This window comes from Leptospira stimsonii, from assembly GCF_003545885.1.
Taxonomy (GTDB): domain Bacteria; phylum Spirochaetota; class Leptospiria; order Leptospirales; family Leptospiraceae; genus Leptospira; species Leptospira stimsonii.
This window is the reverse complement of the sequence record NZ_QHCT01000003.1, coordinates 345909-400381: the sequence shown is the minus strand read 5'-3', so window position 1 is coordinate 400381 and position 54473 is coordinate 345909. Positions and strand designations below refer to the sequence as shown.

The 54473-nt window shown below is 42.1% G+C and carries 70 protein-coding genes (2 of these 70 cut by a window edge); 36 read left to right on the top strand and 34 right to left on the bottom strand.

The features are described 5' to 3' along the window. Positions 1–705: the 5' portion of a penicillin-binding transpeptidase domain-containing protein gene (locus DLM75_RS13275; RefSeq protein WP_241547917.1), read on the bottom strand. 159 nt of this gene lie to the left of the window's left edge; 705 of the gene's 864 nt are visible here — the first part of the coding sequence; it begins with the start codon at positions 703–705; the stop codon falls past the left edge of the window. Positions 706–720: 15 nt separating this feature from the next. After that, the gene (locus DLM75_RS13270; RefSeq protein ID WP_118969178.1) at positions 721–1239 is read right to left on the bottom strand and encodes a hypothetical protein; all 519 of its coding nucleotides are present in this window, start codon (positions 1237–1239) and stop codon (positions 721–723) included. Between the two features lie 320 nt (positions 1240–1559). On the opposite strand from DLM75_RS13270, the gene DLM75_RS13265 reads away from it, so the two are divergent. From DLM75_RS13265 to DLM75_RS13240, 6 genes are all read left to right on the top strand, one after another. Further along, complete coding sequence (locus DLM75_RS13265; RefSeq protein ID WP_118968977.1) at positions 1560–2711, top strand: site-specific DNA-methyltransferase; 1152 nt, start codon at positions 1560–1562, stop codon at positions 2709–2711. 323 nt (positions 2712–3034) lie between these two features. Continuing rightward, positions 3035–3829 (top strand): flagellar basal-body rod protein FlgG, encoded by a 795-nt coding sequence (flgG, locus tag DLM75_RS13260; protein ID WP_100784264.1) that lies wholly within the window; start codon positions 3035–3037, stop codon positions 3827–3829. Between the two features lie 18 nt (positions 3830–3847). Beyond that, positions 3848–4741 carry a flagellar basal body P-ring formation chaperone FlgA gene (gene flgA, locus DLM75_RS13255; protein WP_118968976.1) on the top strand — a complete coding sequence of 298 codons (894 nt, stop codon included), beginning with the start codon at positions 3848–3850 and terminating at the stop codon, positions 4739–4741. Beyond that, positions 4738–5460 (top strand): flagellar basal body L-ring protein FlgH, encoded by a 723-nt coding sequence (locus DLM75_RS13250; protein ID WP_118968975.1) that lies wholly within the window; start codon positions 4738–4740, stop codon positions 5458–5460. Before flgA ends, DLM75_RS13250 begins: the two co-directional genes overlap by 4 nt. Beyond that, positions 5457–6539 (top strand): flagellar basal body P-ring protein FlgI, encoded by a 1083-nt coding sequence (locus DLM75_RS13245; protein ID WP_118968974.1) that lies wholly within the window; start codon positions 5457–5459, stop codon positions 6537–6539. Before DLM75_RS13250 ends, DLM75_RS13245 begins: the two co-directional genes overlap by 4 nt. Next, positions 6536–7024 (top strand): rod-binding protein, encoded by a 489-nt coding sequence (locus DLM75_RS13240; protein WP_118968973.1) that lies wholly within the window; start codon positions 6536–6538, stop codon positions 7022–7024. Before DLM75_RS13245 ends, DLM75_RS13240 begins: the two co-directional genes overlap by 4 nt. Before the next feature lie 6 nt (positions 7025–7030). Here the strand turns inward: DLM75_RS13240 and DLM75_RS13235 are convergent, their stop codons facing one another. The 8 genes from DLM75_RS13235 to groES form a co-directional block, all read right to left on the bottom strand. After that, on the bottom strand, positions 7031–9280 hold the full coding sequence (locus DLM75_RS13235; protein ID WP_118968972.1) for a YhjD/YihY/BrkB family envelope integrity protein: 2250 nt from the start codon (positions 9278–9280) through the stop codon (positions 7031–7033). Positions 9281–9283: 3 nt separating this feature from the next. After that, on the bottom strand, positions 9284–10171 hold the full coding sequence (locus DLM75_RS13230) for a class I SAM-dependent methyltransferase (protein WP_118968971.1): 888 nt from the start codon (positions 10169–10171) through the stop codon (positions 9284–9286). Next, entirely contained in the window at positions 10147–10794 is a 648-nt protein-coding gene (locus tag DLM75_RS13225; RefSeq protein ID WP_118968970.1) for a class I SAM-dependent methyltransferase, read from the bottom strand. Before DLM75_RS13225 ends, DLM75_RS13230 begins: the two co-directional genes overlap by 25 nt. Further along, entirely contained in the window at positions 10781–12037 is a 1257-nt protein-coding gene (locus DLM75_RS13220; RefSeq protein ID WP_118968969.1) for an ATP-grasp domain-containing protein, read from the bottom strand. The genes DLM75_RS13225 and DLM75_RS13220 overlap by 14 nt, the downstream gene beginning before the upstream one ends. Positions 12038–12595: 558 nt before the next feature. Then, the gene (locus DLM75_RS13205) at positions 12596–13093 is read right to left on the bottom strand and encodes a DUF1579 family protein (protein ID WP_118968966.1); all 498 of its coding nucleotides are present in this window, start codon (positions 13091–13093) and stop codon (positions 12596–12598) included. Between the two features lie 732 nt (positions 13094–13825). After that, positions 13826–14500: an SIMPL domain-containing protein gene (locus DLM75_RS13200; protein WP_118968965.1), complete on the bottom strand. Its 675-nt coding sequence runs from the start codon at positions 14498–14500 to the stop codon at positions 13826–13828. A 103-nt stretch (positions 14501–14603) separates the two neighbouring features. Then, positions 14604–16241 (bottom strand): chaperonin GroEL, encoded by a 1638-nt coding sequence (groL, locus tag DLM75_RS13195; protein ID WP_118968964.1) that lies wholly within the window; start codon positions 16239–16241, stop codon positions 14604–14606. Between the two features lie 14 nt (positions 16242–16255). Then, complete coding sequence (gene groES / locus DLM75_RS13190; protein ID WP_069607700.1) at positions 16256–16546, bottom strand: co-chaperone GroES; 291 nt, start codon at positions 16544–16546, stop codon at positions 16256–16258. 206 nt (positions 16547–16752) lie between these two features. Between groES and DLM75_RS13185 the strand changes: the two genes are divergently transcribed. Beyond that, positions 16753–18291: a deoxyribodipyrimidine photolyase gene (locus DLM75_RS13185; protein WP_118968963.1), complete on the top strand. Its 1539-nt coding sequence runs from the start codon at positions 16753–16755 to the stop codon at positions 18289–18291. 54 nt (positions 18292–18345) lie between these two features. Further along, entirely contained in the window at positions 18346–18690 is a 345-nt protein-coding gene (locus DLM75_RS13180; RefSeq protein ID WP_118968962.1) for an Mpo1-like protein, read from the top strand. A gap of 114 nt (positions 18691–18804) precedes the next feature. Here the strand turns inward: DLM75_RS13180 and DLM75_RS13175 are convergent, their stop codons facing one another. Beyond that, positions 18805–19902, bottom strand: a complete 1098-nt coding sequence (locus DLM75_RS13175; protein WP_118968961.1) for a hypothetical protein — start codon at positions 19900–19902, stop codon at positions 18805–18807. Positions 19903–20479: 577 nt separating this feature from the next. Between DLM75_RS13175 and DLM75_RS13170 the strand changes: the two genes are divergently transcribed. The 3 genes from DLM75_RS13170 (at position 20480) to DLM75_RS24115 (ending at position 21847) form a co-directional block, all read left to right on the top strand. Further along, positions 20480–20914, top strand: a complete 435-nt coding sequence (locus DLM75_RS13170; RefSeq protein ID WP_158586472.1) for an SH3 domain-containing protein — start codon at positions 20480–20482, stop codon at positions 20912–20914. Between the two features lie 41 nt (positions 20915–20955). Further along, positions 20956–21252 carry a hypothetical protein gene (locus DLM75_RS13165; protein ID WP_147456635.1) on the top strand — a complete coding sequence of 99 codons (297 nt, stop codon included), beginning with the start codon at positions 20956–20958 and terminating at the stop codon, positions 21250–21252. 118 nt (positions 21253–21370) lie between these two features. Then, a complete protein-coding gene (locus DLM75_RS24115) occupies positions 21371–21847 on the top strand; it encodes a hypothetical protein (protein WP_147456634.1) in 477 nt (158 codons plus the stop codon). Here the strand turns inward: DLM75_RS24115 and DLM75_RS13160 are convergent. Next, positions 21844–23190, bottom strand: coding sequence for an adenylate/guanylate cyclase domain-containing protein (locus DLM75_RS13160; RefSeq protein ID WP_118969177.1), 1347 nt, complete (start codon positions 23188–23190; stop codon positions 21844–21846). The two genes, DLM75_RS24115 and DLM75_RS13160, sit on opposite strands and share 4 nt — an antisense overlap. Before the next feature lie 124 nt (positions 23191–23314). Between DLM75_RS13160 and DLM75_RS13150 the strand changes: the two genes are divergently transcribed. After that, complete coding sequence (locus DLM75_RS13150; RefSeq protein WP_118968958.1) at positions 23315–23974, top strand: oxidoreductase; 660 nt, start codon at positions 23315–23317, stop codon at positions 23972–23974. Here DLM75_RS13150 and DLM75_RS13145 read toward each other — a convergent pair. The 21 genes from DLM75_RS13145 to DLM75_RS13045 all read right to left on the bottom strand — a co-directional run bounded on the left by DLM75_RS13145 (position 23942) and on the right by DLM75_RS13045 (position 36012). Then, positions 23942–25525: a PP2C family protein-serine/threonine phosphatase gene (locus DLM75_RS13145; protein ID WP_118968957.1), complete on the bottom strand. Its 1584-nt coding sequence runs from the start codon at positions 25523–25525 to the stop codon at positions 23942–23944. The two genes, DLM75_RS13150 and DLM75_RS13145, sit on opposite strands and share 33 nt — an antisense overlap. 138 nt (positions 25526–25663) lie before the next feature. After that, entirely contained in the window at positions 25664–26143 is a 480-nt protein-coding gene (locus DLM75_RS13140) for a hypothetical protein (protein ID WP_118968956.1), read from the bottom strand. After that, positions 26127–26522, bottom strand: coding sequence for a helix-turn-helix domain-containing protein (locus DLM75_RS13135; protein WP_118968955.1), 396 nt, complete (start codon positions 26520–26522; stop codon positions 26127–26129). The genes DLM75_RS13140 and DLM75_RS13135 overlap by 17 nt, the downstream gene beginning before the upstream one ends. Before the next feature lie 12 nt (positions 26523–26534). Then, positions 26535–26876 (bottom strand): hypothetical protein, encoded by a 342-nt coding sequence (locus DLM75_RS13130; protein ID WP_118968954.1) that lies wholly within the window; start codon positions 26874–26876, stop codon positions 26535–26537. Beyond that, positions 26873–27283: a hypothetical protein gene (locus DLM75_RS13125; protein WP_118968953.1), complete on the bottom strand. Its 411-nt coding sequence runs from the start codon at positions 27281–27283 to the stop codon at positions 26873–26875. The genes DLM75_RS13130 and DLM75_RS13125 overlap by 4 nt, the downstream gene beginning before the upstream one ends. 12 nt (positions 27284–27295) lie before the next feature. Next, entirely contained in the window at positions 27296–28027 is a 732-nt protein-coding gene (locus DLM75_RS13120; RefSeq protein WP_118968952.1) for a hypothetical protein, read from the bottom strand. A gap of 156 nt (positions 28028–28183) precedes the next feature. After that, the gene (locus tag DLM75_RS13115) at positions 28184–28468 is read right to left on the bottom strand and encodes a hypothetical protein (protein ID WP_118968951.1); all 285 of its coding nucleotides are present in this window, start codon (positions 28466–28468) and stop codon (positions 28184–28186) included. A 16-nt stretch (positions 28469–28484) separates the two neighbouring features. Next, positions 28485–28841 carry a hypothetical protein gene (locus DLM75_RS13110; protein ID WP_147456633.1) on the bottom strand — a complete coding sequence of 119 codons (357 nt, stop codon included), beginning with the start codon at positions 28839–28841 and terminating at the stop codon, positions 28485–28487. Positions 28842–28850: 9 nt separating this feature from the next. Then, complete coding sequence (locus tag DLM75_RS13105) at positions 28851–29219, bottom strand: hypothetical protein (RefSeq protein ID WP_118968949.1); 369 nt, start codon at positions 29217–29219, stop codon at positions 28851–28853. Next, a complete protein-coding gene (locus DLM75_RS24690; protein WP_118968948.1) occupies positions 29197–29397 on the bottom strand; it encodes a hypothetical protein in 201 nt (66 codons plus the stop codon). The genes DLM75_RS13105 and DLM75_RS24690 overlap by 23 nt, the downstream gene beginning before the upstream one ends. Before the next feature lie 3 nt (positions 29398–29400). Continuing rightward, the gene (locus DLM75_RS24450) at positions 29401–29556 is read right to left on the bottom strand and encodes a hypothetical protein (protein ID WP_167731762.1); all 156 of its coding nucleotides are present in this window, start codon (positions 29554–29556) and stop codon (positions 29401–29403) included. Then, on the bottom strand, positions 29553–30146 hold the full coding sequence (locus DLM75_RS13095) for a host-nuclease inhibitor Gam family protein (RefSeq protein WP_118968947.1): 594 nt from the start codon (positions 30144–30146) through the stop codon (positions 29553–29555). Before DLM75_RS13095 ends, DLM75_RS24450 begins: the two co-directional genes overlap by 4 nt. A 9-nt stretch (positions 30147–30155) precedes the next feature. Next, positions 30156–30320, bottom strand: a complete 165-nt coding sequence (locus tag DLM75_RS24445; RefSeq protein ID WP_167731755.1) for a hypothetical protein — start codon at positions 30318–30320, stop codon at positions 30156–30158. A 15-nt stretch (positions 30321–30335) separates the two neighbouring features. Further along, on the bottom strand, positions 30336–30662 hold the full coding sequence (locus tag DLM75_RS13090; RefSeq protein WP_118968946.1) for a hypothetical protein: 327 nt from the start codon (positions 30660–30662) through the stop codon (positions 30336–30338). 27 nt (positions 30663–30689) lie between these two features. Further along, on the bottom strand, positions 30690–31694 hold the full coding sequence (locus tag DLM75_RS13085; protein WP_118968945.1) for an ATP-binding protein: 1005 nt from the start codon (positions 31692–31694) through the stop codon (positions 30690–30692). Beyond that, entirely contained in the window at positions 31691–33400 is a 1710-nt protein-coding gene (locus DLM75_RS13080; protein ID WP_118968944.1) for a DDE-type integrase/transposase/recombinase, read from the bottom strand. The genes DLM75_RS13085 and DLM75_RS13080 overlap by 4 nt, the downstream gene beginning before the upstream one ends. After that, the gene (locus tag DLM75_RS13075) at positions 33397–34263 is read right to left on the bottom strand and encodes a hypothetical protein (RefSeq protein WP_118968943.1); all 867 of its coding nucleotides are present in this window, start codon (positions 34261–34263) and stop codon (positions 33397–33399) included. Before DLM75_RS13075 ends, DLM75_RS13080 begins: the two co-directional genes overlap by 4 nt. A 4-nt stretch (positions 34264–34267) precedes the next feature. Beyond that, positions 34268–34642: a hypothetical protein gene (locus tag DLM75_RS13070; RefSeq protein WP_174715087.1), complete on the bottom strand. Its 375-nt coding sequence runs from the start codon at positions 34640–34642 to the stop codon at positions 34268–34270. Beyond that, the gene (locus tag DLM75_RS13065) at positions 34632–35102 is read right to left on the bottom strand and encodes a hypothetical protein (RefSeq protein WP_118968942.1); all 471 of its coding nucleotides are present in this window, start codon (positions 35100–35102) and stop codon (positions 34632–34634) included. The genes DLM75_RS13070 and DLM75_RS13065 overlap by 11 nt, the downstream gene beginning before the upstream one ends. 202 nt (positions 35103–35304) lie before the next feature. After that, positions 35305–35583: a hypothetical protein gene (locus DLM75_RS13055; protein ID WP_118968940.1), complete on the bottom strand. Its 279-nt coding sequence runs from the start codon at positions 35581–35583 to the stop codon at positions 35305–35307. A 207-nt stretch (positions 35584–35790) separates the two neighbouring features. Next, positions 35791–36012 carry a hypothetical protein gene (locus tag DLM75_RS13045; protein WP_118968939.1) on the bottom strand — a complete coding sequence of 74 codons (222 nt, stop codon included), beginning with the start codon at positions 36010–36012 and terminating at the stop codon, positions 35791–35793. A gap of 204 nt (positions 36013–36216) precedes the next feature. Here DLM75_RS13045 and DLM75_RS13040 point away from each other — a divergent pair, with 204 nt between their 5' ends. Further along, complete coding sequence (locus DLM75_RS13040) at positions 36217–36621, top strand: helix-turn-helix domain-containing protein (RefSeq protein WP_118968938.1); 405 nt, start codon at positions 36217–36219, stop codon at positions 36619–36621. A gap of 1023 nt (positions 36622–37644) precedes the next feature. Here the strand turns inward: DLM75_RS13040 and DLM75_RS13030 are convergent. Then, entirely contained in the window at positions 37645–38481 is an 837-nt protein-coding gene (locus tag DLM75_RS13030; protein ID WP_118968936.1) for an MORN repeat-containing protein, read from the bottom strand. A gap of 62 nt (positions 38482–38543) precedes the next feature. Here DLM75_RS13030 and DLM75_RS24685 point away from each other — a divergent pair, with 62 nt between their 5' ends. The 23 genes from DLM75_RS24685 to DLM75_RS12910 form a co-directional block, all read left to right on the top strand. Next, a complete protein-coding gene (locus DLM75_RS24685) occupies positions 38544–38903 on the top strand; it encodes a MerR family transcriptional regulator (RefSeq protein ID WP_118968935.1) in 360 nt (119 codons plus the stop codon). Between the two features lie 77 nt (positions 38904–38980). Then, positions 38981–39541, top strand: a complete 561-nt coding sequence (locus DLM75_RS13020; RefSeq protein WP_118968934.1) for a hypothetical protein — start codon at positions 38981–38983, stop codon at positions 39539–39541. Beyond that, positions 39538–39975, top strand: coding sequence for a hypothetical protein (locus DLM75_RS13015; RefSeq protein ID WP_118968933.1), 438 nt, complete (start codon positions 39538–39540; stop codon positions 39973–39975). Before DLM75_RS13020 ends, DLM75_RS13015 begins: the two co-directional genes overlap by 4 nt. Next, entirely contained in the window at positions 39972–40661 is a 690-nt protein-coding gene (locus DLM75_RS13010; protein WP_118968932.1) for a M23 family metallopeptidase, read from the top strand. The genes DLM75_RS13015 and DLM75_RS13010 overlap by 4 nt, the downstream gene beginning before the upstream one ends. A gap of 16 nt (positions 40662–40677) precedes the next feature. Continuing rightward, entirely contained in the window at positions 40678–41019 is a 342-nt protein-coding gene (locus DLM75_RS13005; RefSeq protein ID WP_118968931.1) for a hypothetical protein, read from the top strand. A 16-nt stretch (positions 41020–41035) separates the two neighbouring features. Further along, positions 41036–41593: a hypothetical protein gene (locus DLM75_RS13000; protein ID WP_118968930.1), complete on the top strand. Its 558-nt coding sequence runs from the start codon at positions 41036–41038 to the stop codon at positions 41591–41593. Next, a complete protein-coding gene (locus DLM75_RS12995) occupies positions 41593–42324 on the top strand; it encodes a terminase large subunit domain-containing protein (RefSeq protein WP_118968929.1) in 732 nt (243 codons plus the stop codon). The genes DLM75_RS13000 and DLM75_RS12995 overlap by 1 nt, the downstream gene beginning before the upstream one ends. After that, positions 42311–43060: a hypothetical protein gene (locus DLM75_RS12990; RefSeq protein ID WP_118968928.1), complete on the top strand. Its 750-nt coding sequence runs from the start codon at positions 42311–42313 to the stop codon at positions 43058–43060. Before DLM75_RS12995 ends, DLM75_RS12990 begins: the two co-directional genes overlap by 14 nt. Beyond that, on the top strand, positions 43060–44496 hold the full coding sequence (locus tag DLM75_RS12985; protein WP_118968927.1) for an anti-CBASS protein Acb1 family protein: 1437 nt from the start codon (positions 43060–43062) through the stop codon (positions 44494–44496). Before DLM75_RS12990 ends, DLM75_RS12985 begins: the two co-directional genes overlap by 1 nt. Before the next feature lie 182 nt (positions 44497–44678). Then, positions 44679–46274: a phage minor head protein gene (locus DLM75_RS12975; RefSeq protein ID WP_118968925.1), complete on the top strand. Its 1596-nt coding sequence runs from the start codon at positions 44679–44681 to the stop codon at positions 46272–46274. Beyond that, on the top strand, positions 46271–46483 hold the full coding sequence (locus DLM75_RS24910) for a hypothetical protein (protein WP_118968924.1): 213 nt from the start codon (positions 46271–46273) through the stop codon (positions 46481–46483). The genes DLM75_RS12975 and DLM75_RS24910 overlap by 4 nt, the downstream gene beginning before the upstream one ends. A 122-nt stretch (positions 46484–46605) precedes the next feature. Further along, positions 46606–47838: a DUF2213 domain-containing protein gene (locus tag DLM75_RS12965; RefSeq protein WP_118968923.1), complete on the top strand. Its 1233-nt coding sequence runs from the start codon at positions 46606–46608 to the stop codon at positions 47836–47838. Further along, entirely contained in the window at positions 47838–48842 is a 1005-nt protein-coding gene (locus DLM75_RS12960; protein WP_118968922.1) for a hypothetical protein, read from the top strand. The genes DLM75_RS12965 and DLM75_RS12960 overlap by 1 nt, the downstream gene beginning before the upstream one ends. 13 nt (positions 48843–48855) lie before the next feature. Then, positions 48856–49842 (top strand): major capsid family protein, encoded by a 987-nt coding sequence (locus tag DLM75_RS12955; protein ID WP_118968921.1) that lies wholly within the window; start codon positions 48856–48858, stop codon positions 49840–49842. 11 nt (positions 49843–49853) lie between these two features. Then, positions 49854–50198, top strand: a complete 345-nt coding sequence (locus DLM75_RS12950; protein ID WP_118968920.1) for a hypothetical protein — start codon at positions 49854–49856, stop codon at positions 50196–50198. Next, positions 50198–50836 carry a hypothetical protein gene (locus DLM75_RS12945; protein ID WP_118968919.1) on the top strand — a complete coding sequence of 213 codons (639 nt, stop codon included), beginning with the start codon at positions 50198–50200 and terminating at the stop codon, positions 50834–50836. The genes DLM75_RS12950 and DLM75_RS12945 overlap by 1 nt, the downstream gene beginning before the upstream one ends. Then, positions 50833–51189: a hypothetical protein gene (locus DLM75_RS12940; protein ID WP_118968918.1), complete on the top strand. Its 357-nt coding sequence runs from the start codon at positions 50833–50835 to the stop codon at positions 51187–51189. Before DLM75_RS12945 ends, DLM75_RS12940 begins: the two co-directional genes overlap by 4 nt. Beyond that, positions 51186–51710: a phage neck terminator protein gene (locus tag DLM75_RS12935; protein ID WP_118968917.1), complete on the top strand. Its 525-nt coding sequence runs from the start codon at positions 51186–51188 to the stop codon at positions 51708–51710. The genes DLM75_RS12940 and DLM75_RS12935 overlap by 4 nt, the downstream gene beginning before the upstream one ends. Next, positions 51707–53086 (top strand): DUF3383 family protein, encoded by a 1380-nt coding sequence (locus tag DLM75_RS12930; protein ID WP_118968916.1) that lies wholly within the window; start codon positions 51707–51709, stop codon positions 53084–53086. The genes DLM75_RS12935 and DLM75_RS12930 overlap by 4 nt, the downstream gene beginning before the upstream one ends. Before the next feature lie 12 nt (positions 53087–53098). After that, positions 53099–53509 (top strand): phage structural protein, encoded by a 411-nt coding sequence (locus DLM75_RS12925; protein WP_118968915.1) that lies wholly within the window; start codon positions 53099–53101, stop codon positions 53507–53509. Continuing rightward, on the top strand, positions 53506–53883 hold the full coding sequence (locus tag DLM75_RS12920) for an LIC_12613 family protein (RefSeq protein WP_118968914.1): 378 nt from the start codon (positions 53506–53508) through the stop codon (positions 53881–53883). The genes DLM75_RS12925 and DLM75_RS12920 overlap by 4 nt, the downstream gene beginning before the upstream one ends. A gap of 52 nt (positions 53884–53935) precedes the next feature. Then, positions 53936–54145, top strand: a complete 210-nt coding sequence (locus tag DLM75_RS24435) for a hypothetical protein (protein WP_118969174.1) — start codon at positions 53936–53938, stop codon at positions 54143–54145. 41 nt (positions 54146–54186) lie between these two features. Beyond that, positions 54187–54473: the 5' portion of an LIC12611 family phage tail protein gene (locus DLM75_RS12910; protein WP_118968913.1), read on the top strand. The gene runs 1615 nt beyond the window's last position; 287 of the gene's 1902 nt are visible here — the first part of the coding sequence; its start codon is at positions 54187–54189; its stop codon lies off the right edge, out of view.

Genomic DNA, 54473 nt, shown 5'->3' with positions numbered 1-54473 from the left:
CGCTTCTTCTTGGTTATAGTAAAACGCGGAATCGGATTTGTATTCTTCGGTTCCGTTCCAGTTACCGGGAAGATCGTGATTGCCGCTCGCGTTGGAGACGGAACCGGATTCTCTTTTCAAAAGACCGAAGACTGTTTGTATCGTTTTTTTGCGAAAAGGCGGCTTCGATTCTTGCAAACGGATTAGATAATCCACAAATTCAACCGGGGATACGGTGTAAGAACCGTCCAACCAAAAGGAAGCCCTTGTCATCGGAACGGCGCTCGTAAAGTCGTTTCCTTTTTCAAGAAGCTGTTTGCCTTTTTCGGGGCCGATATCGTTCCAGAGTTTTGCAAAATACCAATGAACGGAATACTCAAGAGCCGATTTAAGATTCTGATCCTTTTGCCAACGGATATAAGGATGTCTCGTTTTATCCCAGAAAAAAAGAGATTGATCCTCTTTGAGATAGCCGCTTTCCAAAGCGTTTAACGCAAGAATCGTGTGAAAAAGAGAAGCGGGCGGGGATTTATAAGAACATTCTTCTTTTTGAAAGTAGATTTTACTTCTTGCGCTGAGGTTTACTAAGATCGCACAAGCCGATTTCCCGTCCCAGTTCAGATTCTTTTCCGAAAAAGGCATCGGCGGAAGAGATAAAACGGAAGGTTCGCTTTTACAAAAGAAAAGTACGAAGAAGATCCAAAAGAATGAGAATAGAGACTTCACTTAAAAAGGACTGAATCAGTTGAGAACGGAAATGCCAATCAAAATTAAGGAAACCGGGATATAAAAACAAAAGAAGTAGATTTTCCCGACCTTCTTCCAAGGTTTCTCCATCTTCGGCCTTAAGAGTTCGATGAGTTCTTCTTGGTTTGCGTTGTAGAGTTGGGAAGCGTCGTTCATTCCATAGAGACGTCCGGCTAAACGGAGAAAGGCTTTTTCTCGATGAGTTTTCAGATATTCCTGACTCGCCGAGACCAGGTCGGTATCGTTTGAGAAAAGATTCCGAAAGACCTTAGGAATTTCGTAGAACTTTCCTATAAGAAGACTTGAAAATCGGGTAAAAAGGCCTAAGTAGAAGAGGGAAGCGTATTGAACAGCTTCCATTTTTAATCCGAAGACGATGATAAAGCAGACCAAATAGGCGCCATACCCAAGGATCAGTCCTGCCCTTTCGAAAAAACGATTCCAGAAAACCTCTTTGTCGAATTCTAAATCGATCGCTTCCGGAGAGTAGTCGCTGGTTTTGTGTTCGGTCATTGGTAAATTAAGAAAAAGGAATATTCCCTCTCTTCTATCCATGCAAAATTCTACGCTCGAAATGACAAATCAATTCGAGCGGTTTTGGAAGGCAAAAAAGGGGAAAGAAGAATTCGTTTTCTTTCCAAGCGGTTCTTCTCTCGATGTTTTAGAAATTTTTGTTCCATCGCAATGGAGAAGAAAGAAACGGCAAAGGGAGACATAACGATCTCGAATTTTATCCGATATTTTTAAAGGCCGAATCTCAACTTTCATTCTTCTTTTTCTTCAGGGGGAAACTGGCAAGGAGACCGAAAATCTTTTCATACGAGGCCTCCTGGATGTCGACTGCACTCAAAAGAAAAGAAAGAAAAATTCAAACCGGAGAATTCTGGACTTCCCGCCAGAGACAATCCCATTCCATTCATTACAGCGTAAGTTATCGCGCCTCGTTTAAACCGGAACTTCCCGCGTTTTTCTTGGATAAATACCTTGCCGGAAGCAAGGGTGTCGTCTTGGATCCGTTTGGCGGAAGGGGAACCACATCGATTCAGGCAAATCTGGAAGGACATACCGCGATTCACAATGATATCAGTCCGATGTCTTTGTTTTTAGCGAAATCGAGACAGATCGTTCCTGCGATAGAGAGTATGGAAAAAATTCTCTCTCGTCTCGATCTCAAAAAGAAAACGAAAGAAGAAAAGGAAGACAAGGACCTGCTTGCATTCTATCACAGAGACACCTTGAACGAGATTAAAAATCTCAAGAGAATTCTTTCGCAAGACGCTTCTCCTGAGATTCAATACATCGGAGTCACGGCGCTCTCCCGTTTACACGGACACAGTGACGGATTCTTTTCCGTTTATAGCTTTCCCCAAATTTCCATACCTGCGAGCGCTCAAAAACGCAATAACGAAAAGAAAGGGATTCGTCCCGAATATAAGGAGATTAAGTCGAGAATCATGCAGAAAATGAAGAGAGACTTAAAAACTCCTCTTCCTCCGTTTTACCACGAATTCTCGGGAAGAAATCGTTATACGAATCATTCTTCTTTACATCTGGAATCTTTGGAAGATTCGGTTACGGATCTTGTCATAACGTCTCCACCTTTCCTCGATAAGGTGAACTATGAAGAGGACAATTGGCTTCGTTATTGGTTCTTAGAGATCGAACTTCCGGATCATAAAAAGCCGAGTATTTTTTCGACTCTTTCCGGTTGGACCGATTTTATACACGGAACCTTGGAAGAACTCTCCCGAGTACTAAGACCGCAGGGTGTTTGTGTAATGGAAGTCGGAGATATCAAAAAAGGAAGAACCGTTTTCAACCTGGATGAATACGTGATCCAAGCCGCGTCCGGCACCGGATTAGAATGGGAAACGACGTTTATCAATGATCAGAAGTTTACCAAACTCTCCAACTGTTGGAACGTTTCGAATAACGAAAAAGGTACGAACTCCAATCGTTGTGTCGTCTTTCGAAATTATAAATAGGGCGGAAGAATCCGTTTCTTTTCGTAAAGAACGTTTTGCGGACTTTGTAGGAGTTCCTACAACCGAACCGATAAGAATTTTGGTTGTTTGAAGTCATGTTTTGTGATAAAGGAAAATTTCCCAAGTTTTCCCGCGAGCCCGCCACCTCCACCCGATCAGGGTGGGGGCGCGCGTTTTTTACAAAAAGGCCGTGGGAGTTCCGACCGAGAGAACTTTCCTAATTTTCGACTTCTGTCTCTTTTTCTCTCTTTTTTAAGCGTTTCCCCTTCACCAATTTCGAAATTCTACCGAACTTGAATACAGAAGAGGGTTACCGGAATATGATGCGCTCACTCTGGACGGCGGCTACGGGCATGATTGCCCAGCAATTCCATATCGATACGATTTCAAACAACTTGGCGAACGTAAACACGACCGGTTTTAAAAAGAATCGCGCGGACTTTGAAGACTTAGTCTATCAACATCAGGTTTTGGCCGGAACGCCGGCGACTTCCGTAAGCGAGATTCCTACCGGCGTAAACGTCGGTCACGGGGTACGCGCGGCCGCGTCCCAAAAACTTTTCGAGATCGGTTCCTTTCAGGCGACCGGAAACAAACTGGACATGGCGATCACGGGCGAGATGGGATTTTTTAAAATCCAAATGCCGGACGGAAGTTTTGCGTTCTCTAGGGACGGGTCTTTTAAGATCGACTCGAACCAACAAGTGGTGACGTCTAACGGATATCTTTTGGAGCCGCCCCTTATCCTACCGGAAGGTGCGATCTTAAACACTCTCATGATCTCCGAACAAGGAGAAGTCACCGTAAAAGTTGGAGCCGACATTCGTCCCATCGTGATCGGCCAGGTCGAACTCTATCGTTTCGTAAACCCTGCCGGTCTAACTGCGATTGGAAAAAACTTATTTCAAGAAACGATGGCCTCGGGACCCGAAATTCCGGGCACTCCGGGGATGGAGGGATTCGGAAACGTCCTTCAGGGATTTCTCGAGATGAGTAACGTGAAAATCGTGGAAGAAATGGTGAACATGATCGTCGCGCAGAGAGCGTACGAATCGAATTCGAAAGCGATTCAGACCTCGGACAACATGCTCTCCACCGCAATCTCACTCAAGAGATAAGAATTTTATAAATTTCTTATGAAGCTTTTAGCGACTCTCCTCTTTCTTCCTTTCATTTTGAATCCTCTTTTGGGAAGGGGAGTGTCGGGAATCTATCTAAAAGGCCGGGCGGTCGTCGACGGGGACGAGGTCTTTCTTTCTTCGATCGCGAGAATTCCGGATGGTTTCGAAGACCGGGTGATTCTCAAAAATCTAAATAAACCTGTTTTTATTGGTTCCAAGGAAATTCTTAAAGTCTATCGGGATCTGGATCCGATTGTGACCGGAAAGGAAACCTTGGTTCTTCCTCTAAATCATACCCTGGAACCTTATGAAATCACGGAATCCCTTGCGAATGAAATCAAAAAGAAACATCCGGATGAGGAGTTTCGTCTAACGTTTTTGTCCGGTGAGACGAAGGTTCCGCAGGAAGGTGTGGAACTTCGCTGGGCCAATCTTTCTTCCCGACTACATCCGGGCCAAGTCATGGCCTCCTTGGAAATCTTCTTTCAGAATCAAAAAGTCCATACTTTGAGAATTCGATTTCAAGTGGAACAGAAGGTTCGTGTTCAAAAAGCCGTCCGCCCTTTGAATAAGGGAATTCGAATCACGGAGAATGACTTTAGGGAAGAGGAAATACTGACTCCGGAAGAAATATTAGATTCTCCTGGAAAAGAACTCTTGGGTTCGACGCTCTTGAAGGACATGAACGAAGGAGAAATCTTTCGTAAAAAACACGTTCGTAAAATCGCCGATGTGCAAAGGGGCGGAGAAATTCTTATGGTTTACCATAAGGGAAGTCTTGTTCTTAAAACGAAAGTGAAGGCGCTTAGCTCCGGTAATATCGGAGATGAGGTTCAGGTAACCACTCATTCCAGAGAAGGGCAAATGCGAGCGAAGGTAGTGGATAAGAATACGGTGGTCACGGAATGAAACAAGATTCTTTCAAAAAGAATATCTCCGCTCTTTTTTCAGGATTTCTCCGATTGGAAATAGGTTTCGTTTTTCTACTTCTTGCATTTTTTGTCGAAGACGATTCTCGTTTGCGCGCTCAGGATTCTTCTCTCTGGACCGATAAGAACCCGTATTCCGTTCGTCAAAATATCAAAGTCGGCTCTCCTCTTTATATTAGAATCACAAACGGTCTTCAAGCCGAGTTTGAACTTGAGTCGAATGCGGACGAAACTCTGACGCTCAAGGCGATGCCGGATAAAAAAATCATTCCTGATATGCCTTCGTATAACAACGATCGTACGATTACCCGTAAGAATAAGGGAAAGATCAAATCTGTCGGTAAGATCAAGGGAAATCTGACGGCTCTTGTGACGGCGGTCGATCCGAATACGGGTCTTCTTACAATTCAAGGGCAAAAGGTGAGCGTGATCAACGGAGAAGAAAACAGCCTGATTCTCGCGGGAACGGTTGCGCCCGAGTTCGTAGAAAAGGATTCTTCTCTGAATTCGGATAAGATCGCAAATCTTCAGGTCTCTTATAACGGGAGGATCAATCCGAAACAAGTGAATCCTCCGATCGCTCTTAAGACCGTGACAAATCCGGACGGATCCGTCACGATCAAGGCGGAACTTTCCGAAGAGGAAAAACAAAGGCTCATTCTGAACCAACTCAACCGTCTTCTCGGAGAATCACAGTGAGATTGAAATATTACGCTTTTATTTTATTCTTTTTTTATCCTATTATGGGTCTGTTCGCGACCGAACTTCGTTTGAAAGACATCGCAAAGATTGAAGGGGTTCGCGAAAATCAGATCACGGGATACGGAATCGTGGTGGGTCTTCCTGGAACGGGAGATAGCAAAACTCCGATGACTTCGGAAAGTATGAAAAATTACCTGAAGAATCTAGGAGTAGAGGCCAACCTAAAACCCGATCAAACAAGAAACATCGCCTCGGTTCTAATCACTGCGACGATTCCAACGTATGCTCGAAAAGGAGATAAGTTGAATGTAGTCGTTTCATCGATCGGGGACGCTAAGTCATTGGAAGGCGGGGTGCTTCTTCAATCTCCTTTGAAAACCGCCGGCGATAAAACTTTTGCGGTCGCATCCGGTGTGATCTCTTTCGGCGGACGACAGGAACAAGAACGCGGTAGTAGCGGCCGTGGAAATAAAAAAACCGTCGGTCTCATTCATGGGGGTGCGATCGTCGAACAAGAGTTAGATCAGAATTTTTACGCCTCTGAAAGAGTCCAAATTCAACTGGACAATCAGGATTTTACGACTCTAAACGCGGTGATTACGCAGATTCGTTCCATTCTTCCTGGGAAACACGGTATCGGTCCGGAATCCGTGGTTCCCGTTTCTCCCTCCGAAATCAATATCGTCCTCGGTAAAACGTTCGAAAACAAATCTGACCTTTTCTTAACTTTGTTAAGCGACATCGAAAACCTAACCGTCGAAACACAGGTCAAGCCGAGGGTCGTTATTAACGAAAGAACTGGCGTGATCGTGATGGGCGGTAACATTACCATTGAAGAAGTGGCGGTTTCGCGGTCCGGCTTGAATCTTTCCGTAACCGATAAAAATCGAAAACGGAATTGGTTAGGAAAAGAACAAGAACCCGTTAAAAGTTCCTTTCTTATTGAGGAATCCACAAGCGTCGGAGACGTCGTGGAAGCCTTGAATAAGGTTGGCGCGTCCACAAGAGATATCATCGCAATCTTAGAAGCTCTGAAAAAATCGGGCGCCTTACACGCCGAGCTGGAGATACAATGAAAATCGATTCTATCAACGATTATACGAACAAGTTGAATCTTCTGGAGAAATCCGAGGTTCGAAGTTTGATCAACGCGGAAAACGCGAGCAAAGGTAAACCGAACGTTTCTTTTCCCGATCAGTTACGCGAAGAATTTAACGAAAAACTCTCGGGTAAGATCAGTTCCTCGGAGATTCGCCTTCCACACAATATCAAAGAGGAAATTCAAGCGGATCCTTATCGTAAAAAACTCTACTCGGCTTCCGTCGAATTCGAATCCATCTTCGTTAAGATGATGTTGACCGAAATGAAAAAGACCGTCGAAAAATCCGGTCTGATCGACGGAGGACATGCGGAGGAGATTTTTGAGGATATGCTCTACGATGAATACGCGAAAAACCTTTCTTCCAATTCTTCTTTAGGTCTTGCAGAGCAGATCTACCAGTCGCTTTCTTCCAATCTCCCACCGGTATCCGTTTCAAAAAAGCTGGATCAGAAAGCCTAATCGACGTTAGCCGATTAGGTCGCTAAACTTGATCGTATCCAGGTCGTTCTGAAGTTTTTCCTCGGTCTTCTCCACTTTGGATCGAAGACTCGAAGGAAAAAGTTGGAGACTTTCGTCTCCGGTCAAAAGCGGTTCCGGGATCTTTCGATATACGTCGCCTACGCTCAAATCCGTGGACGCCGCGATCGGAACGTATTCGTTTTTTCTCGTTTCCGATAGGAAACCCAATTCGCATAACTTTTTGGTCAAGACCGGAATTTCCTCCTCTTTCAAACGTGAGACGAGAGCGATCTCGTGAGACGAGGAGGGGATCTTTTTTTCTCTTTGAATTTGATACGCGGATTTTAAGGTTAGGATCAACTTCCTGAATTCGTTGCTCGTGGACGAGTGCATCGTTTCCAAGGATTGAAGAGGAGCTAAATAGCGCTCCCTGAACTGTAATGATGCCGTGATCTCAGCTCCGAATAGAACAATGAGAGAAAGTGAATATACTCCCAACAAAAAGATGGGAACAGCGGCTAACGCCTTGTAGATGATCATCGTAGTTTCGCTAAAGGAGGAAAGATATATGTGGAATCCCCAAAGAAAAATCAAAAAAATCACACCTGTCACCGCCGCTCCCACAGCAGATGCTTTGAGCGGAACCCTGGTATTCGGAATCAAAGAATAAAGACTTAGGAAAAAAAGCCAGATTCCTGATAAAGGAAAAAGAATTCTTAAAAAGGAATAGATGGAAAAGACGCTGTCTCCACCGGTCACAAGGGTCGTTGCGAATTTTTGGTCCTTCGATTCGGTGATGCTGATCGTCCTATATTCTCCCACGTTCAACATCCGGATCTTTCCGTTTTCTTTTCTTTCCAAAAGAAGGTTTGCCCAGAGTTTTCCGTTCATCGGAGTATAGAATGGATTCCAATGATCTCCCTCATCAGTTGAGATGAGAATATGACCTAAGCTATCCATCGCAAAAAGTTCCATTTGATCCGATCCGGTAAAGGACCAGATACGAATGAAGTTATACCGTTTGTGGCTCGTTTCGATCCAGCTATTTCCTCCGTCTTTGGATCGATAGATGACACCTCTTTCGCCTGCTAAAAAGATGTCTCCGTTTTCGGTTCTGTGTATATCATGAAATGCTAAATGAGTCAACCGGTTCGGATAAAAAGTAAAACCTTTGTCGTTGCTCGTCCAGACCGTTCCCGATTCGTCGGCGATATACCCGTTTAGAGGATCCGGAAAGTAGACCTTAGATGCGTTCATTTTCAGTCTGTCTTTGAAAATCGGTTTAAAAGAGATCCCTTCCGGAATGTAGTGAAGAACTTCACCGTTTTTGAATACAATAAAAATATTATTCACGTCAACGATTTCGATGTCTTTGAGTTCGACTCCTTCCAAAGAAGTCAAGGTCCAAACCGAAGATTCGATCGGTTTTATCAAAAGCGTTCCTTTTTGGGAAAGAACATAGATAAGACCGTCCCGAATTCTAATCTTGATAAAATCCGAATTTCCGATGTCCGGTTTTTTACAAAAGTCGAGCCTTCCCCCGAGATTATCCAAACATCTCATATTTTCAAAATCGATTTCGTCTTCTCGGATGGAATAATCTATTTTAAGATTCGCATCCATTCGAAATAGGGTGCCATTCTCACCGCTCACCCAGATTTTTCCGGACGGATCCCTTTCCATCGAAAAGTAGTGTGGGGGTCGGAAGAAGTCGATGGTCTTTTCGGCGACACCTTCTCCGATTACAAAAAGAAGAGGTCCGATTGCTAAGACAAAAAAGTAAAACACCAATTTTTGAAAAAGGGAACGATTCGAGTTAATTTTCCAAATCCCGTTGAACGCGTTCTCTAAGGAACGTAACACAGCGGTCGCCGAAAAAACAAGAATTACAAATCCGATCGCTCCGATCTGAGAAGCAGTATCGATCAAATCGCCTATCGTTTCAAGATACGTGTTGATATCCACGGTGATATTGCTTTGCAGAATAAAAGTGTTGATCGTATCGAAAATTTCCTCCTTTCTATTTTCCAAACCGGAAGTGATCGTGATGAGGGAAAGGGCGACGGTCAACATAGGAATGAGGGAGACGATCGTAGTATAGGAAATTCCGGATGCTTGCATGAGACAATCGTCTTTGATAAAACGATATGCGGAACCGACGATCACTCGGAGAAAGAGTACGAAGTAACGTAAGAATCCGCGATTCGGAATCTTATCGGAGTCGGTGAGCCAACCCGGTTTTAAAATATGTAACATCGTTCATTCTACCTTGAAGCTATAGAGTACCATCGAAGAAGTCGATGGTCTGCCTTTCTTTTTGAATTTGCTTTTCCAGTGATAGATTCCGATTCGAATCCATTTCCAATAGTCGATCCAAGAACGGAAACTACCTCTGGATTTGAGTAACTTAGCCCGGAGAGGAAAATCGACTCCGGGATACGTGATATGATTCTTAAAACCCGATTGATCAAGAATTTTTTTGAGATTCGATTCGGAATAATAGTAAAAATGCCCCGGAAGATAGTAGTGATAACTCGGTCCCGCTTCGATCGCTTGCCATCCTTCGAAGTTCGCGGTTTGTAATAACAAAAGACCTCCCGGTTTCAAAATTCGATTTAGTTTTTCGAATACACGGGAAGGCTCGGAAAGATGTTCGATCACTTCGACAAGAGTGATTACGTCGAAGAAATTTTCAGGAAGATCAGCGTCTAAGAATTCTCCAGTAAATATTCTAAAACCTCTGGATTTTGCTACCTCCGCGGAATAAGGAGAAATTTCGACCCCGGTAACTCCGTAACCGGCTTCCTTCGCGCAATTTAAAAATCCTCCGAAAGAACAACCGATATCCAAAAATTCTCCGGATGGTCTGAATTTTCGGATGTTCTTGATTCTCGCCTTCCAGACGTATCGATCGAATCGTTCGGTCTCTCTTTCGTCTCTGTAGGAAAAATCTGCGTTTCCCTTATAATAGTCTTCCGTATATAATTCGGTAGGTTTCGGTCTGGGGTATTGAGTTTGTAAGCCGCAGGAAGTGCAAAGGAATATCGGTATATTATAATGATTGAATGTAGAATCGTAAAGGAATTTCCATCGATTCGTTTTACAGCATGGACAGGTTTCGTTTAGAGTTTGGCCAGGAAAATCCAATGACAAATCCTTTCTTCCAGTTTTCCGAGAGGAGTTCTTTCCGTATATCCGAAGTCGATCTGAGAAAAACCGCTGAGGTCTTGTTTCAATTCTTCCAATGTATAAAATCGAGAATAGGCTCCTTTTAGATCCGCAGTTTGGATCGTCGTCCCTTTTGCCTGAAGATGAGTGTCTCCAACCGCACGAACCGAACCTGCAAGAAATCCGCCCGGTTTTAGTATTCTTTTTTTCTCATCTAAGATTTGTTTTGCGAGTTCCGCCGTGTTGTAATGAAGAACTCCCCAACTTACGATCACGTCAAAGAAGGAATTTTCAAACGAATAGGGCGGGTTACCTGTTACGGAGGCCTTCACGAAAGGATATTCATTCGTGATCGTTTGGATCGCATTCTCCGTATAATCCGTTGCGAAGACTTGGTAACCGAATTCGTTTAACAAATTGGAATGTCTTCCTGAGCCCGCTCCGAAATCCAAAGCATTTTTTTTAGCGGAGGATTCTTTCGAGTTTGTTTCGATTTTGGAAAGCATTCTTACCAGATTCTCGTCCGGATAACCGAGCCTGGATTTACTTCGAGTGTAGTGGTTATTCCAAGCCGACTGTGAAGTTGGTTCAGACGGATTCAAACTTGCCTTCCAACCTTTCTTGCACGGAAGACTTCCATTCTTCCAGGCTTTGATCGTTTTGATCGGGTCCCAACAAGGCCACACTTCGTGTACGGGCCGAATTTCCCTCGTTCGTTTTTAAGATTTCACCGGGTTCTTTCCATTTCAGATCGAAGATCAGTTTTTCTTTCCCTTTCGGTTGGAAGGAAGAGTGTTCCACAAGCTTGGATTTTCCCTCCGGAGGTGCGCTGAAAAAAACGCCTGCGTATTTTTTGGAGATTTGCGAATACTCCTCGAACGGTTTGATTTCTTCGCCGACTAAGAGGCGGACCAGATTGTCGAAGTATTGAGATCCGAAATAGTTTGGTATGAGATAGTCCGCTAAGAATTCTCCTCCGACTTCGGGGACCGCTTCGATTAGAAAAATTTCTCCGAGCGGATTGATCCGAAATTCCGCAACAAAAGGACAATTGTTCATCTTTGTCGCAGTTACGAGAGCCCTACAGTTGAGAAGAATTTCTCCCACGAGTTCGGGATGAGAGAAGGGAAGTGTATGAGCAATTTCTAAATAAGGAGCAAAGGTCGTGACGTCTTTGTGCGAGATGGAGGCAGGAAAAAATTCTCCATTTTGGACGAGCCCGCAGACGGTGATTTCAAATCCCGGGATATATTCTTCTGCGATCCAATCTTCCTTTTCCGAAACGTGGGCGCCCGCTTTTTTTCTTGCCGTCGTTTTGGGACGAGGAAGTTTTTTCTTGGACTTGAGATGTTGTTCCCATTCTTCCGAATCGAAAAAGGTGTGAATTCCTTCCTTACTATTTCCACGAGAGGGTTTTAATACGAAAGGAAATCGAGTTTTGTTTATACCGGAATGGAGATCCAAACTTTCCGGCACTAGGATTCCCACCCTTTGTGCGGCTTCTTTGAGAAGATTCTTATCCGAACATATTTCTACCGCTGAAAGAGGAGCATAACGTAGCTTCATCTTATCGGCGATATACGAAGTCGTGTAGGTCGCCTTTCCATAGGAACGGGTTCCGACTCCTATGATTTTTCCCTGAAGAGGAAGTTCGGAAGCGGTCTTAAGAATTTTACGATATTCTGTTACGGATTCTAAGATACGAAGTGAAGCGAGGCCGAGACCGGGAGCTCGATCGTTTTGATCCACGGCGATTACCGTGTATCCCAAGTTGAGAGCGGAAGTGATGAGGGGTACTTGGTTGATACCGGCTCCTATGGAAAGAAAATACCCCTTCTGTTTCATTTCCCTTCGTATTTCTTTGTATCCCCTAAGAAAGTCAAAGGATTTTTAAGAGTAAAGCCTGAGATTGGTGAATCGATCCGGAGCTTTTTTGGGGATAGGGAGAAACGTGCTCCTTGTCTTTTCGGAATTTTCTTTCTGAAGAGCGGGGTCTTCTTTCCTGGTAGAGGCTCAGATTGGAGAGGAGAGCGTACATTGCCGATTGATTTGGAATTCCGTCCGCTTCGATTGTCAAAGAGATTCCGGGAACCGACCTTTCGACTCTAACCCGAAACGATTTCGGGGAGGATGGTGTTCGATCGTTTGAATGTTTTCCGTTGTTGCAGATTCGAAATCGCGATCAGGCACTTGGATCTTACGAACTCCGTTCTCGCGTATTCGAACAAAGATTTTTGGAACGATCTTACACTGAGTTCAACGTCTTCTCTTTTTCCTATTCTTCGATCGAAATGGGAAAAAAATTATTTCTCCGGAATTGCGAGAGCTGGGATCAGCTTTCTCCTTTTATATCCTCGAGTATAAGGAATCGTCTACTCGAGAATGGATGCGTCCGTTTTTTGATCATCTGACTCTTTCGTAGAGAATTCGAACTCCTCCGGCTTTTTCGCCTTCCGGTGTTAGGTTCTGAGAAAAGATGATCAGTTTATTTTCTCCGTCCTTTTCGAGATGGGTCTTCCATCCCCACTGTCTTTCCGGAGTTTCTCCTCCGTAATGGCCTTTGAAAGAAAAATCCGTGGCACCGGATTCTCCTTGAGAAAAGAGGATTCCGCTTCCCATTCCAAAACTTTCGATCCAAGCGGACTCGTATCGTTTGCGATCGATATGGTAGCCGTAGATCGCAATTCCCTCCAGAGGTTCTCCTGCGTAACTTCCCTTGTATTCATGGAAGAGAAACCTTCCGCCTAATACGAGTTTTATGTTTCCTGCGATTGGGGATTCGTCCGCGATCTTTCCTTCTTCGAAAATCATATGTGCTACACCTTTCCAATCACCTACGAAGGATTCGAATTCTTTGTGAATTCCTTCCCGTTTTGAAATTTCAAACTTTTCTTTGCCCATGGCGGAACAGTAGGTAAGAATACAAGAGGGAAATCAAGAAGATTTAGGTCAAAAAATCCGGGTCGTTTTTCGTGTGAGTTCCTACTTTTCAAGATTCTCTCGAAAGAATTTGATTTCGTAAGAGTTCCTACTTTTCAAGATTCTCTCGAAAGAATTTGATTTCGTAAGAGTTCCTACTTTTCAAGATTCTCTCGGAAGACTTTGATTTCGTGTGAGTTCCTACTTTTCAAGTTTCTCTCGAAAGACTTTGATTTCGTGTGAGTTCCTACTTTTCAAGTTTCTCTCGAAAGACTTTGATTTCGCGTGAGTTCCTACTTTTCCAGTTTCTCTCGAAAGAATTTGATTTCGTGTGAGTTCCTACTTTTCCAGTTTCTCTCGAAAGAATTTGATTTCGTGTGAGTTCCTACTTTTCCAGTTTCTCTCGAAAGAATTTGATTTCGTGTGAGTTCCTACTTTTCCAGTTTCTCTCGAAAGAATTTGATTTCGTGTGAGTTCCTACTTTTCCAGTTTCTCTCGAAAGAATTTGATTTCGTGTGAGTTCCTACTTTTCCAGTTTCTCTCGAAAGAATTTGATTTCGTGTGAGTTCCTACTTTTCCAGTTTCTCTCGGAAGACTTTGATTTCGTGTGAGTTCCTACTTTTCAAGATTCTCTCGGAAGAATTTGATTTCGTGTGAGTTCCCACTTTTCAAGTTTCTCTCGAAAGAATTTGATTTCGTAAGAGTTCCCACTTTTTATTGAATTTCGAATTCCACGCTGACCCTTGCCTGGATCTTTCTTTCTCCGACGGAAATAGGGGAGGAGTCACTTTCTCTTCCTTTCATCTGAAAGACGACTTGCTGGTTGATGTTGGAATCGGATTCTATAATTTTGATTGGAACCACGTTCGTCTTTCCGATCGAAGTCGCAAGAACGATGGCTTTGTTTTTGGCGTCTTCATAGGCCGCGACAAGGGCATCCTTTTCTTGTTTCTGCGTGTTGTCCGCTTTGAATTCGATTCCGCTCACTTGATTCACTCCGAGTCTTTGAATCTCCAACAGTAAATCCTTATATACTTTCAAATTTCTGAGTTTGAGAAGAATCCCGGAGGAGGCCAGATACGGTCTCTGTTTCCCTTCCTCCAGATATTGTCTTTGCAACGTATAATCGGTGCTGTGGATGTCTTTTGCGGAAATCTTAAATTCTTTGGAAAGAGATTGGATTACGTTCGCGACTCTTTGTAAATTTTTCTCTTGCGCGGTTTTCGGATTGGCGTCCTCAACATCGACGGAAAAAGAGATTTGAATGTAGTCGGTCTCTACGACCGCAGTACCGCTACCCGAAACAGTAACCGTTTGTTTCGATTCCGAATAAATCCCGATCATAGGAAGCGCGAATAACGTAAGAAGAATGAATAAACGTTGAATCATGTTTCGGATTCTTTTTACGCATTCTTCCTTGAAAACAAAAAAAAGGCGGAAGAGAAAATCTCGACCGCCTTTTTTGCGAAAACAAAAGAAAGGAAAGAATGAATTACATCATTCCGCCCATTCCTCCCATACCGCCGCCCATTCCCGCCATCGGGTTAGGACCGTCTTTTTCAGGTTTATCGGTGATCGTAACTTCAGTAGTTAAGATCATAGAACCGATGGAAGCCGCGTTTTGGAGAGCGGAACGAACCACTTTCGCAGGGTCAACGACTCCGGCTACAAGAAGATCTTCCCAAACCATAGTCAGCGCGTTGAAACCTTCGTTTCCTTTTTTGCTCTTCGCGTGTTCAACGATAACGGATCCTTCCAGACCTGCGTTGTTCGTGATCATACGAATCGGTTCTTCCAAAGCTCTGTAGATGATTTTCGCACCCGTAGCTTCGTCGCCTTCTAATTTCAGAGCGGCAACCGCTTCCTGAGCTTTCAGAAGAGTCAATCCACCACCGGGAACGATTCCTTCTTCCACAGCGGCGCGAGTAGCGGAAAGAGCGTCTTCTACACGAGCTTTTTTCTCTTTCATTTCTACTTCGGTCGCGGCGCCCACGTGAATCACGGCAACACCACCCGCGAGTTTAGCGAGTCTTTCTTGGAGTTTTTCTCTATCGTATTCAGAAGTAGTATCTTCGATCTGTTTTTTGATCTGACCGATTCTTCCTTGAATATCTTTTGTCTGGCCTTTGCCTTCGATGATCGTAGTGTTTTCTTTGTCTACGACCACTTTGTTCGCACGGCCGAGCATTTGAAGAGTGGCGTTTTCGAGTTTCATTCCGAGGTCTTCGGAGATCACTTGTCCGCCGGTGAGAATCGCGATGTCTTCCAACATGGATTTTCTTCTGTCACCGAAACCGGGAGCTTTCACCGCAACGCAAGAAATGGTTTTTCTGAGAGTGTTTACTACGATCGTAGCGAGCGCTTCTCCTTCCACTTCTTCTGAAATGATCACTAAAGGTTTTCCAGCTTGTGCTACTTTTTCCAAAACGTGAATCAGATCTTTCATAGAAGAGATCTTTTTGTCGTAGATGAGGATGAACGGATCGTTCAGAGTTGCGATCATCGATTCAGGATCGGTCACCATATAAGGTGAAATGTATCCTCTGTCGAATTGCATTCCTTCTACCACGTCGAGAGTGGTTTCGATGGATTTTGCTTCTTCCACAGTGATGACTCCGTCTTTACCGACTTTGTCCATCGCGTCTGCGATCAGATTTCCGATCGCGCTGTCGTTGTTTGCAGAAATGGTGGCAACGTTCGCGATGTCTTTTTTGTTTTCGATCTTAACGGCTCTTTTTTGAATGCTTTCCACTGCCGCTGTTACCGCTTTATCAATCCCTCTTTTCAGAGACATCGGGTTTGCACCCGCAGTCACGTTTTTCAAACCTTCGTTGATGATGGATTGAGCAAGAATGGTTGCAGTGGTGGTTCCGTCTCCGGCGACGTCATTTGTCTTCGTGGAAACTTCTTTTACCATCTGCGCGCCCATGTTTTCCAGAGCGTCTTCGAGTTCGATTTCTTTCGCAACGGTCACACCGTCTTTTGTGATGGTGGGAGCTCCGAATTTTTTATCGATCACTACGTTACGACCCTTAGGCCCGAGAGTAACTTTCACCGCGTTTGCGAGTTTGTTCACGCCTTCGAGGAGCTTACGTCTTGCTGTTTCGTTGTATTCTATTTCTTTAGCCATGATTCACTCCTAAATTATTTCTTAACAACGGCGAGAATATCGCTCTCACGAATGATGAGGTATTCTTTGCCTTCGGATTTGATTTCAGTTCCGGAATATTTCCCGTAAAGAACGGTATCGCCTACTTTTACTTCAAGAGGGATGAGTTTTCCGTCTTCGTATTTGCCGCTTCCGACCTCTACGACTTTCCCTTCTTGCGGTTTTTCTTTTGCCGTATCAGGAACGAAAATGCTACCGATCTTTTCCTCGGCTTCCTGTCTTGGTTCTACGAGGACTCTGTCACCCAGAGGTTTAATCGATGCCATAGACTAACTCCTTAAAAATATGATTAGCACTATACTAGGAAGAGTGCTGACTTAGATTTCCAATTAAAAAATTTGACTCCCGATCGTCAAGCACTTTCTGCCCGAGAGTGCTAATTTCGGAGACGGAAAAGGGAAAGAAACGCGTAGAATTTCATTAAACGCCAAACGGAGAACGTCTAAAGAAGAATCCCTTTTCAAGGAGAATCATGTTTCCAAAAGAAAATCTCATTCGAGTCAGAGACCTGAATCAAAAACCGGTCCGGGAAGAAGGGAGGTACATACTCTACTGGATGTCGATGGCGAGACGACTTGCATGGAACCATTCTCTGGATTATGCGATTCATCTTTCAAAAAAATACAAAAAAGAACTGCTGATCTACGAACCCTTGAAGATGAATTATCCTTGGAGTTCTCCTCGGATTCAGCGCTTTCTGATCGAAGGAATGACGGACAACGCGAGGGAGGCTAAGAGATTAGGCCTAACGTATCGCGCCTTTGTCGAAACAAAAGAAAATCCGATCGGGGATGCGTTTCGAAAGCTCGTGGAAAAAGCCGTCCTTGTGATTACGGACGATTATCCCGCTTATATCATTCCGGAAATATTCTCACACGTTTCTTCCCGAATCGGAACGAAGTTGCTCGCGGTCGATTCCAATTCTATCATTCCACTTTCCTCGTATGGAGAATTTGCCTCCGCCGCGAGAATTCTCCGTCCTCGGGTTCACAGGTTATTTCCGGAAGCCTGGAATTTCCGCTCTTCCAAAAAACCGGAGAAACCGTATTTAGAAAAAGAAAATTCCTGGTTGGAGAAGAATCCGGATTCTCCCCTAAAGACAGTTCGTTGGTTTGATCCGGAAGAAAATTCTGATTTTAGAATATTCGAAAAAATTGATTTTTTTTGTCCGGAGGTATTACCCGTAAAAGGAAAAATCGGGGGAAGGGCGGAGGGCATCAAACTTCTCAAACGATTCTTAAAGAATGGATTGTCCGGATACGCCGAAAAAAGAAGTCAGCCCAAAAAACCGGAAGAATCGAATTCTTCTCTTTTATCTCCGTATCTGCACTTCGGTCATATCTCACAAGAGGAAGTCGTGAGCGCCGTTTTGGATTGGAATTTGGAAACGCCTTGGAATCCGGGGATCATCATTCCCGAAAATAAAAACAAAAGGGAAGGATACTTTCATCCGGATGAAAATGTAAATTCGTTTTTGGACGAACTCATTACTTGGAGGGACGTCGGCTTTTTGATGTTCTGGAAGGAGCCGTCGTTTCGAAAAGATCTCTCCATTCTTCCGGATTGGATTCAGAAGAATCTGGATTTTCATAAAAAGGACAAACGTCCTTTTCTATATTCGAAAGAAGAATTGGAGAAGGCAAAGACACATGACGTGATTTGGAACGCGGCTCAGAAAGAACTCGTTTTATCCGGAACAATGCACAACTATCTTCGTATGCTCTGGGGAAAAAAAGTGATCGAATGGACGCCCGACTATAAAACCGCGTTTACGATTCTCGAAGACTTGAACAACAAATACGCGTATGACGGAAGGGATCCGAATTCTTATACCGGGATTCTTTGGTGTTTTGGTCTGTTTGATCGGCCTTGGTTTCCGGAGAGAAACGTTTTCGGTAACATCCGTTATATGTCATCGGATTCGACCGCGAAGAAGTTCAAACTCCAATCGTATTTCGATTACGTGGATTCTTTGGAAGGAATTTCTACGGAGTTGTTTTCGTCCAAATGACTTGCATTTTAGAACCGGAACGGATAGAATCGTTGAAAAAGAGGATGAACTACGATGACTACAGAAGCCGCACCAAAGACGTATGATACGTTTAAAGAATTTTGGCCCTTTTATTTAGGGGAACATTCCCATCCGCTCAACCGAACGTTTCACTTTATCGGAACTTCCATTGCTCTCGGTTGGATTTTAACTGCGATCATCAACTTAAATCCGTATTACATTTTCGCCGCGCTTTTTTCCGGTTACTTCTTTGCTTGGATCGGACATTTTTTTATCGAGAAGAATCGGCCCGCTACCTTTACGTATCCGTTCAAATCGTTTCTGGGAGATTGGCTGATGTATTTCTACATTCTCACTGGACAGATCGGAAAAGAACTCGAGAAGATCGGGAAGAAGTAAACTTTTTTATAAATTCTTAAACCTTTCTATTTTCATTTAAGGCTGAACAACGGGCCGGTCTAATTTTAACGGCCGGCCCGTTTTTTAAATCGTAGTAAGAAAGATTTTTTATTCTTATTTAGATTTATCGATCACTTCCACAGATAAACCCATCGGAATCGAATTTGAATCTTCTGCGAATGTAATTTTTGCCGCGGATAGATCTGTCTTCACGGGATCAAAATCGATCGCTTTCGAAAGATCGAATTTAACCCGGATAGCAAGATCCTCCGGCTTTATTCCAGAACCGTCTCTTGAAATCAGGGGAAGATCTGCGGGGATAAAAGCCAAACTTTGAAAGCCTCTTCCATAGTGAACGGTTTTTTCGTGTTTGAATATACTTTCTACGATATTCCTTTCAGCTACCGTTACTGCTCGCGAATATTCCAAATCGTATGTGCCCGCTTCAAAGTTTTCGTTTGTTTTTTTCACGTAGAGAACCGTTCCAATGAGTTCTCTTCTAGTCAACATGATCACGCCGATTATCCCAGATCGCAAATCGCAAATGTCGCAAAGTTTTAAGCCCGCATCGGGTGACTTTTGAAACGGAACCATCTCCAAAGAGGAATAATCCGGATATTTGTAAAGATAGTCTTTGGTTTCAGATTGGCCAGAAACGGTGAGATTGTAGAATTTATCGTCGAGGATTAAGCCAGTTCTATATAAGTTCAACTCTAGAAGATCGACTTTGAATGCCGAAGTCTCGTTGAGATAGTCTTGAAACTTACCATTAATAAACTTAGCGTCGGAATTATTCATCCAAGAATCGATATCCACGACTTCGTTGGTTTTTATCAGATTATCGTTCCCACCGTACGGACCGGCGAACGACTGCGCTAAAATCATCGTCGTAGTCCAATCCAGTATCGTTCCAGGTTTTACGGGTACGGTAGAATACAATTCTTTTCCCTTCTGCGGTACATAGGTATGGGCGTAAATTTTAAGTTGTCCGAAATAGATTGCCTTCAATCGATTTTCTTCCACATTTTCGTTGATCTTGGAGTTAGCAGAACCCGAGCTTTCACCGGAAAACTGCACGGATATTCCTTTGGGAACGCTAAATAGGGAAAGAAGCGCGAGAATCTCATCATTCTTATGATCTTTCGATTTCGAGCAGGCGAGAAATGTGAAAAGGATCAAAAGCGAAATAGCCGATTGGGAAATGATTTTCATTGGTTACCTCCGATTCAGGTTGCCTCTTAGGTAACGTAACTTTCTGGCGGATTGTGCCATAAAGTTTACAGAAGACGAACTTTTTTTAAAAGAGGTAAATTTCGACCGGAAGCTCCTTTTTGATGCAATGGGGAGTAGCGACCTACGCCAGCTTTCGAAAAGAATGAGAACTCAATCAAAACCATTTCAACTTGGTCTTTCTCATAAATAAAGGGATCTACGACTCACTGTAATTTTTCTCTGAATGAGATTTCCAAGGCTCTTTAAGAAGGCTTTCCATTCTTGTACACTCCATTCTCTAATGAGGATTCTTTTCTTAAGAATGGATTTATCCAGTGCCTTTTTTGATACGTTGTTTCATCTTGAAGTTACGAACCCTTTGATCTTTTTTTCTTATGCTGAGAATTCTCCCGATCTTTTAGAACATCCTCGTTGACGAGAAAATGAATTTGCAGAGTTTGAGTGAATGAAAAATCAAAGTTTCTATTTCGTCTTATTCTTGTTTTTTTCCGTTCATCTAACCTGCGCTTTTTTCAAATCTGATTGTAGAAAAAACAATTTTTGTCCGGTTACCTTTATGCGCGGGACAGGTTACGCCATTGATGCCGATGAACGATCCTTGGAAACGCGAGTGCCGGTAAATTCTAAAATTTTAATTCTCACTGATATGAATGGTAAGATTCAAAATGCGAATGGACCGTACGGAAATCTTTTTACGAAAGTCGTCTGGGAGGGAAGGGAACTTTTTCTCCATAGTTCCGATTTGTCTTATCATAAAAAAATTAGAGTAATCGCTACTATGGGAGTTCAGATAAGCGAAAAGCCGGAATTGAATTCCAAAATTCTCGGAACCTTAAACTATAACACCTCCGTAAAAATTGTGAGTGAGACCGATCCGGATAGGAAACCGAATTCTTTTGTCAAGGTCACAGACGATCAGATATCGGGTTGGGCGCTTGGGAAGAATTTTACAAACGAAGATTACGACGTAGAATTTTATAAGAGGCTATGAGCGATATTATGTCGAAATTCTATTTCTCAGTTCAGGATGAAATGAACGAAATCGATATCGGTTGGAATGGAACCGATTTTGGCTCAGTAGAATGTTCGTTAAAAGGAAATTTGTGTTTTATTTATATGTATTTCGGTAAAGAAAAATATGGAGATTTACAAGAAGTTCTTCACTTCGAAATCAAAAAAGAACAACATCCGGGAGCACCGGATTACACTTGTGAATTGAGAAAAATTGAACTAGTCAGATCTTTTGAATCGGCTAACGGCAAAAGAAAATCGCCTGCAATTTCTTGTGAAAGGCATAATTTTATAGAAGATGAGAAAAGCAAAAACTGAGGATCGCACCAAGACGTTGAATTTGTATTTTGTGTACAAGAATATATCTTACCCGCATTTGAAAAAAATTCAGAACGTTGTTACGATATTCTACCAATGAGGATTGGAATCAAAAACAATGTGTTTTTCTCGCTCCCTATGGGTCACTCTTTCTTTGCTTCGCAAAGAGCTACCACTTCGCTTTAGCCTAATTCGCTCCCTATGGGTCGCTCTTTCTTTGCTTCGCAAAGAGCTACCACTTCGCTTTAGCCTAATTCGCTCCCTATGGGTCGCTCTTTCTTTGCTTCGCAAAGAGCTGTCGCTTCGCTTTAGCCTAATTCGCTCCCTATGGGTCGCTCTTTCTTTGCTTCGCAAAGAGCTGTCGCTTCGCTTTAGCCTAATTCGCTCCCTATGGGTCGCTCTTTCTTTGCTTCGCAAAGAGCTGTCGCTTCGCTTTAGCCTAATTCGCTCCCTATGGGTCGCTCTTTCTTTGCTTCGCAAAGAGCTGTCGCTTCGCTTTAGCCTAATTCGCTCCCTATGGGTCGCTCTTTCTTTGCTTCGCAAAGAGCTGTCGCTTCGCTTTAGCCTAATTCGCTCCCTATGGGTCGCGAATTAGCCCCACATAACTTCGTAAACCTGGATGGGTTCTTCTTTGCCTTTTACTTTTACGCGGGGCATTCGATTGAGAGTGTATTTTCCGCCTAACAGCTCCATGGTCTCTTTGGAAATCAAAAAGGACTTCTTCAACAATTTACAAAGAGATTCGATACGAGAAGCAGTGTTGACCGCGTCTCCGATGACGGTATATTCTCTGTGAAGGTCGTTCCCGATATTGCCCGCAAAAACCTCTCCGGTGTGAATTCCGATTCCGATTGCGATCGGAGTTTTTCCTTCCGACTTTCGCTGGAAGTTCCATTCGGAAAGACGTTTTTGCATAATCACACCGCATCCGACCGCATTTCTCGCGTCCACTTCGGCGGACGGGGACGGATGAGGAGTTCCAAAGGTGGCCATCACGGCGTCTCCGATGTATTTGTCCAAGGTTCCGTTGTTTTCGAAAACGCATTCCATCATAATATTACGAAATTCTGATAGAAGTTCGCTGAGTTCCTTCGGATCCATATTCTCGGACATGGACGTAAAATTCCGAATATCTAAAAAAAGGATACTTACCGTCTGACGATTTCCACTCTGAAGGGTTTTTGGATTTTCCATCATCTCATGAACGATCTTCGGCGAAAAATATCTGGAAAGTTCCGTCTTTTGTCCTTCGGCGATTCCGATTCTTCTCACCATGGAGACGGTTCGAAAAATTCCAATTGCGATCACGATGGAAAAACAAAAATACAAAGTAGGTTTTCCGGTGATGATATCTTCTAACAAAACGGCGGGGCCGCTCACGTATTCGCCCCAGTGTTGGGCGTAGGTGAGTTTTCCGGAAGAAACGGCCAACCAAAGGATTGAGAAGTAGAAGATATAAAAAAGAAAAAGACCGATAAAGACGAAACGAATTCGGAATTGCAACAAGGAATAGATGATCGGGAAAAGATAGAACAAGTTGATCGGATTTTTCAGAGTGAAACCGTAATCCACGTTCGGAACCGTAAACGTATAAAAAAGAAGAATGAGGAGAATGAGAATGTATTCCGCGAACAGAGTGATGTAATTAAAAATGGAAATGATAGAATCCGGAAAGGCTCTGATCACGATCGTATGAGTGATTGTCAAAAAGAGATACACGGAAAAAGCGATCAAGTTCGTGGTTTTACTTCCCGCGTCCAAATTGGCGATCACCTGAATCGCAAAAAAGAACGCGATCAGATATCGGAAATAATTCGTAATAATGATCCCGTTCAATTCCTCTTTTTTTAGGACTTCCAAGACCGATTCCGGCATGGACTTTCGGTCCAAAATGTTCAGCGCGTTTTTGAAGGAACGAAATAGATTCACAAAGTTCAAGATAGAAATTTCGCGATTCGAAATCAATTCTTTCCGGAAGAAGCGGCTTCATTTGAAAAAAATTCTTTCATAAAAAAGGGACAGGGACAAAGTTTCCGGATATGTCTCGGGGGAAAACGGAAGAATGAGTCAAAAAATTGCGCTCGTCGCTGGTGCTACTGGTCTGATCGGAAATTATCTCTTGGAAGAATTGTCTCATTCCGGCGAATATTCAAAGGTCTATGCCATCGTTCGAAGACCCGGGTCCGTGACCGGCCCCGAAGAAATCGTCGCGGATTATGACACGTTATCCGCTACATCGATTCCAAAGGGAGTTTCGGACGTTTTTTGTAGTCTGGGAACTACGATTTCGAAAGCGGGAAGTCAGGAGAATTTTAGGAAAGTAGATTATGATTACGTTCTCAAACTCGCGAATCTCGCGAAGTCCGCGGGAGCCAAATCGTTTTTAGTCGTAAGCGCACTCGGAGCCGACGTCAAATCGATGATTTTCTATAATCGAGTCAAAGGGGAAATGGAAAGAGATTTGGAAAGTGTGGGTTTCGTTTTTACGGGAATCTTTCGTCCTTCTTTGTTGGAAGGGGAGCGAGAGGAAGTTCGTTTCGGAGAAACCGCAGGGCATTTATTATTTAAAGTTTTGAATCCTTTCCTTCTGGGAGGAACTCGAAAATACAGATCGATTCATGGACGGACTGTCGCGAAGGCGATGGTTACGATCGCCCAGAAAGAACCCGTCGGAGTTCGGATCTTGGAATCAGATCGAATCGAGTCCATCGGAAGTCAGTGATTTTTCTCTTTCTAAATTTTTAGAAAGAATCAAAAGTTCTTTCGAGTTTGGTTCGATGATCTGAGCTAAAGAAAGAATTTTTTCTGCCTTAGAAACGTTTCCGACTTTGAGATAAAGTTCCGCGAGTTGAATTAAGTTCGAAGGATGTCCCGGATTTCGAAGTCGGATTCTTTCCGCCATATCGATCGCCTTTCCGTATTCCTGATTTTTCTTAAAACAAAAAGAAGCGAGATAGATCATATCTCCGTCGCCCGGATGATCCTCGATGTATTCGTTCAAAAGAGTCGCGGCTTGTTTGTAATCCTTTTTTCGAAAGTGAAGGCGGATGAGATCTCTTCGAATCTCGGCGGATTCCGGATGGATTTTGCCGGCCTCTTGTAAAGAAAGGATCGCCGAATCGAAATTTTTATCTTTCACATGCGCTTTCGCCTTTCGTAAAAGATCGAGGCTTTCCTTACGAAGCGCTCTTGAAATCGAAGGTTCGCTCTGTCTATAAGAAATCTTTAATAGAGAAAAATCGTCTGTGAGTTTTCCCTTGGAAAGAATCGATTCGTAGATTTTTTCAAGTTTTCCAGTTCCGTTTTCGACGTGTTTCAAAAAAAGGGATTCGTCCTCATTTAGGATTCTAACGCCGTTTTCGGAATCGATTTCGATATCGTCCCTCCCGTCCGAACCTAAGATCAAGACGTCTCCCTCCCGTAGCTGAAACGTACGAATTTGAAATTGATCGTCCGTAAAGGGAGTCCCTAATTTTCGAAAAAGTCCCGAAGTTTCGATAAACTCCGCTTTTCCGTCCCGATACAAAACGGACCACGGATGTTCGGCGTTGATATAATAGACCAAACCCGTCTTGTCGTCTATCAAACCCATGACCAGAGAAACTAACATCGAACAGTCGAAACCTTCGAAAAGTCTATGGAGTTCTAAAAATGCGTTCTTTAGCCAGCGCTCGGCGTAGAGTTGTTTGACCGATTGAACGGCGACCGTTCTTTCCAAAATGGATTGGACGGCGGCCCCCAAAACGAGCGCTCCACCGGCTCCTTGTAAGGACTTTCCCATAGCGTCGGCATTTAAGAATACGGTAAATTCCCTGTTCCTAAGTTGAACACTTTTCGCGATGCAGATATCTCCTCCGATGTCGTTTTCCTTTCCGTGAAAGACAAATGTCTTTTTCTGCTTCATTAGAAAATCAACATGTACCTTGTCCCCGGTGGACTTGTTCAAACTCAATGGTTGAATCAAAAGAGAGGTAAGGAAATAATCTCCGTCTTGTTGCGATTTTAATTTTTCGACGATATCCAAAGAATGTCTCAGTTCAGAGGTTTTTTCCTCTACGAGTTGTTGCAGATTGTCTCGGATCTTTCCGACCTCTGAGGTCGCCTTTTCGAAATTCTCCGCAAAACGGATGAATTCTCTATCGATCGAAAGAAGTGGAAGGGCGCCGCTTCCTCCCATCGCGAGATTGTTAGCCGAAAGATTGATCTGATCCAAGGTCATGTTGATCGACTGAAAATAAAGAAAGGTCAAAAGGGAGGCTTCCAAAAACGTCATAAAAATAAAAAGACCGATCGTGATGGGTGTCGAATTCCCCTGTCCCCACCCACTACTGAACTATTATGAACGCAGATAAAACGAGACTGAAAAGTATAAAAAAATATCTAAAAACGATCTTTTAAGATTCTTTTTTATTCAAAGTTGAGAAGTTTTTCTAAGGAATGAATCTCTTTCGAATCTGGATTTCATGGATTTAAGAGCCTCTATGAGAGATTGGTATTGATGAAAGGAGAGTTTTTCGGAAGGAATTTTGAAGGTTTTTTGAGCCATTGATTCCAAAGAAATCTGATACGGTGCAATTTTATTCACTTGAGAAAGAAGTATTTCGGTCATTTCTTTCTGGTCTACAGAAGGAATTGAAAAGACCTGAGACTTTGGAATGGATCTCTTCTTATCTCTTCTCTGTAATTTTCTGAAGGCTTTCGGATGTCCTTTTTTTAGCGAATCGATAATCTTTTGGATTTGGCTTTCGGAGAGAAAACTTAACCTTTCACCCATTGCCAAAGATGAACTAATCTCTTGAAGAGTTTCTTTTGAATACCCAACCTCACGACCAACGGCAAAAAGTTGCTTCAAACGTTGCTTTCTTTTTATCTCTTCAATTGTGTCTTTCATTATTACGTGGTCTTCCGGATTTCTTTCTATCGGGTGAACGCATCCAAATTTTAAACTTTATGAAGTTTAAAATTTCTTCCCTATCCTGCTTCGTTAAAATCTTATGTTTCATCACTCGTAATTCGTTTGAATCCTCCCTGTGATTAAAGAAAACTGAAATAGGAACTTGAAAGAATTGGGATAAATTCCAGAGATCCAAAGTAGTAGGCTTATATTCTCCTGTTTCCCAGCGTGAAATTGTATTCGCATTCTCTCCCATTAGTTTCCCTAACTCGGACTGAGAAATTCCTTTACCGCCAGCATAACTTTGACGAAGAGTTTTAAGTTTCTCAGAAATATATTGGTTCAAATCTTTCATTTTATTTGAAACTGCTGTCATGATTTTTAGCTTTTAAAACGGAAGATCATCATCCATAAAATCTATTCCAGGAAGTAATCCGTCATCGTAACCCGCACCCATGCAAGCCAATCCAGGCAAAGCATTTTGGAAAGAAAGAATCGGATTCACAGTGCAAGGCAACCCTTGAAGATTACACCATGACTCTTTCTTATTCAAATGAATACAGCCCTCACAACCTTTAGTGTTGGACCAAACTTCCATAAGCCAGCGTTTCTTTTTTGAAACGAGGATCTTCCAATAGTTCCAACGCTCTTGTCTTACTTTATCAGAATAGTCTTCACGTTTCTTTCCCAAAATGGATTCAAACGAGGACTTCAAAGTGATCTCGTTCATTTTTGTGTTTCCTTTTTCTTTCGAACTTCTAAAATTATTGCATCGTGGTAGTTATTAAGCGTCGGAATTTTATTTATATAAGTTGTCACTTCATAGGTTCTTCCAATAGGAGATCCTTTCTTTCCGATCATTCGAATTCCTAAATGAAGAGTCAGGATAGGTTTGCCTTTTTCAATTTTACTCACGACATGAAAAATTTCTTCTAACCGATACCAACCTTCATGGTTTTGGTTTATTAAAAATATATCGTCTCCGACATGATTGTTCGTTAATTCCAGAGCTATAACTTTTAACCTTTCGGTATGGTTACGAATCTTATGGAAAATTACTTCTTGAATTTCGTGTCTTTTTTTTTGTAACTCTTCTATTTCAAAAGCCAGATCAAAAATTTCGTTAAGTGTATCCATGGTAAAGACCTCTCAATACGGAAACTCGTCTTCCCAAGTCTGATATTCGATCACCCAAACCCAAGGATTAGTTTTCCAAGAGTCTCGACCATTTATCCCTTCCCAAAGAATTTCGTACAAATCCCGAGCTGTCAAAGTTTCATCTGCATCGGGCATCTCTCTTAAGAATTGAACGCCTTCCGCTTCGGCGTCTTGTTCTGAAATTTCATGTAAACGTTCTATTCTAATATCCTTGATTTCGAGCATTAAACGTGAGACTCCTCGGGGCATGTGAATTGACGGACGCCAGCGACATGGAGAATCCCCTGGATTCCATCCTATATGAAAACCAGCATTTTTCGCGTCTATGTTGGATTGAGATATAAGCCTCTCAAGCATAGTTTCATCTGAAATTTTGATCCATTCAGTTCGAGCGAAATCACCAGCTTTATAATCAACAGCGATCGATTTTCTATTTTCGTCCCATGCTCCAACTCTCCACGTTTCCCTTACCCAAAGCAGATCACCTTTTATCCCATAAGGACATCGAATCCATTTACGTTCTTTTGTATTTCTGTTTACAAATAGAGCTTGAAGATAACTTACTAAGAACGAAGTAGCGTCTACAAATTCCCACTGATCAGGAATCTCATTTATTTCTTTAAGATTCGAAGTCCTTCGAGTATGGTTCTTCCTTCCGAGAATTGTTTCGCAAACCATTTCACTCGAAAATAGAATAGGTCGTTCTTCAGTTAGAGTTTTCATGATTACATGCCTCCTTATTATTTAAAACTCGATCACGAAACAAAACACGAAACACCAACCACCAAAGAAGGAACGCTAATAGACCAACACAAAACCAAATCAACAATGTCCAAAACACGGTATATCCAAGAATCAAAATAAACAACTCGAAAGAACTCATAGGGGGTTCCTCGATGCAGATAAAGGTCCAGTGTATAGTGATTCCTTGAAGGTCTGATAATCAATTCGTCCCAATTTTTCTATGCGGTTTTGTAAAGTAGCAAAGACGGATTTTATCACATCGGCTGTATCTCGATCGATTTGAAAACCTTTACCTCTGTCGAGTTGATGATCGATAACATTGAGGACATGATTGAGTCCTAACTTTACAAATGTGCAATCTCGCAGAGTATCGATTAAATCGTCGGCTTCAATTTTAGATTTTGGGAAAATAGGATTCATATTAAAACTCCTTATTTTATGGACCTTCGTATTCAGGCAGGTTTGCGTATTCGTGTTCAGTCATCTCTTTGGTTCGGATAATAATCTCTTCACCAGGCTCCGCTTCCTCTAACCAAACCAACACATCTTTCGGATTTTTTTCAGTGCAATGATTCGCTCCTTCATACGGTTGAATTTCAAAAACTCGAATTATCTGAGAGAACTCTCGAAAGTTGCTTTCAATCAGTTTCCATTCTTCATTCTCGAATTCGTATTCCTCAACTTGCCATCCCATATTTTTCAGCATAATAAGTGCTTTAAGTGGATGAGTATCAAGCATGTAATATGCTCGAACGAATGCGCGGTTTTGTTCTTTCGTTTCCATGTGGTCCATTTGCATAATTCAAAAACTTGATTCAGACAAAAACTTCTGATCGATTTCGATCGCTTTAAAAAGTGCAGTTCTTTCTTGTTCAAGAGGAGCTTTATATTTTTCTAAATAGATTCGATCTTCTTTGCTGATCGGCATAAAAAAGAGTGCATGGCGAATTTCATAAAGAAGAGATGAGACCGCTCTGTATTTTTCTATAGTGCTTTTTGGTAAGTTCATGTTATCGAACCTCTCCTTTAACTTTATGTAATACTTTCTCATACGGCTTGATTTTAAGTTATCTGGAAATTCCTTCCAGGGTTTCAGCGTTCCTTTGAACCGTAATTGATGCTCGCAACGATCGACCCAGATACTCTCTTTAATTATTTTTGGCAGACTCATTACTTTCTATTCTCCTCTTTAACTCTATGTAATATTCTTTCATTCTCTCGGTCTTTAAATACACCGGAAGTTCATTCCAGCGTTTTAGGATTTTTCCACGTCGGAGGAAATCTTCACAGTGATTGATCCAAAGATCCTCCGCACGTTTTAATTCGATGGAACCCTCTTCGTTACTCATAGCTTAGAAAGTCGTTTCAGTCTCGGCATACTTTGTTAAGACTCCATCCGCGAGATGAAAGATTTCATCCACGTTTTCGCTTTGTTTGAAATCGCTTGCGGCAAGGTCCTGGATTTTTTCCAGAACCTCACGGACTTCTTGTGGAATCTGATTACTCATGCGGCGTCTCCGATTGCTTCGATTTCTACATCCGTTTCGGATGGAGAAATATATAAACGCTCGGATTCTTCGTTGAGTTCGACCCCGATTTTCTGAACTGCCTTTAGCGGTTCCGCGAGGATTTGCTCTTTGTTCAACTCTAACTTGACTCGAAGAAAGACGCCGCTCAATCGAGTAACGAGATTGCTGAATCTTTGGAGCAGGCCGTTTTCAGTAAGAATTTTCTCAAAGAATTTTGCAGTTGCTCGTGTCTTAACACTGGCAGGAATATTCCTGAGCTTTAAAGATCCGGTTGTCAACTTGCAGGTTTTATACTCTGGATCAGGAAAGAGTTCTTCTTTATTGTGATCCACATAATGTTTTATCCCTGCCGCAATGTGCTGGATTTTTAAGTCCAATGGAGAAATCTTTTCCTGAAGATCATTTTGGAGCTTGCTGATTTGGTCGTCTGTTTCGCTCGTGATTCGATCTCTCTGGCGTTTGAACTCCCCAAGCTGTGCAACAGCTTGGGTGAGGTCATCGCGGTTTAGGTAGTTGTTATCCGGTAAATCAACTAAAGTATTTTTACTCGTCTTCTTCTTTGTAGCCACGACGACCTCCTATTCCTTTGGTTCCGAATTCTCAGGAGTCATGTCCACCGCGACTCCGCTTGCTGAAGAAGGAATTACTTTTACAGGTGGAACCTGCTTTCTTACCTTCTTCTTTCCCGTTTTCTTGGTAGCGACTTTCTTCTTCGCAACCTTTTTCTTCTTTGCAATCGCCATGCGTTTCTCCTTCCTTTATACCGCGACTTGATCCACGACGAATTCACCCAAGGCAGATTGAAGATCCTTCAATTCACCTTCGAGTGACTTGAGGTTTTTCTTTTGTTCTTCCTTTGCGGTTTTCAATCGATCTTTCACGGTTTTGATTTTGTCATCGATCGCTTGAATCTTTACTTTCTTCTCCTCTTCTAAAAGCTGGATCGTTTCTTTCTTCTCCTCCTCTAAAAGAGTAACCTCAGTTTCAAGATCACCCGAATTCGTTTTAAATTCAGAGATCTGTTTTTTGACTTCAGCTACTCTTTGCAGAGCGTTATTGTGTTCTTCCTGGTTTGCGATTTTCATGTTACCTCTCAATATTAAAATATTGCGTTATTCGTTTGCTGTTCTTAGGAGGACTTCCGCAGACTGAACATCACCCGGTGAACGATCTCTTATTAGATCCATAGCCGCTTCGATCGTCATCTTTTGACCGTCAAGACTCAGTCTTGATTTCTTAATGTCACTTTCGTCACCGCTTAGATATGTAGAGATTGCGGCTTTGCTTAATTCTTTACCCGTAATTTCTCGAACTCTTTTTGCAACTTCACGTTGAGTGATCTTAAGTTTTTTAAGGATCTCTCCAAAGGATTGTGGAAAGATGATCTTTGCTTGCTCATAAGTGAGAATCCGATTCCATCCAGGGAATGTTCTCTCAATTTTTTGGATCTGATGTTTAACTCCGAGGGGAGTTGGGAATGTGTTCTGAATAAAAATCTGACGACTCTTTTGTCCATTCTGTCCGGACTCGAATTTGACTTCGAATGCTCGCTCTGCGAATGAAAGAACCTCGTTGTCTTTAAGCGGTTCCAGATTCGTCTTGCGTATTCTCCATCCAATCTCTTGAGTCTTGATCAAAGAACGGAGCCAAGGACCTTCGTTTTTCCCGAACATAACAATCGAGAAAAGATTCTCTTTTCCGGGAATGCTAATCTCATGAATCTTTTTTAGATCTCTAAGAAGTTTACCTGAGAGAGCTTGAGACTCATCGAATAATAAAACAATTTTTCTCTTTCTTTTGAAAGCTGTTTCTAAAATCTCTCTGAGGATTAGTTGTTTTGCATGAGCGTTTCCGGGGATCTCTCTGTCTGGAGAAAGTTCCGAAATCATCACTTTCATAATCTGATTGATGTTATAATCAAAACTTTCGTAGCATCTTCCCATTTCGATTACTTGAAATCTATTTGGATAATCTCTCCAAAAGTGAAGCATGTGTTCATAGAGAAAGGTTTTACCGGCTCCAACGTGACCTACGATACACTCCCAGTGTGAACCGTCTACGGTCTGCTTGATTGCTCTAATAACCTTATTTGTGTTTTCTGTATCGACGAAGCTCATTCCGCGTTCTCCTGTTTGTCTTTGATTTCGAAATCGATGTTGTTAAGTATATTCAAAAGATCGTATACTTCTTCATTTGAGATATTTCCTCTAAGGGAAATGCTTGATTCAAGACGTTGTTGAATTGCGCCTACAAGCTGTTCTGGCATTTCGGAACGATAGGCAAGCAGTCTTCTTTCGATGTAATTCCAAGCGGATTCAGTATCCGGAAATTCCGCCGGTGCCATAGTAGCAGGAGTCTCGATTGGAACTGTATTTACCGGGAAGTATCTAAGGTTTTCCAGTTCTGATTCCGGAAATATGTCGGCAATCGTTGCGATTTTACGTTGCTTCTTCGCACCTTCACGAATCGATTCTCGCAATCGCATCCGATCCGTTTTTTTCCAGTTTTCCGCTGATTGAGTTTCAAATCCAGTTGCCTGAGAAATACTTCGTGCGCCGTCTGGATTGCATATATAAAGATTTCCTAATCTGTCTTCCGCTACGAGATTGCCTTCTCTATCTTTGAAGAGAGTTACTTTCTGCCCTACCAAGTCCAACGCTACTCCGTAAGAATGGTTTCTGTATTCTATGCAACCGTAGTTGTTTACGACTCGGTGATCAAATGCAACAGTCGCATCGTAAAAGTTTTCTTCAGTAACTCTTCGAACCGGTTTTAATTTTGTCCCAGAAAGCCAAAGATCAAACGTTCCACGTAGTTGATTTTCATGGATCACATAAAGATTAAGAAACTCGTTGAACTCTTCTAAATCACTGAATCTCTTTCCATCGATTGCGGGTTCGACGATATTCTTAAAAACCCCGATCCTTCTTTCCACAGGACCTTTTGCTTTTGGGCGTCCAGGCTTGTGCATTCGTACCGTCATTCCTAATCGCGTAAGTGCACTTTTAGCACCAATTAATCCAGAGCCTTTATCTGAGTAGATGTATTCTGGAATGCCTTCGAATGGGTTTCTGCGATCTTCTTTTGGGAGCCATGCTCGTTTAAAGAAGTCAAGATAGTCGGTAGTATTTTCACCGCGATGTTTTGCACCCGGAGTCAAAGCCTTTCCACCGTAAGCGCGTAAGAAGAATGCTTTGGAATAAACGTCTACGAGTGCATAGATCCAAACCTTAATCAGGTTATTTTTGAGCATCGTAGTTTCTTCATCTTTATCATCCAGAAACCAATGTTGCTCAATACGTCCGCGAGGATTCAGATAGTATCGACTTGCAACGGACGCGTCGACCATGTGAGTAGAATTCGAATATGGTTCTCTCCACATTTTCGAGGCTTCCGCAGTTCGCATTTCATGTCTACCTAAGCCGAGGCGATTGAGCCATCGATTCGCGGTGGATATTGTCCACGGAAGATTTATTTGTCCGCTATTACGCGCCCGACGAAGAGCAAGTTCCATCGAAATTGGAATGGGATTCTTCCCGGAAAGATTTGAGTAAACGATTTCTGCGATGATCTTTGCTTCGCTTTCTCGAAGATCTATTCGTTCCGGGTTCAAATTTGATTTACGCTTTGATTTTCTTTCCCCGGCAACAATGGAAAGTTCAAGTCCAGTTTTATACTTTTCGAATCTTCTTCGAATCGCATCTTCCGAAAGGCCAAAGGTTGAAGATGCCTTACGCATCATTTCACCTTTAGCATGTTTCGAAGGAGCATCTCTCCAAGCGGAGTAGAAGTCGTAGAATAAATCCGGATCTAACTGCTTCACTCGCTCGTCTCACCTTGGAAGAGATGGCTCGACCAATTCATTTTCAGAGTTTTAAGTCCGATCTCCATAGTGGCAATCGTTCGCGAGAGATAAATTCCTAGCCCGCCATTCCTAACCTCTTCCGGAATGGATTCGATTCGATTTAATGCGTCCAGTAAAGAAGCGTTGCATTCATCAATAACCTTTTCCGCTTCTCTTTGGTTTTTGATTTTTAAAAGTTTTTCTGGATCAAGATCTTTCGATTTTCGGAGAACGTCTATTTGTTCGTCTTTCTTCGAGATGGATTTCTCTAAGTTAGCTTGTTTTTTTCTTAGCAGATCAGCTTCAGCCTTAATGGTCTGATTTTCAGTTTCGAGAGTTTTGATTCTCTTTTTCGAAGAGCTTTCCAAGGCCGAAATTCTTTCCTCTAAAAATTCTTCCGCCGTAATTTCTGTGCCGTCGGAAAGGGTTAAAGTTTCTCCTTCCATTTGCTTTTGCCGAACTTCCTTAGCGGCTTGTAAGAAACGTTTTGGGGAAGCCTCCATAAGCTGTTTAACGCGATCGCCAATTCCGAAAGTCTCAACAGCTGAAACATATTCTGAGGCAACTCTGCCAGACATTCCAAGTTCTTGTTCCATACAGTCCGAAAACTTTTCATATCCGAGTTCTAAATGGAGTTCCAGATTTCGGATTGCTGTTAGGGCAATTGCGGTTTGAAAAACGCTTACCTTCGCTTGAACTAAGTAAAATTGGGCAAGAGTCTTTCTTTGTTCAGGCGAAAAATCTTTCGCCTCACTCTTGCTCGGAATTGTCAAGGAAGTATCCTCTGTGGAGGGTTCTCCTATCTCGTCTCTGTATTCATCTAACGCCGATTTTTCGGTCATACCTTCACTCCTTAATTCCCATGTTTTTTAAAATCGCTTTCGCTTCTTCGCTTTGTGAAACACGCATTCCATTTTCAGATTGCTTCTTTTTAAATTCGAGTCTCGCTTCTCTTGCCTTTTGAAAGATGGCTCGGATCTCCGCGATCGAAAGATTGAATTCCATTTCTAAAATCTGAATCAAATGAGGGGTGTTTCGATCTCCATAAGCGGTGGCTGAAAGGTGGGACCGATGCACATCGTAAGCGTTCGCAATACCTTGAAGAGTCGTTTTTCCTTCGATTGGATTGACGATTTTTCTGATTTCGGAAGGTAGGCGGATTCCCCTCGGCTTCCTGGTACGATTACTTTTTTCTAATTGTACCAACCTTTCATTTTCCATAAATCCTCCTAAGTCCGCGCAAATGGTTTTGAGCTTGTGCGAGCTTGATTTGAATTTTAGGTGTGAGTTGCCAAAGGAAACTTTCGCCAAATAAATCTGTCTCGTCTTCGGAATTTATCAACTTGGAGGAGATTAACTTTGCCTTGGCGCGTTGAAGAGATCGAAGCCCAGTAAGTAGCCTCAGCTCACCGGAATAAAAGCTCTTCCCTGGTAAGAGGAAATGTAAGATTGCGATTGATCCAGTTCCAGACAGCTTACGAGTCGGGTTTTTACCTTCGATCGAATCAACGTTTAAGATATACATACCATCGTATTCCTCGATGAGCTTCCATTGTATGAGAATTTGAATCGTTCTGTAGATTGTTTTCTCGGGGCGTCTTAAGTTCCTTGCAACCTGCGTTGGACGAAACGCGACCAGAGGATTCTCTAAGAAAAATTTCGCTACAATCAAAAGAGTCATTTTCTTACCGAGTCCAGTAGTGGTCTGAGTTTCTCGAACCATTTCTTTAAACATGGCTTACAAAGATCGAATTGGTAAATGATTGTAGGTTGAACACCGCATCCACTACAGACAGTTGTGTTTTCGGGAAAAAGATCCTCGGCGGAAGAACTCCCGCCGAGGGGTAGAGAGTCGATGGTTGTATGCTTCAGAAAAGAGCTGGTCATGCGAATTTCTCCAAAGAATGACTTTTGGGATTTTTTGTTTTGTATCCATCTTTCGTTTTAGAAGGGATGATTGATGAAATCTCTCCTGGTAATACATGCAGACGAATGTATTGAAGAAGGTCTTCTGCATTCAATTTTCGAATCAGAGTGTCCGGAATTTTATTCCAACAACGATCAAATAGAGTGCGGGCATTCAGATTTTTCTCACGTAAAGATTTCACTTGATCGCAAATAAAACGACTTCTCACTCGATCGTATTTTGTAGTGTTAGCCATTGAATGTTTCTCCTTCTTTTGAAAGTTTTTTCTTTTGAACCCATTGAGCGAATCGGTCTTTAAGTTCTTCATCATCGATAAAGAATTCATAGATAGCACATCGTGAGAGAAGTATCTGAACCGGATCTTGTTTTGTTCTTCCCATAATCCTTTGAACAGACTCGGAGACTCTTCTGCGGTGACTTTTCATTGCGAAGATAGGCTCCATCATGCCAGCTCCTTGAGTTTTTTGGAGGTTGGCGTTTCCCAAACGATTTTGAATTTATCTTCTTCGAGTGCTTTGACAACACTCGAATACGCATCTTGACCATTGAGAGTTTTCAACGCGTAGTTATAGTTAAGTCCTTTGGAGTCGCTCCATTCTTTGAACCTAAGAAATCCTCTCTTTGCAATGGCTCGTTTGATCTCTTCATTATTTTTGATGATCACAGAAGGTTCTCCTTACGTTTTTGAAACCGGATTGGTGAACGACATGAGTTAGAATGTTGATTCTGAAATTATCTAAATTTTGAATTGGCCCTTCGAAACCCATGAAAACTCCTTGATTTCACTGGTCTTATCTCCGATGCTCTCGGTAGGTTTAAACCAGTTGAAAAGAACCATGTCGGATACCGACAAAATTGCAAGCAAAAAATGTCTGAATCCGACAAAATAAATAAAAATATTTCTAAACGTTTTTCTGAATTTTTTAAAACGGTGGGGCTTACTCAGGACGAGTTTGCTAAACGCATTAGTGTAGCGCGTTCAAATATAAGTTCTTGGAAAACAGGAGCACATGGAATTTCCGGTTCTGCTCTTAAGGCAATGGAACACGAATTTAAATTAAATTCTCTCTGGCTTCTTTCTGGCGAAGGGAAAATGTTGCTTACTGAAAAGGAAATCTCGAATGAAGAACAAGCAAAAACAGCATGGAAGTCTTTAGTAAAAAGTCAGAAAAATCCAAAACTACGAAGACTCTTAGATTTATTGAGCGATTCAACACTTTCAGATGACCAGATCGACGCCTTAGAAAAGACAATTCGGGCAATGAAACATTAGAGTTTTGGGAATAAGAAGTTTTTTCGAAACCAAAGTAAAGTCGTCATTGAAAGAAGTTCAACAACCTTTTCCAAATCCTCCTCTTGTGAAAGACACCTGATAAGCTCATTCTTTAATCTTATTTTAATTTCTAATGCTAAGGAAGAGGTCTTGTATTTTTGATCCATATTATCCAACTCAATTACTATATATAAGTATAGTATATTTCCACGCCGGACAAATTTGGAATCATTAAACAAAACTTTTGCTTTGTTATGTCAGATAACTTTTATTTGTTCAAATAAATTTCTAAACTTTCAATATTAACTTTCTTTTCCTGCCGGTTAATAATATTAAAATTATTAATTAAAATTTAGTTGCGATAAAAATAGAGCATGTTCTTCTATGGAAAGAGCGAAAGAGGCTTCTCGACGTCGCTAAAAAGTAATTAAAATTTTCTAAAAAAATGAACTTTTCCCTTGAGAATTCAGGGTGAGAAGCCGATATTTTTTTGCCTACCACCCCGTATCGTTCTTGACGAAACATAAGTATAGATTAGTCTAGCCCTACGTTGATTTAGAAGTCAGAAGTGATTTCTTGATGAATTTCTGAGCGAAACATACTCAGATAGGAATCTAAAACCGGAATGTTCTAGGTTTTAGTTATTATACCGAAGGACCTGCATTTACGGTGCAAAGTCCCCCGGTGAGGTTCATCCGGAATGTTGATAAACAGAATGAATCTACTTATATAAACTTTAAGTCATTCATATACTGTAGTTTAATTTTTGTCAACTGAATTTCCTGGATGCGTTTATTAACGCCCCAGAGCGTCACTCTGGGAAGGATTTCTTTATGTTCGAGAACATTAAAGGCAGGAAAATTATTTTTACAAGATGGATTTATTCTCCATTGCATGGTCGATTCGTTCATGCTGAGGAGTTAGGCCTGGTGGGATTTTGGATAAAAATCCCTCTAAATAAATCTAATTGAAAAATTAAATTTTACGAAGTTGGGAATCTAATTCCCAACTTCGGTTTTCTGATTATTTAATTTTTTCGACAAAGATTACAGGAAATTTCCTTTCCGCATTTGCAACTCCAACGGCCATCCCCTGAATGTTCAAGTCGCGTTTTTTAGAAACGATCGCATCGAATACTTTATCCTGTTCGGAAGGAATGAATAGGAGAAAATGTGCTGTTACTTCCTTTCCATTATAAATTGCTTCTGCGATTGTGTAACCGTTCCAGTCATCCGAGATTTTGATTCCATTCCACTCTTTAAGATTAGATTCAAGATCTTTAGCGTTTCTCATTATTGTGAACTTGAATTTTCCCGAGACGGAACCTCCTTCCCACTTGTCCACTCTCTCCAATGATCGACATACAAAGTCGATCTCAACATTAAATTGTCTCCTATCATTTTTCCATTCTCCAACCTCATGCATTCCATCTTCACAATCTAATTTTCCACTTCCTTGCTTCTTACCATTGGCAAAAAATCCCTCGTAAATACATTTAACATCTCCATCTAAAAAGGTTAATTTTCCTTTTCCGTGCATATTCATTTCAGAATTAAAATATCCTTCGTAATGATCTCCATCTTCAAACCAATCTGAAACAGGTTTTGAAGTGTCAATCTTCCCGTTGATAAAATACATCGTAGAGTATTTTTCAGGATTTTCAGGTTTATAAGCTTTAATTACTCCGTGCGGTTTTCCATTTTTAAAAGTTCCTTCCGCAATTACACCTTCTTCGCTTTGAGTTTTACCTCTTCCATTTTGGCAATCGCCTTCAATACAAGTTCTAACTTTCTCCTCAGCAGAAATTGAAATCGAGAATAAGAAAGCTGTTATATAAATTAATTTTTGTAATCTGTTCATAAGCAAAATATTCAATATACGTTAGTGCTTGACAATTCTAAAACTGTGCTTTGGTCTGCCGTATGGCCAAAAAAAGTAAATCTACATCTCAGAAATCTAATAAAACCAAACAGACTCCTAACGCAGTTTCCGGTTATTCAACGGACGGATCACTTTTTAAAAACATCCCACTTAAAGATTTAAAGAAAAAACGAAACTCGCCAATGCAAACAGATCCTGCTATTCCAAAAGATCCGGAAGACACGATGACACCGGAAGAAGTTGCGGCCCTTATAAAAAGAACAGTCCGAAGAGTAAGCTTCTATCGGAGAGAAGGATTGTTGAAGAAGTTTTGGAAATTCCGTGATGGACGAATCTTATATTCCAGAATCGGGGTTGAAGAGTTTTTACAAGATCACTTTTTTCAGAGCGAAGACCTTTAAACCGCCGGAAATTGCGGCCTCTTGCGTGACCTTGCGACGTTGTGCGTATATGAATTCTCTGTTAGCCTATTGGCAACATGGAAGAACTAAACGCACTCTACAAAATTGATCACCTATCTCTCTTTCTCATTTCTTTTATTCTTCTCTTTACGGTCTTACTCGTATACCGGAAACCGCTCGGTCTGATTTTTGGACTGATCTCAAAACTGATTACGAAGAGTTTAAACTCGAAAGATAAAATCTCTGTCGTTCAAATTCAGGCTGATACTCACCCCGACGCTCGATTTATTCAAGAGCATATTACTACAATCCAATTTATCGATTCGCTCCGGGTCCGTGACTCGGAAATGTTTTATGGTTTTCTATTCAATCTTGTTAGTGAAGTTCGCGCACGACTTACGAATCCGTATCCGAACGTTAGGCTTACATTTTCTTTTTTAAATGTTGATTATATCTCTTCAGCCGCAATCGGAGCCTTTTCAAAGATTCTTATAGATGTAGTTCAAAAGAACGGAATTTTCCTGAACATTATTTTCCCACCGGGAAGGTTTACAAACACAGTTGAAAACTTTCGGATGCTGGCGGGCAACGCGGAACATATCGCAATTTCAATTCAAGATCACGGAGAAACGAAATGAGAATCCTTTATTTACTTTTGTTTTTGGGAGCCTGTGCGGTTTTCCAAACTCTTCCACCTACTTTAAAGGAGGATTCGAAGCAGATCCAAGAAACAAAGCAAGCACTGATTGAAGATAAGCCGGGTGCAAGGGATCGAGCAATTTCAGAACTGGATCGTTGTGATGCCAGAAACATCGAGAATTCAAAAGAGATTGCTCAACTGAAAGAGGCGTTACGGAAGTGTGCGAATGAAAACGAAAAGAAGGCTGTTCAGCTTACGAAGGTTTCAAAGGAAGCCGGAGAAGGAAGCGGGATCAAGTGGCTCTATTATGCTGTGATCGGATTTATCATCCTCTCTCTTATCGCTTTGATTCTTGTCGTTCTTGCGATCCTTGCACTAAGACGAAACGGACTTCCCGTAGTAAATAGTTTTTTAGGAGGAAGACAATCATGATTCAAATTTTGGAAACTTTAAAGTCTGCATCGTTCCAGATTCAAAAACATTTTCTCAACTTTGAGAAGATTAAGGAAAAGCAAAACTATTGGAACGAGTCTGTTCTATCCCAAGTAAAAACGAACCGGATCGAATCGGATGCAGTTCACGCAAGTCTCGCAACGTTCCCTTCCGTAGTTGAGCCAACATTCTTTTGTCCTGTTGATGAGCCTCATGTAACGTCTCCATTCGGATGGCGAACCCTGAACATCAACGGTAAAGGTTCGAGACAATTTCACTTAGGAATCGATCTTGGTGGCGAAAAAGATATAAAACTTCCAGAGGATTGCGTGATTAAAACAATTCTCGAAAAAGACGATGAGTATCCGGTTCGCTTCCATTATGAAAATGGAACTTGGGTCGACTTGATCAGCACAAAGAAGATTCCCAAGGAACGAGCATGGACACCTTTCATAATCGCTGTTGGAGTTCACACTAAAAATCAATACAAGTTCAAACATGTCGATTCACAAGTCTCTGTCGGACAAAATCTGAAAGCCGGAATGGTCATCGGAAGATCCGGAAACCTCGGCTATTCGATGGGACCTCATTTACATTTCGAGGTTTGGCCTTGGAATGAAAAAAAGCAATCTTGGCCTGATCCGATGGACCCAGCTAAGTTCTTAAAATCAAAAAAACTTTTATAAGAGAAGGAAAGAAATTATGGAAATTTTAACTCAGGCAATTTTCGGATTATTCATTCCGTTGTATATCGCACTCGTTCTCTTGTTGAGTCAGTGGATGTTCCGTTATTTAAAATACGATTTCATTCATCGCGATAAGGTTCGTTTTGTTTTGATTCTCGCGACAGTTGTCGCAATCGGCTTTGAGATCGCAAGATTTATCTTAGGAGACTCGATTCTTGACCTTGGTTATTACGCTGTGATCTTGCTTTTAAACTTTGTATTCACTACAAGATTCTATGACGCGTTGATGAAGCGATTGTTTCAAGCAATAGGATTCACTCACTACGCTCCGACAGAATCAGAAGATCAACCGGATTAATCGGAAAAGAATTCGAATGAGCACAGAACCAGCTATAAGGGAACGCGCATTTTTTCTCTACGCTATTTCCGGCTCCGGCTCTTCTAAAAATAGCGTAGCGAAACAGATTCGTTCTGAATATGGAACGAAGACTACTGCGAAGACTATCGATGAATGGTCGAAGGAGAAAGACAAAGATGGCTTAACATGGGAAGATAAGCGGAATCGCATTGTTGCAAGGGCTGAGAAGCAAGTTGAAGTTATCGCAGAGAATCGATTAGTAGAAATTCAAAATCGAACAAAGACGATTGCAGACTTATTGTATAAAAAAATAACAGAAGAAACTCCTAAACTTACAAGTCTTGACAACGCTATTTACGCCTATAAAGCAATCTCAGAACTTGAATTGACTTTGCCTCAAAAATATGGAACGCAATTGAATCCAAGTGAGATTATAAGCGTCGTCTTAAAATTGTTCAAACGTTGTGAACCCGTAGGTCGTGCGATAAGTGACCATTGGGAAAAGAATTTAGCTCTTGAAATTCATGAGGCAATTGAAGCGTTTAAACTCTCTAAAATAAATCAGGTAACATAATGTCTTCGGATATAGATTTATTAGAATCGCTTCTTGAACTGGGAACGAAAGAGTTTTCTAAAGTCAAAAAGAAAGATCGAAATTTATACGGAAAGGAGTTTGGAAAAGAGTCTCTAACTGCATTTGCAAAGTATATCGATCCAAAATTCGAAGATCCACTTCACATTAAATCAATTATTCACCTCCTTGAAAATATGGAGAGAAGAAAAATTCAAAGGGGAATTATCAACCTTCCGCCGCGTCGCGGGAAAAGTCAAATCTGCACCCGGCTATTTCCAGCGTGGTATCTTGGAAGACACCCAGATCATAACGTTATTCTTTTATCATACTCCGATGGGAAAGCCGCTCGCTTCGGTCGTTGGGTTAGAGATTGTGTTGAATCAAATCGATTTGCTCAAGTATTTCCAAATACAAAGGTCCGCCAAGACATGAGAGCGGCCGCTGAATGGGAAACTACTGAAGGAGGACTCGTGTTAAGCGCTGGATTGAAAGGCGGGTTTAACGGTGATGGTGCTGATCTTTTGATTGTCGATGACCCCTATAAAAACCGTGAAGAGGCAACTTCCGAAACTATTTCCGAAAAAATCATCGAGAACTTTATGTCCGTAGGAGAAACACGTCTCTCTCCAAACGCAATTATTCTGATCGTTCATACAAGATGGCTAAGGAATGACCTTACTGGAAGATTGATAGGTGAGGATAAGGAGGAGTTCGAGAATGAAGCTCTTTGAGCCAGAAATAAAAGGTGAATGGCATGTTCTACGTCTTCCAGCAATTTTAGAAGACGGCACTTCTCTTTGGCCCGAGAGATTTAAAATTGAAAACGTTCTAAAGTTAAGATCACGCATTGGAGATACGCGTTTTAGTGCACTTTATCAACAAATTCCTCTTGATATTGCAGAACAGATTTTCAGTGATCCGAGATATGAAGAAGCCCCCAGTGACATTAAAATATTTGCGTTTTGGGACCCTGCGTTTCGAAAGGAGAGTAAGAAAAAAGACTTTAATGCTTTTACTGCAGGTGGTTCTTGCGATGGAAAGTTCTATGTGATCGCCGGTGAAATTTGGAGAACTAAACTTGGGGAATCTTATGATCGCGTCGAGAAGCTCTGCAAACAACTTCGTGTTTCTAAATTATTTATAGAAAACAATAAAGGTGAGGACGCTTTAGAAATAGAAATGACACGACGTGAGATTTCAAGTAAAGGAATCACAAGTGCCGGGGATAAGGATTTTAGAATTCAGCAATATGCAAAAATGAACTGGGATAAGATTCGTTTTTCAAAATTTGTCTCGCATAAATATATTAAACAAATTCTCGAATATTCTGATGTTGTCGAGCGTCATGATGACGCTCCTGATTCACTGGCAGGACTAATTAGAGAATCCAAGTTCGGTCCTCAGGCAAAGGGGCTAAAGAATAGATTAGGTTTTTTTGAAATGCTATTAAACGAAGGGAGGTGGTGATGTCCCGCAAAAGAAAAAGAAATTATAACAAAGAAGGAATTGAAACTTACGTCGGAGTATCAAGACTTGATTCGTCCGAAGCAGCAGTAAGACTCGATACTCTAATGCACATCGCATCTGGAAAGGGCGTGATGGGTAGAGATAAACTTAGCGGAATATCAGCCAACCCCAAAAGGATTATGCCTGGGACTTCCCGCGCGTTGTATGAAGAGAACGGGTTCCTTGCGAATATAGTCGACTCGGTCGCGGAGGATTCTACAAGAGAATGGATCGAGATTCAGACAAATCGAGATTCGGATAACAAGGAAACCGGTGAAAAGGGATTAAACATTTCTCGAATCCTTCTCAATGAAATGGAAGAATTTGATCTTCGCGGGAAAATTGAAGAGCATATACGAGGGTCGAGGATGGATCACCAAGGATCGATTCTATTTTGGGGAATTAAGTCCGATATTCCTCAAACCAATTACGTTCTTGGTCAGCCTATGCCTGAGACAATTCGAAATCTTGAGTTCATAAACGTCATCGATGCAAGTCGTTTCTCTGTAAGAAGGAGGTCCACAGATCCTCTTTCGAAATATTACAACGAGCCGCTCTTCTCCATATCCGGAGCCGAATTGGATTCAACGCGCGTCCATTGGCTGGTCAATAGTTGGAACTGGGATTCTCAACGAGGAATCTCTATCGTAGAGAAAGTCTACGAAGGAATAGTAGCAATCGACACAGCTCTTTGGTCTGTGACTTCGATTTTATTTGAAATGGCCGTCAAGGTATTGACTTCAGATAAAATCGACGACGCATCTCCTGATAAGACGATGGAGTTTTTGAGATTACTCAGACATACTTTGTCGACTCAATCAACAGCGTTTCTTGGAAAAGACGAAACGCTTACGCGACTCGGAAATTCCGGTCTCTCTGACTCTCAAATGGATTCGTTATTCTCCTTTGTCTTTAAGATCCTTTCAGGACTTTCGAAGATTCCGGCTTCACGAATCTTAGGACAGACTCAATCCGTAATCAATATAGGTGGGAACGATCCTTCCGATATGATCAGCTACCATGAAGATGTAGCGCGCTTTCAGGAACTAAAGGTTCGAGCGATCATTGAAAGGTTTATTCAGTTGAAGATTCGTTCAACCGAAGGAGAGATCTATCATCTCCTCAATGGTGATTATGAATCTTTAGATTGGAATTTCAAATTCAAATCGACAATCAAGTCTACCGAGGCGGCACAAGCGGACATTCGACTCAAGAACGCTCAATCGGATCAAATTTATATCTCAACAAACGTATTATCCCCCGACGATGTTCGTGGTATACGTTACCCAGAAATGGAGGCTTTTGGAAATTACAATCAAGACAATAATGAGCATCTTGATTTTACTACTCCCGAAAATCCAATTCCTGAAGAAGACGTGATTCCCGTTCAACAGTAAAATTGCATGTTCAGAAAAACGAATAAAAGGCCATTTTCCAGGGTTTTGAGTAAAGAGGGCTATCTTTGGTCGTCTTTTCGTTTGCTGAACAAAGCTGAACAGGTTCTGATTCAAAATAAGAGTCTACGATACTATGTCGTAAACCGCTTTTTCCATCTTTCGATAGAAACAGGTGAAAATCGATGTATCCGTTGAGTTTGGAACGCCAATATTCAAATCTCTGGAAAAAGGAAATTTCTAAGTTCGCGGAAGAGATAAACTCAAAAGTTCTGAAACAGGTCGAGGTATATACTAGTACTAGTGAAGCTCGCGCGGATTCCTATTTCTATATCCCTGCTGTTCGATTGGATGTTTCGGATCTTCGAGGACTCCTCATTCAACTTAAAAACCAGTATGGAGATTTTGTTCCTCGCAAAGAATTTGAATCTCAGATAAAAAGAAATGTTCACCTGATAGACGCATGGTCTCGGGATAAGACTAACGAGTTCGTTAAGAAACAGTATGGTGCTATGAACTCTCCGCCAGTTGCCGGGGTTGTTGGTGGGAACCGATCTGACTTCAGAGTTCCTGCTATAAAAATCCCTGAGAAAGAATCTCCGCAAGTTTGGGACAGAGTGAATCAAATGATTAAGGAGCAAACAAATCTTGCTTCGAGCGCATTTCGGGATCACTTCGAAGCCGTTCAAAAAATCGTAACCGACGGTCTTTCAAAGGGATTGAAATACGAAGACATTGCATCCAAGATTAAAGCGGCGACCGGAATTTCAGAACGGCGAGCCGAGTTCTGGGCAACAGATCAAACTGGAAAGTTTTTCAACCAGCAAAGTAGATTGAGACAGACTAAAGCAGGCTTTCCAGGATACTTTTGGAGAACTCAAAAAGATTCACGGGTTCGTGACCCTCACAAAGATGTCGCAGATAAATTTTATACTTGGGATTCTCCTCCCTTAGTTCAACGCAAAGGTGGTTTAGCGGCACATTTGGAGCCGGGAGATGATTGGCGTTGCCGATGTTTTCGAGAGCCTGCATGGGGTCCCAAGGGAACCGTTCCGAAAATATCGAACGCCCCAAAAAGCCCATCTCAGATACAACTTCCCCCACGACCACAGCCAAAGAAAATAATTTCGATTTCGGACACGATTACTTTGAATCTTCCTGATCCTACGATCCAAGCGAACATCCAAAAAACTCTTTCTGATCTGGATTCCATTCTTCGGTTTCCTCCTGATAGAGCAACTGCAAGCGTTCATTATCTAAGCGGTTCCATGTTGAAGAAGAATATTTCGGGATTGTTTAATCCGAATACAAACCGAATCGAGTTGAATGGTTCCCAGACTTTCAAGAATGTTTACCAATCTACTTTTGTCCATGAGTTTGGTCACATGATGGATTACAATTGGATCGGAAAGCCTGGGAGATATGAGAGTGCTTCTCCTGAATTTTCTGAGTTTAAGAAAGTTGTTCAAGACACTCAGCTTTATAAAAAACTTAATAAAATTAATAATCTCGGTTGGCTTAATGAACCGGGCGCGAACAGTCCCGTTCCATTAAGTCCGACACAACGAAAGCTGATTCCGTATCTTCTTTCTTCAGAAGAACTCTTCGCAAGAGCGACCGAGCTTTGGACCGCGAAGAAAACGAATTCACAAAATCTAATTGCACAGATACGAAAAAAAGGTAACATGAACTTTGTGAATCATTATTGGGATGAAAATGATTTTGAATCTGTAGAGAATGTGCTTGATAAAATTTTTAAAAAGTTGGGTTATCTAAAGTGAAAAAGGTTTCTGACATACTATCAACTTTGACTCAAGATCAGATTGCAGAACTTTACGGAAGACTCGGAGATCCATCCGCTCCAAGAAATGAAGTTGTCGCCGCAATTATGAAATTTAAAAACGTTTCTGAAGATGAAGCGCAAAACATCTTCGAATTTAATCTTTCGATGTCCGCACAAATGGAATCGGATATAAAATCCCGAGAATAAAATCTTCTTTTTCAAACTTCTTACTTAAACTAAATTTTCAAATCAAAAACGCCGGAAATTGCGGCCTCTTGTGTGACCTTGCGACCTTGTTTCTCTAGTAGGTTTACGTTATCATTCAATGCGTGAAACCGGAAATAGCGATTCGTTACGATTCTGCAACCATCGAGCTTGGAGGACTGACAGAGGATGAAACTTTCTTAAGGTGTCCTCTCGTCCTCGCTCGTGCCGGTGTATTCCCCTATGTTTACCCTGACGGAAGAATTGTTAGAGAGGCAAAGCTCCCAGAGGATTTATTCTCTGCGGAAACTCTCGCATCTATACCGGGGAGACCGGTGTGTGATAACCATCCTCCTGTTTCGGACAACGACGGACTGATTACAGACAAGAACTATAAACTGTATGCAAAAGGTGCGCTCGGTGATTCGGTTCAGGTGAAGGACGATGAAATTCACACCACACAAACAATTTGGGACGCAGAATTGAAGAACTCCATGAGGCGCGGTGAGAAATTACAGATTTCCCCTGGATTCCGCGCGGTGTTAGACCCAACACCGGGAGTTTATAAGGGACAACGATACGATGTGAGACAACGGAATATCCGTTTTAATCACTCGGCACAATTAGAAAAAGGCAGAGCTGGCGACTCCGTTCGCGCTTACCTGGATCACGCTGATATTCCGGATAACGTGAATATTGCCGTTATCAAAACGGATTCTTCTCAAGGAGAGAATATGGCAGACCCAACCGAAACCGAATCATCCGGTGTAGTCAAAGAGATCAAAGATTTCTTTTTAAGTCTCGGATTGAAACCACGTAAAGACGCGGCAGAAGATCCAAACGCAACGCAACCAACTCCGCAAGTTACAACCGAAGCGGATAAGAACACCGCAACAGTCCAAGATCAAATCAAAACCAAAGACGAGTTAATCAAGGCCCTTCAAGATAAGGTTAAACTTATCCAAGGTCAGTTTGAAGAAGCTCAAAAACTCCTTCAACAAGCCTTGATGCCCGCTACACAGGACGCGATTGCACAGAGACGACTCAATATTATCGAGACTGTGAAATCACTGAAACCAGAAGCAAAGACGGATGGAATTTCCGAAAAGGAACTCAAGATTCTTGTTATCAACGAAGCCTTTCCTCCTCAACAGGGAGTTCGATTGGATTCATTAGATGACGCAACCTTGAATATTCGTTTTGAGTCCGCCGTTGAACTTGCCAGAGAAAAAGCCGCGATTCGCGGAGGGGGAACCCAGAAACCTGATGGAAGTGGTGAAGCTCGTCAAGACGGCGATGATCTCAAAAAAATCAAAGAGAGTCGACGCAATATGAACGCAATCGAGGAGAAGAAGTAATGAAGAGCAAAAACTTTTTAAGATTTCTAAGCATTCTGTTCGTCTCGGCATTTGGCCTGGCGTTGGCAAATGTAGAACCATTAGAGTTTGTTAAAGTGTTTTTTCCGTTCGGAGGATTCGATTTACTTTCTTTATTCGGATCAACTTCATTGGCGATGATTGGAGCGTCAGTTCCCGAAGGTGGTTTGTATAATGAAGCCCCCGGATTATTCGGAACTCAATCCAGAGATTCAGACTCTTTCAAAAGACGTGGTGGTGTTGCGTCAGTCGGGCGAATTCCATTCGGCTTTGGAGTGATGCTCGTGGCAAATGGAGAAGGAATTTCCGTTGTTGGAGCCGATGCTGTTCAAGATACGAAAGATTTTGGATCTGGAAACTCAGGACTCAGAATCACAACGAAGTCTCCTGATATTTGGGCGATGATCGCCATTTTGAATCCCGGAACAAATAACGCAACGCTCGGAGTATCGATAACCGGAGAAGGAACGCAGGCCGTTCCGTTTGTGATCACCGTCAACTGTGCAACCAACGGATCGGCTGTAATCACATCAACGGCTACTCTAATCAAAGATGCGCTTGAAGCGAACACAAATATCAATCCTGCAATCAGTGTCGAATTTCTTGGAGACGGCTCCGGTGTTGTTGTAGCGGCTCCTTTAACTGCGTTAAGCAAAATTGCAACTGCCCTTCGTTTTGATGGAGTGGGTTCTTTTTCAACAGCCGCAGGAGATCTCGATAACCTTGCGTATAACGATGGAGAGCTTTGTTCATTTATAACGAAAGGAACTGTTTGGATACCTTGTGAAGAAGCAGTGAGCGAGATCGATCCAGTTCGAATTCGAATCGTTGCGGAAAGTGGTAACTTAGCTGGAGGTTTTAGGAAAACTGCAATCCCAGGTAAGACCGCAATCGTGAACGGCGTCAAGTTTGCGAGAAATTCAGACATGGGAGCCGCCGAGCTGGATCTTGCATCCGGTGTCTATTCCCTAACGTTGGATAACTAAGGAGGTTATTAATATGGCAGATAAAGCAGTATATAGAAAAGCAGATTCCGAATACATCAAGAAAACGATTCTTACTCCACGAAAGAACGAACTTGTAGCAAGGACGATTTTTAACATAGACGAAGATACTCCTTCCTACTCTCACAGCTACACGGTTGAACATGTAGAAGATACGGGTTCGGCTCAAGTCATCGAATCGGGTGTTCGTTCAAACGATATGCCCATGGTCGGAGAAAAAGCCGGAAGTCAAGGTGATAAGCTCTTTGTCATTAGAGCCGGATTTACGATTACTCAAGAAGATTTGGATCAGGCAGAAGCGAGAAGACAGTCTGGCAAAGGAAGTGAGTATCCGGTTCGTGACAGACGTCTTAATGGAACCAGAAGGTTTATCGCAGAGCAAGAGAACAGGATTATTTTTCACGGTTTAAAGTTGGCTGGGAAAACAATCAAACAAGGTCTTTTCAACTGGAATGGAATCCATGAAGACAACGTAGCCGCAACTGGAAGCGGAGCTGGTATCGAAAAATATCTGTTCAAGAACAAAACTCCCGATCAGATCCTAAACGATTTCATCGATGCAAAGGCACAGTTGGAAGGTTCCGGTTTGTATAAAGCCGCCGGTTGTCTGATCGACGATGAAGATTACATGTGGCTTCTTAAACCAATGTCGAATCAGAACAGCATGACAACTCTTCAATGGTTGTTGAGTAACCAAGACTTGATCTTTCGACGTGGATTTATCCGGACCAAAGATCTTTCTTACAAATTCCTGAATAAGAAAATCGGCTCCGATTTGATAGGAGGATTCTGTCTGTTTGACGATTCTTCTGACGTAGCGGAAATCATTATGGCTTCCGAACTTGATGTGAAGGAATCGGTTTGGGACGATTATGAAGGTTACATGAAGGTCAAGGGCGAAGAGAAAACCGGAGGAATTCATGTGTATAAACCGAAAGGGATCGTGATGAGATACGGAACTCACAAGGCTCCTGCGGCTTAAGGTAGACTAACGTGGCAAGAGCAAGTATAGCACAGCTTAGAGCGTATGTTGGAGATCCTGTCGCGGACTTAACAGATCCAGAACTGCAGTTGTTTCTTGATGATGCTGTCGCAAGCGTCATCGATAACACTGCGCTTTCTGAATCTCACCCGCGATTCAATGAACTTCAACGTGCCCGAGCGGCTTACTTGCTCTTCAACGCAAATCGAATGAAAAACGAAGTTATGGCGGAATCGGCGGATGGAATTTCTCGTAACTACGATACGAATATTTCACCGGGTATGCAAGTATCTTGGCTTGATTTATATAATCAAAAACGAACTGAGATTCTTGGATTCAAGGGGCGAGTTGGATAATGTCTGCGATCATTGAAGACAACACAAACCTTGATGAACTCATAAAGGATCTGGAATACATCGAAACGGCAACGATTACAGTCGGACTTGTCGGTTCCATAGATAGCGATCTTTTGATCAGTGCAGGAGCCAATGAGTTTGGCGCAGTGATCAAACCTAAAAATTCAAAATGGCTTACGATTCCATTGCTTCCGGAACTTCGCGGAAAGAGTCCTCGGAGTATCTCCGGTCTTAAGTTCATCCCTCCGAAAAAAGGGAAATCGTCTGCGATGCTTGCAAAGTTGGAAGGAGGTCATTTGACTCCGCTCTTCATTCTTACAAAGAAGGTTATCATCTCAGAGAGATCTTGGCTACGTGGAACGTTTGATTTGCAATCCTTCCAAGAGGCAGTGTTTGAGGAATACGAAAAAGGAATTCAAGATTTCTTCAACGGTGAAATAGAGGCTATACAAGTTTTACATCGCATAGGTCTTAGAGCGGTTTCAGAGATCAAAAATCGAATCGCAAATAACGATCCTCCGTTTAAAGATCTTTCTGGACTGACTTCCAGTTTGAAAGGAAATACAAAACCGTTACGAGATAAATTAAGATTATTTAATGCGATCAATTATGCGATTGATGGGAAGGTAGCCGCATGAGTTTGACAGGCGTTGCCGATTCTCTGAAACCGTTTATTCGCCCGGTTGTGTATTACAAGAAACTACCTAAGACGAAAAACTTAAAGGGTGAAACCGTTACGACATACGCTGACGGAATTACTTTAGATCTTCCTGTAACGACTGTTAGCACGAGACAATTGATCGCGATGACGGAAGGAATGTATACCTCGGAAGATAGAAATTTCTATCAGCTCGGAAACGCACTTCCAATTGATTATGAAGACAAGTTCGAATTCAACGGCGTGAAATACATCGTTTCGATGATTAAAGATATGACCTTTGAAGCTGGATTCATTCGCTATGTCTGCAAAAAGGAGATTCGCAAAATATGAAATTCGAAGATATAAGATCCGTGATGGATAAACTTCAAGCAGTCTTAGAAGTATATTATCCCGGAATCAAAGTTGAACTGGGAGATCAAGATGCAGAAACACCTTCTTACCCATTTGGCTCGTATAAGGTTCTCGTTTTAAATCAAGACGGAACGAAAAGTTCGTCTTCTTGGATTGAAGCAGTCGATACCGATCAGTTTAAACAAGTCTCTCGGAAAAATCAACACGCATCAATCAGCATGGCCTTCTTACACGATAAGTCCATCGCAACCTGTTGGGATCTTTCCGAAAAAGCAATGGATTGGTTTGATTCAATCGAAGGACTTACAGAATGCGAAAAATTAGGAATCACTCCGCAACTGATCACAGGCGACGTGCAAGATCGAACTACAGTTTTGGAATCAGTGCAGTATGAATACAAGACCGGATTTGATGTGATGTTCAAATCCAGAAAGTTAAGCGAAACACAAGTTCAAGCAACCGCAAGCGCGCCTTCGGTTGAATTTCAGGAGGAAGCATGAGCGCACAAACTATTTCCAAAATCGATCCGATCAGGATTAATATTTTTCTAAGAAACACACCTGTATCTCAAATGGGATTCGGGTTGCCAATGATCTTAGGGATCAAAGCACCGATCTATTTCTTACAGGTCTTGAACGGTTCCGCCGGTCTCATCTGGAAATCTGCAAATTCCGGGGTCGTTAACGTTCAAGTGAAATACGTCGTATCTGGAAACAGCACGTCCCTTTCGGTTGTCCGTTCCGGAACTGGCACATCGAACGATCCATACTTGATTACGGTAAATGTCGGAACCGACTTGACCGGTCTTCCGACTTCTACTGCTCATCAAATCAAACTTGCGGCTGAAGCGGTCTCCAACGTAGCCGGTGCTAGCAAGATCGTTGACGTTAGCGAAGTCGTCAATACCGGAAGCGGAATTGTTTCGGCATTTTCTCAAGCCGCTTTGACCTATGAGCGATACATGGAGATCACCTCGGCGGATGATCTTCTTGAACTTGGGTTTTCGTCTTCCGATAAAGAATACAACCAAGCGACAAAAGTTTTTAGACAAACTCCGAGACCAAAGACAGTGGCTGTCTTTCTTTTAACTGCATGGGCAACTGCACCCGAAGAAATTGCGAGTCTGAGAAACACCGGGAAAGATTCCTGGTTTAAGACCGTCGCTACGGTTCACACCAAAAGTGAAATCCAGGCGTTAGCCGACTATCTCGCATCGATCGAGAAGATGTATTTTGCCTGCACAGACGACATCACAGCTCTGGTCGGAAGAAACTCAATCTGGGAATACTTCATGCTTCATAAGAACCCAGACTCGTTTCCGGAAGCGGCGTGGGTCGGAAATACAGCTCCTCGTAGAGTGGGATCGTATAACTATGCCTACCTTCCATTGGATGGAGTGGAAAATTCCGGATACACAAACTCGCAAACGTCCTCGATATTTTCAGACAATGGAAATTTGATCGTCGATTTTGGTGGAGCGCAAGTTCCGTTTCCTGGAATTTCTACAGGAAACGTTTACGCGGACGTCGTAGAAAATCGTGCTTGGTTGAAAGCAAGATTGAGGGAGAACATCACGAGTCTATTTCTGAATTCAGACGTCGTTCCATATACGATCCAAGGAATCCAAATGATCGAAGCGCGTATGCGTGAAGTTTTCGTTCAAGCCGGTGTTCAAGGAATCATTGCACTGGTTGAGACGGAAGCGGACAAAGCCCGCTCTGATCTTGGAGACTATCAATACAAAATCAACTTACCCGAAGCGATCGATGAGATCCCTACAAACGACAGGAACAATCGTGTTCTTCCGAACATCACGTTCTCCTGTCGTTTGCGTGGTGCGATTAACGAAGTCGACATTGACGGTGAACTAACCTAAGGAGTATTCGAAATGAATGGAATTTGGGACCCAAAGAAACTAAACGTAAACTGTAACGGACGTGAAGTTTCCGGAATGAGTCAAGCAGACGGCTTCTTTAAAATCGAACCCGTTACGAAAGAATACATCATGTCTCAAGTCGGAATCAAAGGGGATTGGAATATCTCTGAGGTGTATGATGGAAGAGTAAAACTCTCAATCGTTCTTATGGGAGACTCGCCCGAGAATGAATTCTTTTTCGCGATGGGAGAAGGACGTCTTCCATGTGTGTTCACCGTAAAGGATAAGAGTGACGGAGGAATGCTCGGATTCTCTGCACAAGGGAGAGTTTGGGAAAGACCAACAATCGAACGAGGGAAGGAATACAAGGACAGAACTTGGGTATTCCTCCTTCCAGACTATAAAGGAGTTTTAACAACATGACAACAGAAAATATCATAGTAAGAAGCAACCGAGACCAAGGTTCCGAAAAAGCGAATCCTAAATTAGAAGTGATCCCTTCGGAACCGATCCTCGTGGAAATCGATGACGACGCAAGAGTGGCAACGATTCAATTTGTGGATGGAAGAAGTTATAAACTACAGCATCCAGGGAACCGTAAGGCATTGCGTTGGAGACAGGAATCGATTTCTTTAACAGAAGGATTAAATCAAGATAAACTTTTGGACAAGTTCTTTAAGTTTAGTGTAAAACCGGTTGATCATTCCTTCGAACCTACTTTAGACAACATTGAACCTAACCATGTGGAGGTGTGGTTGCATATCGCAAATCGATTTCTTAAGTGGGAGTTGGAATAACCGGTTCCCAAATTTTGACGAAGTTCCTTCAGTTGAAGAATTTCTCAAATGGATAGACGAAGAAGTCGATCGCGAAATCCAAATCTGGAAGCCGTTCATTCTCGGAGCGGCTCAGTTCAGCCAAAGTGAAATTGAAGATGCACCTACGATTCTTTACGCTAAGATTATGGAAGTTGTGGATCGAAGAAAGAAGAGAGAAGCGGAAGAGAAGGTAGAGGAGTTGAAGTTTCTCGCAAAATTGATACGAGGAACCGGTTTTTAACCAAAGTCGTTTAAATAAAGGAACCGCAAAGAGAGAACCAAATGCCAGTCAGACAACTCAACATCGCTCTTAAAACAAACAAAGGTGATACAACTGACGCCCTTAAGCAAGTTAAGGAAGAATTGAACGCAGTAAAAAAGCAGTTCTCTGATCTTGGAGGTTCTCTCGATCTATTCACGGATGCGCAGGCCGCCTCCTTTAAAGAATTCGGCGAATCGATTGGAGATAGCCTTGCCGGAAAAGCAGATCCCGCAATTTCCGAACTTGCGAAAAAGTTCAAAACTACGGAATCGAACATGGAAAGGCTTATTTCAAAAGCGCGTGGAGA

Excerpts from the sequence above, each read along its gene's own strand:
- DLM75_RS13070 (WP_174715087.1), bottom strand. The coding sequence starts at position 34,642 with ATGGAAAATGAAAGGTTGGTACAATTAGAAAAAAGTAATCGTACCAGG.
- DLM75_RS13000 (WP_118968930.1), top strand. The coding sequence starts at position 41,036 with ATGAGCACAGAACCAGCTATAAGGGAACGCGCATTTTTTCTCTACGCT.
- groL (WP_118968964.1), bottom strand. The coding sequence starts at position 16,241 with ATGGCTAAAGAAATAGAATACAACGAAACAGCAAGACGTAAGCTCCTC.
- DLM75_RS12975 (WP_118968925.1), top strand. The coding sequence starts at position 44,679 with ATGTATCCGTTGAGTTTGGAACGCCAATATTCAAATCTCTGGAAAAAG.
- DLM75_RS12960 (WP_118968922.1), top strand. The coding sequence starts at position 47,838 with ATGAAGAGCAAAAACTTTTTAAGATTTCTAAGCATTCTGTTCGTCTCG.
- DLM75_RS13090 (WP_118968946.1), bottom strand. The coding sequence starts at position 30,662 with ATGAAAATCGCAAACCAGGAAGAACACAATAACGCTCTGCAAAGAGTA.
- DLM75_RS24450 (WP_167731762.1), bottom strand. The coding sequence starts at position 29,556 with ATGAGTAATCAGATTCCACAAGAAGTCCGTGAGGTTCTGGAAAAAATC.
- flgG (WP_100784264.1), top strand. The coding sequence starts at position 3,035 with ATGCGCTCACTCTGGACGGCGGCTACGGGCATGATTGCCCAGCAATTC.
- DLM75_RS13205 (WP_118968966.1), bottom strand. The coding sequence starts at position 13,093 with ATGGGCAAAGAAAAGTTTGAAATTTCAAAACGGGAAGGAATTCACAAA.
- DLM75_RS13180 (WP_118968962.1), top strand. The coding sequence starts at position 18,346 with ATGACTACAGAAGCCGCACCAAAGACGTATGATACGTTTAAAGAATTT.
- DLM75_RS12940 (WP_118968918.1), top strand. The coding sequence starts at position 50,833 with ATGAGTTTGACAGGCGTTGCCGATTCTCTGAAACCGTTTATTCGCCCG.
- DLM75_RS13240 (WP_118968973.1), top strand. The coding sequence starts at position 6,536 with ATGAAAATCGATTCTATCAACGATTATACGAACAAGTTGAATCTTCTG.
- groES (WP_069607700.1), bottom strand. The coding sequence starts at position 16,546 with ATGGCATCGATTAAACCTCTGGGTGACAGAGTCCTCGTAGAACCAAGA.
- DLM75_RS13010 (WP_118968932.1), top strand. The coding sequence starts at position 39,972 with ATGATTCAAATTTTGGAAACTTTAAAGTCTGCATCGTTCCAGATTCAA.
- DLM75_RS12995 (WP_118968929.1), top strand. The coding sequence starts at position 41,593 with ATGTCTTCGGATATAGATTTATTAGAATCGCTTCTTGAACTGGGAACG.
- DLM75_RS13055 (WP_118968940.1), bottom strand. The coding sequence starts at position 35,583 with ATGGCTAACACTACAAAATACGATCGAGTGAGAAGTCGTTTTATTTGC.
- DLM75_RS13265 (WP_118968977.1), top strand. The coding sequence starts at position 1,560 with ATGTCGACTGCACTCAAAAGAAAAGAAAGAAAAATTCAAACCGGAGAA.
- DLM75_RS13165 (WP_147456635.1), top strand. The coding sequence starts at position 20,956 with ATGAACGAAATCGATATCGGTTGGAATGGAACCGATTTTGGCTCAGTA.
- DLM75_RS13105 (WP_118968949.1), bottom strand. The coding sequence starts at position 29,219 with ATGAGTCTGCCAAAAATAATTAAAGAGAGTATCTGGGTCGATCGTTGC.
- DLM75_RS13040 (WP_118968938.1), top strand. The coding sequence starts at position 36,217 with ATGTCTGAATCCGACAAAATAAATAAAAATATTTCTAAACGTTTTTCT.
- DLM75_RS13115 (WP_118968951.1), bottom strand. The coding sequence starts at position 28,468 with ATGAATCCTATTTTCCCAAAATCTAAAATTGAAGCCGACGATTTAATC.
- DLM75_RS13075 (WP_118968943.1), bottom strand. The coding sequence starts at position 34,263 with ATGACCGAAAAATCGGCGTTAGATGAATACAGAGACGAGATAGGAGAA.
- DLM75_RS13015 (WP_118968933.1), top strand. The coding sequence starts at position 39,538 with ATGAGAATCCTTTATTTACTTTTGTTTTTGGGAGCCTGTGCGGTTTTC.
- DLM75_RS13030 (WP_118968936.1), bottom strand. The coding sequence starts at position 38,481 with ATGAACAGATTACAAAAATTAATTTATATAACAGCTTTCTTATTCTCG.
- DLM75_RS12925 (WP_118968915.1), top strand. The coding sequence starts at position 53,099 with ATGAATGGAATTTGGGACCCAAAGAAACTAAACGTAAACTGTAACGGA.
- DLM75_RS13005 (WP_118968931.1), top strand. The coding sequence starts at position 40,678 with ATGGAAATTTTAACTCAGGCAATTTTCGGATTATTCATTCCGTTGTAT.
- DLM75_RS13065 (WP_118968942.1), bottom strand. The coding sequence starts at position 35,102 with ATGACTCTTTTGATTGTAGCGAAATTTTTCTTAGAGAATCCTCTGGTC.
- DLM75_RS24445 (WP_167731755.1), bottom strand. The coding sequence starts at position 30,320 with ATGGCGATTGCAAAGAAGAAAAAGGTTGCGAAGAAGAAAGTCGCTACC.
- DLM75_RS13220 (WP_118968969.1), bottom strand. The coding sequence starts at position 12,037 with ATGAAACAGAAGGGGTATTTTCTTTCCATAGGAGCCGGTATCAACCAA.
- DLM75_RS13120 (WP_118968952.1), bottom strand. The coding sequence starts at position 28,027 with ATGAAAACTCTAACTGAAGAACGACCTATTCTATTTTCGAGTGAAATG.
- DLM75_RS12955 (WP_118968921.1), top strand. The coding sequence starts at position 48,856 with ATGGCAGATAAAGCAGTATATAGAAAAGCAGATTCCGAATACATCAAG.
- DLM75_RS13135 (WP_118968955.1), bottom strand. The coding sequence starts at position 26,522 with ATGACAGCAGTTTCAAATAAAATGAAAGATTTGAACCAATATATTTCT.
- DLM75_RS12990 (WP_118968928.1), top strand. The coding sequence starts at position 42,311 with ATGAAGCTCTTTGAGCCAGAAATAAAAGGTGAATGGCATGTTCTACGT.
- DLM75_RS13140 (WP_118968956.1), bottom strand. The coding sequence starts at position 26,143 with ATGAAAGACACAATTGAAGAGATAAAAAGAAAGCAACGTTTGAAGCAA.
- DLM75_RS12920 (WP_118968914.1), top strand. The coding sequence starts at position 53,506 with ATGACAACAGAAAATATCATAGTAAGAAGCAACCGAGACCAAGGTTCC.
- DLM75_RS13020 (WP_118968934.1), top strand. The coding sequence starts at position 38,981 with ATGGAAGAACTAAACGCACTCTACAAAATTGATCACCTATCTCTCTTT.
- DLM75_RS13235 (WP_118968972.1), bottom strand. The coding sequence starts at position 9,280 with ATGTTACATATTTTAAAACCGGGTTGGCTCACCGACTCCGATAAGATT.
- DLM75_RS24115 (WP_147456634.1), top strand. The coding sequence starts at position 21,371 with ATGTGTTTTTCTCGCTCCCTATGGGTCACTCTTTCTTTGCTTCGCAAA.
- DLM75_RS13085 (WP_118968945.1), bottom strand. The coding sequence starts at position 31,694 with ATGAGCTTCGTCGATACAGAAAACACAAATAAGGTTATTAGAGCAATC.
- DLM75_RS13270 (WP_118969178.1), bottom strand. The coding sequence starts at position 1,239 with ATGACCGAACACAAAACCAGCGACTACTCTCCGGAAGCGATCGATTTA.
- DLM75_RS13170 (WP_158586472.1), top strand. The coding sequence starts at position 20,480 with ATGCGCGGGACAGGTTACGCCATTGATGCCGATGAACGATCCTTGGAA.
- DLM75_RS13130 (WP_118968954.1), bottom strand. The coding sequence starts at position 26,876 with ATGAACGAGATCACTTTGAAGTCCTCGTTTGAATCCATTTTGGGAAAG.
- DLM75_RS13185 (WP_118968963.1), top strand. The coding sequence starts at position 16,753 with ATGTTTCCAAAAGAAAATCTCATTCGAGTCAGAGACCTGAATCAAAAA.
- DLM75_RS13175 (WP_118968961.1), bottom strand. The coding sequence starts at position 19,902 with ATGAAAATCATTTCCCAATCGGCTATTTCGCTTTTGATCCTTTTCACA.
- DLM75_RS24690 (WP_118968948.1), bottom strand. The coding sequence starts at position 29,397 with ATGAGTAACGAAGAGGGTTCCATCGAATTAAAACGTGCGGAGGATCTT.
- DLM75_RS13250 (WP_118968975.1), top strand. The coding sequence starts at position 4,738 with ATGAAACAAGATTCTTTCAAAAAGAATATCTCCGCTCTTTTTTCAGGA.
- DLM75_RS12930 (WP_118968916.1), top strand. The coding sequence starts at position 51,707 with ATGAGCGCACAAACTATTTCCAAAATCGATCCGATCAGGATTAATATT.
- DLM75_RS12945 (WP_118968919.1), top strand. The coding sequence starts at position 50,198 with ATGTCTGCGATCATTGAAGACAACACAAACCTTGATGAACTCATAAAG.
- DLM75_RS13200 (WP_118968965.1), bottom strand. The coding sequence starts at position 14,500 with ATGATTCAACGTTTATTCATTCTTCTTACGTTATTCGCGCTTCCTATG.
- flgA (WP_118968976.1), top strand. The coding sequence starts at position 3,848 with ATGAAGCTTTTAGCGACTCTCCTCTTTCTTCCTTTCATTTTGAATCCT.
- DLM75_RS13145 (WP_118968957.1), bottom strand. The coding sequence starts at position 25,525 with ATGACGTTTTTGGAAGCCTCCCTTTTGACCTTTCTTTATTTTCAGTCG.
- DLM75_RS13125 (WP_118968953.1), bottom strand. The coding sequence starts at position 27,283 with ATGGATACACTTAACGAAATTTTTGATCTGGCTTTTGAAATAGAAGAG.
- DLM75_RS12935 (WP_118968917.1), top strand. The coding sequence starts at position 51,186 with ATGAAATTCGAAGATATAAGATCCGTGATGGATAAACTTCAAGCAGTC.
- DLM75_RS24685 (WP_118968935.1), top strand. The coding sequence starts at position 38,544 with ATGGCCAAAAAAAGTAAATCTACATCTCAGAAATCTAATAAAACCAAA.
- DLM75_RS13150 (WP_118968958.1), top strand. The coding sequence starts at position 23,315 with ATGAGTCAAAAAATTGCGCTCGTCGCTGGTGCTACTGGTCTGATCGGA.
- DLM75_RS12985 (WP_118968927.1), top strand. The coding sequence starts at position 43,060 with ATGTCCCGCAAAAGAAAAAGAAATTATAACAAAGAAGGAATTGAAACT.
- DLM75_RS13110 (WP_147456633.1), bottom strand. The coding sequence starts at position 28,841 with ATGGACCACATGGAAACGAAAGAACAAAACCGCGCATTCGTTCGAGCA.